Here is a 57,106-nt window from a genome sequence, read left to right on the forward strand (position 1 = left end):
AATCCTTGTGTCGGCGGTTCGATTCCGTCCTGAGCCACCATTTTAACAATATGCGGGTGTAGTTTAATGGTAAAACCTCAGCCTTCCAAGCTGATGTCGTGGGTTCGATTCCCATCACCCGCTCCATACATATTGTTCGCTTTGGGCCTGTAGCTCAGCTGGTTAGAGCGCACGCCTGATAAGCGTGAGGTCGATGGTTCGAGTCCATTCAGGCCCATTTTATTCATCATTCCGCAGTAGCTCAGTGGTAGAGCAATCGGCTGTTAACCGATCGGTCGCAAGTTCGAGTCTTGCCTGCGGAGCCATATGGGGAAGTACTCAAGAGGCTGAAGAGGCGCCCCTGCTAAGGGTGTAGGTCGGGTAACCGGCGCGAGGGTTCAAATCCCTCCTTCTCCGCCATATGGCCCCTTGGTCAAGCGGTTAAGACACCGCCCTTTCACGGCGGTAACACGGGTTCGAATCCCGTAGGGGTCATTCAAAAGTGAAAAGCACCCGGAAGTTAAAATAACTTCCGGGTGCTTTTTTTATTTGCAAAATTTTAGCAGGAGGATTCGTGTTATTTTTTAAAAAATAAGGGAAGATAATAAATAAATATGGAAATAAAGAAGGGAAATCTGTTTTTTTAAAGAATACTAAATAATAATTCAATTATAAATACGGAGTTATCCGCATTTTCCTCTTTTCACTTCACCAAGAATACATAAAATAAAGGGTGTGGACCATGTCATCAGAAACATTTTATCCAAGCGATTTTGACCTCCATTTATTCCATGAGGGAAATCTTTTCAAAGCTTACAAACTATTTGGAGCGCACGTTCAAAACGAAAAAACCTGCTTCGTTTTATGGGCTCCCAATGCAAGAAAGGTTCGAGTAATTGGTGATTTTAACAGCTGGGATGGACTAGGGTATGAAATGCATCAGGTATCTGCTGAGGGAGTATGGTTTTTAGAAGTTCCACGTAATTTGGAAGGATCATTGTACAAGTATGAAATTGTTGCACAAAGCGGCAGAGTTATGCATAAAACCGATCCATTTGCGTTTATGACAGAACTTCGTCCAAATACAGCCGGCGTAGTGAAAACGCTTGATCATTATCAATGGCGTGACGAAGAATGGCTGCGCAGCTTGGAATCATCCTCTGTTTATGAGGAGCCACTGGCTATTTATGAAATGCATTTAGGTACGTGGAAAAGAAAAGGAAAAGGTGAAAATGACCTTTACACATATAGAGAGTTGGCTGATATGCTGATTCCACATGTGAAGAAACAGGGATTTACTCATATCGAGGTTATGCCGATAACAGAGCATCCTTTTGATCGCTCATGGGGTTATCAAAGTACAGGTTATTTTGCAACTACACGGCGTTATGGAGAGCCAAAAGATTTTATGTACTTTGTTGATGAATGCCATCGCGCGGGGCTTGGGGTTATTTTAGACTGGGTGCCTGGTCACTTTTGTAAAGATGCGCATGGCCTGCATAATTTTGACGGAAATTTCAGTTATGAATATGAAAACAGCTGGGATCGTGAAAACTATGTATGGGGAACAGCCAATTTCGATTTAAGTAAAACAGAAGTACATAGCTTTTTAATTTCAAATGCTCTTTTTTGGATGGAGTATTACCACATAGACGGATTTCGTGTCGATGCAGTATCAAACATATTTTACTGGCCTAATCGTGACGGATTAGAAGCAAACCCACACGGTGTCGCATTTTTGCAAAAATTAAATAAAGCCGTTTTTTCATTTAAGCCACAAGCGCTTATGATTGCAGAAGATTCAAGTGACTGGCCGCAAGTAACCGCTCCCGTACATCAAGGCGGCATAGGTTTTAATTATAAGTGGAATATGGGCTGGATGAACGATGTGCTTGAATATATGGAAACACACTGGAACGAGCGCTCTCAAAAACATCACTTGATGACTTTTTCCCTGATGTACGCCTACTCGGAAAATTATATTTTGCCTTTTTCACACGATGAAGTCGTTCATGGCAAGAAGTCCTTGCTTGATAAAATGCCGGGTGACTACTGGCAAAAGTTCGCACAACTGCGTTTATTGCTGATGTTTATGATGGCACATCCGGGCAAAAAACTGCTGTTTATGGGAACAGAGCTTGCTCCTTTTTCTGAGTGGAAGGATCTGGAAGAAGTGGATTGGCATTTAACCGATTACGACATGCATCATAGTTTCAACCGTTATTTCACAGAACTGCTGCACTGCTATCAAGCAGAACCTGCATTGTTTGAACGTGATCACAGTCCGGAAGGCTTTGAGTGGATTGATGTTCACAATCACCAACAAAGCATTTTGTCTTTTATACGAAAAGACAAAGAGGGAAATCCGATCGTCATCGTGTGTAATTTTGGTGAATACGGGTACAGTGATTATAAAGTAGGTGTTCCGGAAGCAGGGCAGTATGAAGAAATATTAAATAGTGACCGCGCATTGTATGGAGGATCAAACCAGGTGAATAACGGTTCTATCGAAACGGTATCAGACACGTTCCATGGACAGCCTGCTTTTGTAGAAATAAATATACCGCCATTTGGGGCAGTTTATCTGCGCCGCGTAGACGAAAAAGGGAGGAACTAACATGGCAAAACAAAAATGTGTAGCAATGCTTTTGGCTGGAGGAAAGGGAAGCCGTTTAAAAGAATTGACGGAGAACCTTGCAAAACCAGCAGTGCCATTCGGCGGAAAATATCGGATCATTGATTTTCCGCTTTCCAATTGTGCCAATTCAGGAATTCATACAGTCGGTGTACTTACGCAATATCAGCCGCTTGTCTTAAATTCATACATCGGAATTGGAAGTGCTTGGGATCTTGATCGTAAAAACGGCGGGGTAACCGTTCTTCCTCCTTATAGTGAGTCGTCTGAAGTTAAATGGTATTCCGGAACAGCAAGTGCGATTTATCAAAATTTAAATTATATTAAGCAATATGATCCGGAATATGTCCTGATTTTATCCGGTGACCATATTTATAAAATGAATTATGATACAATGCTTGATTACCATATCGAAAAACAAGCAGACGTAACCATCTCTGTTATTGAAGTGCCATGGGAGGAAGCAAGCCGTTTTGGCATTATGAATACAGATGAGGACTTTAATGTAACACGTTTTGATGAAAAGCCTGAAAAACCGGAAAGCAACTTGGCTTCAATGGGCATATATATTTTTAAATGGTCTGTTCTCCAAAAATATTTAGAAATGGACGAAAGCAATCCTGACTCATCCAATGACTTTGGAAAAGACGTTATTCCTGCTATGCTGGCGGATAATTTAAAGCTGATTGCTTATCCATTTAAAGGCTACTGGAAAGACGTCGGCACAGTAAAAAGCTTATGGGAAGCCAATATGGATCTGCTTGACGAAAAGCAAGATCTAAACTTATTTGAATACTCTTGGCGCATTTATTCCGTGAATCCGAATCAGCCGCCACAAATTATCGGCTCAAAGGCGAAAGTTCAGCATTCGCTTGTAAATGAAGGCTGCATTATTGACGGGGTGATCGAGCAGTCAGTCATGTTCCAGGGGGTAGAAGTGGAAGAAGAAGCTGTACTGAAAGAGTGTGTAGTCATGCCAAATGCCCGTATCGGACGCGGTTCCTATATTGAGCGCGCGGTCGTGATGGGTGATCTTGAAATACCAGAAAATACAGTTATTCGAAACGACTCCAATGATATTTTGCTGGTGACTGAACAATTCTTAATGGAGCACACTGAACAACAATCGAAAGTGGAGGAAGCCTAATGAAAAAATCGATGCTTGGTGTTATTGATGCAACTATGCTTCCAGGGGAAATGGGCGATCTTGCCCTTTACCGCTCCCCCGCAGCGATCCCTTTCGCGGGCCGGTACCGGCTTATTGATTTTGTACTCTCCAATATGGTTAATTCAGGAGTACAAAGTGTGGCAATTTTCCCAAGATCTCCTTACCGCTCGTTAATGGACCATTTAGGTTCAGGGAAAGATTGGGATTTGAATCGTAAGCGCGATGGCTTGTTTTTCTTTCCTTCACCAACAAAAGAAGGGCAGCTGGACCGCATGTCGGAGCACCTTGACTACTTCCACCGCAGTGATCAAAAGTATGTGATCGTTTCAAACTGCACGACAGTAGCAAATATGGATTTTGCTCCTGTGTTGGACCGGTTTATAAAGCAAAATTGTGATGTTTTGGAAGTTACCCATAAAGGTGAATCCACTTATATTTATCTTCTATCGTTAGAGCTCTTGCTTGACTTAATTGACCAGCGTAATGAAACAGGATATGAATCTGTACAGGCAGCAGTTGAAGATGCATCTTCTTCGTTAATAAAATGCCAATACGAATTTGAAGGTTTCCTACAACGGATCAAGACAGTGGACGATTACTACCAAACAAGCATGCAGCTCCTTGAAAAAGACAAGTGGAGCGAGCTGTTTAATGAATTTCAGCCTATTTACACAAAAGTAAAAGACGAGCCGCCAACCAATTATCTCGCAGGCTCACACGTTACGAACGCCATGATTGCCAACGGCTGCATCATCAGCGGGGAAGTCAATCATAGTATCGTTTTTCGTGGCGTAGCCATCGGCAAAAATTCGACGGTTAAAAACAGCATCGTTATGCAAAAAAGTAAGATAGGCGAAAATTGCGTGCTGGAGCACGTCATTATTGATAAAGATGTATCAGTACAAGATGGGGCTTTTTTGCGTGGAACGCCGGAAAAGCCGCTTGTCATTAAAAAAGGATCTGTTGAAAGTGCGGTGACCAGTTCGTGAAGGTTTTATTTGCTGTTTCAGAATGTGTACCATTTATTAAATCAGGGGGCCTGGCCGATGTGGCAGGGGCCCTTCCTAAAGAATTAGCCAGTATGGGAGTGGATGTACGGGTAATCATGCCGAAATACGGCACGATTCCTCAAAAATATCAACAAGAAATGAAACAAGTCGCTGTTTTTACTGTGCCGGTTGGATGGAGAAATCAGTATTGCGGCATTTTTGAGTTGAAGCAGGATGGCGTTACTTACTACTTCATAGATAATCTTTACTATTTCCAAAGGGACAGCTTGTATGGCCATTATGACGACGGAGAGCGTTTTTCTTATTTTACAAGAGCGATTTTGGATTCTTTAAGTCATTTGGACTTTTTCCCAAATATCCTTCACTGTCATGATTGGCATACAGCCATGATTCCATTTATGCTCAAAGTTGAGCATCAGCACCGGCCGGGATATGAAAAAATACGGACCGTGTTCACCATTCATAATTTAATGTTCCAGGGAATTTTTCCGCCTGAAGCTGTAACTGATTTATTAAACTTACATAGCCAGCATTATCAAACGGGCCAGCTTGAGTTTAATGGCAATACTAACTTTATGAAAGGCGCACTTGTCGCTGCCGATGTGATTACGACTGTGAGCCCGACATATCGAAATGAAATTTTAAATTCATATTTTGGAGAGCGGCTTGAAGGCGTTCTGCAGGAACGGCAGGGTGATTTAAAAGGTATTTTAAATGGGATAGATTATTCCATTTATAATCCAGAAACCAATGAGATGATTGAACCCTACAGTGTTGAAAATATGGCTGGGAAAGCGGAGAACAAGCGCCGGATTCAAGAGTTTTTCCATCTGCCTGTTCGTGAGGATGTTCCAGTTATCGGTCTTGTATCCCGCTTAACAGAGCAAAAGGGACTGTCGCTCATCCAACATGTTTTTCATGAAATCATGCAGGAAGATGTGCAATTTATCCTTCTTGGCAGCGGTGAAGCCCAGTTTGAAAACTTTTTCCGTGAAATGGAATGGGTGTATCCGGAAAAAGTCCGCTCCTATATTGGATTTAATGAGGAGCTGGCCCATCGTATTTACGCAGGATCTGATTTATTTTTAATGCCTTCCCAGTTTGAACCTTGTGGTCTTGGCCAGTTAATTGCCATGAAGTATGGTTCGCTGCCTATTGTTCGTGAAACAGGGGGGTTAAATGATACTGTTCATTCATACAATGAAGAAACCGGAGAAGGCAACGGATTTTCATTCAGTAATTTTAATGCCCATGATATGCTGCATACCGTGAGCAGGGCGTTGCATTTTTATCATGAAGAGCCTGAAGTATGGGCGAAAATTGTCGAGCATGCTATGCAGGCGGATTACAGCTGGTCGCAATCTGCTAAGGAATATATGAAGCTCTATGAGGATGTATCCAACAGGAGGGAAAGTCATGTTTTCTGATAAACAAGCATTTCAAGACTCGTTTAAAAAACGTTTGGAACAGTCCTATAGCACCAGCTTTCAAGATTCTACACGTTCCCAGCAGTTTGTTACGCTCAGCAGCATGGTTCGCGAATACATCAGCAGCGAGTGGATTGAAACAAATGAACGCTATCGAAAAAGCAACAAGCAGGTGTACTACTTGTCCATAGAATTTTTGCTCGGACGCCTGCTTGGACAAAATTTAATTAATCTTGGTTTGTATGAAAAACTGGATTCGTGGCTGTCAGATTTAAATATTCCGCTTCATGAGCTGGAGGAGATTGAGCCGGACGCTGCGCTTGGCAACGGGGGCTTAGGCCGCCTTGCCGCCTGCTTCCTGGACTCACTGGCTTCCTTGAATTTACCAGGACATGGATGCGGTATTCGGTACAAGCACGGGTTGTTTGAACAAAAAATGGTCGACGGTTTTCAAATGGAGCTGCCGGAAAACTGGCTGCGTTACGGTTATGTATGGGAGATACGAAAGTCTGATTTATCAGTCGATGTCCCGTTTTGGGGCAGTGTCGATGTGATCGAGCGCGACGGTGCAATGAAGTTTCGTCATGTAGATGCAGAATACGTACGAGCTGTCCCGCATGATATGCCTGTTGTAGGCTATGGCGGAGAAACCATTAATACATTGCGATTATGGAGCGCAGAAATGTCTACCATGACACCGATGCATGATGTGCTCAAATACAAACGGGAAACGGAAGCTATTTCCGAGTTTCTATATCCTGATGATTCCAATGATGAAGGAAAGATTTTGCGCTTAAAGCAGCAATACTTTCTAGTATCCGCGAGCATACGTTCTATTTTACGCCGCTTTCTCAGCACTGGCGGGGAATTAAAAGAGCTTCATGAACATGTAGCGATCCATATCAATGACACTCATCCGGTATTAGCTATACCAGAATTGATGCGTCTTTTGCTTGATGAGTATCAGCTTTCTTGGGAAGAATCATGGAATATTACGGAAAAAACATTTGCTTATACGAATCATACTACTTTGTCGGAAGCGCTGGAACGCTGGCCGATTCGTTTATTTAAACCACTCCTGCCGCGTATTTTCATGATTGTGGAAGAAATTAATGAACGCTTTTGCAGAGGTTTGTGGGAAAAATATCCTGGTGATTGGTCAAGGATTGAAAAAATGGCCGTTATCGCTAACGGGGAAGTTCGTATGGCTCATTTAGCCATTGCCGGCAGTCATAGTGTGAACGGAGTAGCGCGTCTTCATACGGAAATCTTAAAAAATCGTGAAATGAACGATTTCTATCAGTTTTATCCGAAGAAGTTTAATAACAAAACCAATGGCATTACCCACCGCCGCTGGCTGTTAAAAGCAAATCCAGAGCTTACGTCCCTGTTAACAGAGACGATTGGCGACGGTTTTCACAAAAATGCGGCAGAGCTCTCTAAGCTCGCACCTTATGCTGACGACGCAGCATTTCAGGAAAAGCTGTGGGATGTAAAAATGAAGCGGAAAGAAATATTAGCTAAGCGTATTTTTGACCAAAACGGCATTCAGGTCGATCCGTCGTCGATTTTTGATGTGCAGGTTAAACGTCTTCATGCTTATAAGCGGCAGCTGTTAAATGTGCTTCATATCCTGTCTCTTTATAACCGGGTAAAAGCAGATTCTTCTTACCAGATTCCGCCGCGCACTTTTGTATTTGGTGCAAAAGCATCACCGGGCTATTTTTATGCGAAACGAATCATTAAATTGATTCACTCGGTAGCGGACCTGGTGAATAATGACCCGGCCACAAAAGGGCTGCTTACTGTTGTATTTATGGAAAATTACCGAGTGTCCCTGGCGGAAGATATCATTCCGGCAGCAGATCTTAGTGAACAAATCTCTACTGCAAGCAAGGAAGCATCCGGTACTGGAAATATGAAATTTATGATGAACGGAGCCATTACCATTGGCACGCTCGATGGTGCGAATGTGGAGATTTTAGAACAAACAGGTCCTGAGAATATTCTTATCTTCGGTTTAAAAGCAGAAGAAGTGATGGCGTATGATAGAGAAGGCGGTTACCGTTCGATGGATTACTATCACCATAACCCGCTCATTCGCCGTACGCTTGACCAGCTTGTGGATGGCACGCTTGATGATAAAGGCTTGTTTAATATCATTTATGATTCTCTTCTTGGAGAAAATGATCAATATTTTGTACTGAAAGATTTTGAGTCTTATTGCAAAACCCAGGAAGAAGCAGGCCGGATTTATACAAACGATCCGGAACGCTGGCGTAAAATGATGGTCCACAATATTAGCGGCTCCGGCATTTTTTCCAGCGACCGTACGATTCAGGAATACGCAAAAGGCATTTGGCATATTTAAAAAAATCCAGCGACATTACGTCGCTGGATTTTCATTGTCTTCATCACGGTCTTCTTTATACAGTTCGTTGTAATTCTCTTTGTCTTCTACAAAATCAGCAGGAGTCTCGGAAGTTCCATAATTTGCTGCATCACTAAAACTGTCAATGCCGTCATCCGGATGGGGGAGACGGTCTTCCGGCACGCGGTCGGTTTCAGGTTCTTGATCTGGTGTGTGATCTACAGAATAAAGGGTTGTTGGGACTGCCTGAAGACGCTCAAATGGGATTTCCTCACCACTTTCTTTGCAAATGCCGTATGTGCCATCTTCCATCGCCGCAAGAGCAGCTTCGACTTTATCCAGCTCATCCCGGCTGTGATCATCAATGGCCATATCCCGCTCCCGTACATACAATTCCGTTCCGGTATCCGCCGGGTGATTGTCGTAAGAAGACAGCTCTCCTACATCCTCGTTATCGTTATCCTGCTCCAGCCGGCCGGTCAGCTGCTCCTTTTGACGGAGCAATTCTTGTTTGAGTTCGTTTAACTGTTCTTGTGTAAGCATAAGTTGCCTCATCCTTTCATCTATATCCTACTCTATAGCCGTTTTAACATAGAAAAAAACCCGATTGTTTGATCGGGTTAAAAAAGGTAGCTGATGCATAAGCCGAAAGCAAGAAGGAAGCCGTAAAACGTATTGGTCTGGGCGGTCGCCTTCATCGCCGGCATCATTTGAAACGGAGGTTCCCCGCCTTTGCCTTTAAAGCCTTTCACTGCTTTTATGGCTTTTGGAATGCTCAAGTATGAAAGAAACAGCCAAGGGGAACCTGAATCTGTGAATAATAAAACAATCACCCACAAGAAAGCGATGAAAAAAGATGCAGCAAGAACGAAAACCGAACGGTCATGACCAATTAAAATAGCCATTGTTTTTCGGCCGGCTTCACTGTCGCCAACACGGTCACGAATATTGTTGGATAAGTTAATGCTGCCAACAAGCAATATAATAGGAAGTGAAAATAAAATCGCTGTTGTGGACAGGAAACCCGTTTGAATATAAAACGAAATATAGATAATAATGCCGCCCATAAAAACGCCGGATGCCAATTCACCAAACGGTGTATAAGCAATCGGAAGGGGACCGCCTGTGTACAAGTAGCCTACAGCCATACAAATGATGCCAATTAAGCCGATCCACCAAGAAGAAGCGGTACAAATGTATAGACCGAGCAAAAGCGCGATGCCAAAAAAAGCGAAAGCCATATAAAGAACGGTTTTCGGCTTAACACCGTTGCGTACAATAGCGCCTCCGATACCGATTGATTTTTCTGTATCAAGGCCACGCTTAAAATCAAAGTATTCGTTAAACATATTTGTTGCTGCCTGAATAAGCAAAGAGGCAATCAACATTGCTAGAAACAACGGAATATGCAGGTCTGTATGGGCAAGAGCCAGCGCCGTTCCAAGAAAAACAGGAACAAACGCAGCTGTTAACGTGTGAGGCCGCATAAGCTGCCACCATATTTGAAAGCCAGTGTCAGCGGAAGGGGTTTGATTCATTCTTCTTCTCTCCCAATTTTCATTGTGAACAAATAAACAAATGTCCTTCATCAAGTGTAGAAAACGGAACCAAAAGTGTCAATCCTTTTTCAATAGGATATTAATCTTGAATTTTTTCCGAAAAATCGAACATCGTTTTTCGGAAATGAAAATGTAGCACAAGTGGTATATAATAAGTAGGAAACATAAAGCGCGGTTTAAAAGCCGCAATGTCTTAGTGCCTTAAGGGGCCAAAGAAGTTTGACCCTGTGTGGTCGGCACAATGGAGGGATTTCATTGGCTATGATAAAGGGGCACCCGCTTAAAGGGGCCTTTGTTGATTTTATAAACGAAATAAACGGTTCAACTTTATTCAGTTATGTAGAAAAAGTGGAAAAAGGCGACCCGATCTGTTTTTACGAAAACGGAAAAGAGTGGTACAAAGGAGAACGGTTTTATTTCAAAGACCGTGATGGGGAAAGAACGATTGCAGGACTCGGCAGCGTACAGACGATCCAAAGCAGCAAAGCCGAGCGGTTTGAGGATGTGGAAGGGCAGTGGGATGCCCTGATGAAGCGTGCTTCCATCCATAATCCATATGATATTTACGGGACAGGGCCCGTTGCATTTGGCGGTTTTTCATTTGATCCGCTTCGCCCTCAAGGAGAAGAGTGGTCCCGCTTTGCGCCGTCTTTTTTTTATGTGCCGGAATTAATGATGACGGTTTATGGCGGTGAAACATATGTAACCGTCAATATGATGTGCGAAGATGTAGAGTCAGGCCGGTTGTTTGATCAAATTGAAGAACGGAAGCAGGCCATTTTGTCAGATTTGAAGCGTTCATTCGAAAAAGAAGCGGTATTAATGGAACTTCGTGCTGGGGATACCCAAGCGTGGAAGGAGTCCGTTCAGGCTGCGGTTCATCGAATTGAAGCAGATGACGATCTGAAGAAAGTAGTACTGGCCCGCAAAGCAACCGCTGCTTTTGACGGTACTATTTCGTCAGACCGCATTCTTCGCCGCTTGGACGAAGGACAGCCGGACAGCTTCGTTTTTTCTATTGAAGCAATGGACAGCTGTTTTTTAGGTGCTTCTCCTGAACGGCTTGTGAAGAAACGGGCACAAACCGTTTTAACAACGTGCCTTGCCGGTTCAACAGGCCGCGGTGCAACAGAGCAGGAAGATGAGCAATTAGCGGATGCATTGCTGCATGATAATAAAAACCGGATGGAACATGACTATGTTGTGCAGATGATCCGAGAGGAAATGCAGGCAATGTGTGATTACGTGGCTGTGCCGGATGCGCCGGTCGTAATGAAAGTAAGAGATATTCAGCATCTGTATACGCCGGTCATCGGAGGAGCAGACAAGGACGAGTCTATTCTGCGGTTTGTTCGGGCACTTCATCCAACTCCTGCACTTGGCGGACTTCCGAGTGAAAAAGCACTCAGTGTGATCCGTGAACTGGAGGATATGGACCGGGGCTTTTATGCAGCGCCGGTTGGCTGGATGGATTATCGGAAAAATGGTGAGTTTGCGGTGGCCATTCGCTCTGGATTACTGGTACAGAACGAAGCATTTTTATATGCAGGCTGTGGGGTAGTGGCGGAGTCTGTTGCGGAGATGGAGCTTGAGGAAACAAACATGAAGCTGCGGCCGATGCTGCGGGCGATCGGAGGCGGCAATGAATAATCATCAGGACAACATGACACAATACAATGCACATTTTATAGACAGCCTGGTCCGTTCGGGAGTCAAGGAGGCGGTCATCAGCCCCGGCTCCCGTTCGACACCGATGGCGCTATTAATGGAAGAGCATCCTCGGCTGCGCACTTTTATTCAAGTGGATGAGCGGTCGGCGGGTTTTTTTGCGCTTGGGCTGGCTAAAGCCACACAAAATCCTGTTGCGCTTCTTTGTACATCCGGCACGGCTGCGGCCAACTACATGCCGGCAGTAGCGGAAGCGAAGATCTCACGCGTTCCGCTTATTGTGCTGACATCAGACCGTCCGCCTGAACTTCGGGATGTTGGCGCTCCGCAGACGATTGACCAGCTTCACTTATACGGTCATACAGCAAAATGGTTTGCGGAAATGGCTCTTCCTGAATCAGATCAATCTGCGTTGCAGTACGTCCGCACACAGGGTGCCCGGGCGGTTTTTGAATCACTTGCTGAACCTGCAGGGCCGGTTCATTTAAATTTTCCTTACCGTGAGCCGCTCGTACCTGATTATGATGGTATTTTCGAACGAATCAAAATTCCTGCTCCAGTTCGGCTGATTTCTGGCAGAAAGGTGCCGGATCCGATTATGCTGGATGATGTAGCAGGAGCACTCAAAGTCGAAAAAGGTCTTATTGTAGCGGGAGAGATTGTGAAGCCGGAGATGTCAGAAGCGATCCTTTCGCTTTCCGAAAAAACAGGCTGGCCGGTTGTAGCCGATCCGCTTTCACAGCTTCGTACGGACAAAACAGTGATTGACAGCTATGACGCCTTTTTACGTGATGATGAGGTGAAAGACGCGTTAAAACCAGAAGCGATCGTTCGGTTTGGTGCGCTGCCGGTCTCAAAATCTCTTATGCAATATATGAAGCGTCAGCAGGATGCGGTGCATGTAATTATAGACGCAGACGGAGGATGGCGTGATCCTTCCCATATTGCGACCCATATGGTGAATGTAGATGAAGCCTCTTTTTGCCATGAAATGATACAGAGATTGGAAGGAAGCCGCTCTTCATGGTACGCATTATGGCAGAACGTAAATGAAGCAGCCCGCTCGGAGATGAAAAAAGCAGAAGGCATGGATGAAGGTTCATTGTTTCGGCAGTTTTTAGAGGCAGTGCCATCCGGCTCTTCTGTTTTTGCGGGAAACAGTATGCCGATTCGAGATCTTGATTCCTTTTTATTTTCAGGCGAACAAACTCTTCGTCTTCACGGAAATCGTGGGGCAAACGGTATAGACGGACTTGTTTCTACAGCTCTTGGCATTGCCGCAAGCGGGGAGAAGGTTTATGCTGTTATGGGAGATTTATCATTTTTTCACGATGTAAATGGTTTGCTGGCGGCCAAAATGAACGGTCTGTCGATGACCATTTTAATTATGAACAACAATGGCGGCGGCATTTTTTCTTATTTGCCGCAGGCGGGGGAACGAAAGCATTTTGAAAGGCTGTTCGGCACTCCGTCGGGCTTAAAGTTTGATCATGCAGCTGCACTTTACGGCTGCCACTACGTTCGAATTGAGAACAGCGGCGAGCTTCAAAGAGAGCTGTCCGTGAAACGGGACGGAATCACCATATTAGAAGCATTAACGGATCGTTCCCAAAACACAGCGATTCACCGGGAGTTATGGCAAAGAGCGATTGCAGCTGCAAAACAGGTGATTCAATGACCGTTTTTCGTCAAGTAAAAGGCGAAGGAGAGCCGGTTTTATTGCTGCATGGTTTTACGGGAAGTTCTTCTACGTGGAAAGGCTTGGACGAGCATCTTCCCTTTCAGCTTGTGATGCCCGACCTTGCCGGGCATGGACAAACGAACTGTTTAGCAGCAGATTTGGAAACAGAAGCTGAATCTCTTAAAAAGATGATGAATGACGCCGGTTTTTCTTCTTTTCACCTTATCGGTTATTCAATGGGCGGCCGCCTCGCTTTGGCTCTCGCGCTTCTTTACCCAGAAGCGGTCCGGTCTTTGGTGCTGGAAAGCACTTCACCAGGGCTCGAGAGTGAAGAAGAGCGTGCAGCAAGGCGGCAATCAGATGAAAAACTGGCTCAACGAATTGAACAGGAAGGCATTGCCTCGTTCGTCGATTTTTGGGAAAACATTCCAATGTTTGCTTCGCAGAAAAAACTGCCAGCGGCTATTCAAGAGAAGGTCCGGAGGGAGCGCCTGGCCCAGTCGGCAGAAGGGCTGGCGTCGTCACTTCGTTTGATGGGAACCGGCAGCCAGCCATCGTATTGGAACCGGCTTCAAATGCTTAGCATGCCTGTTTTGCTCCTTACAGGAACGCAGGATGAAAAATTTACACGTATTGCCTGCCGGATGAAGGAGCGGCTTCCATTCTGTGAATGGATTCAATTTGACGGAGCAGGCCATGCAATTCATGTGGAACAGCGCGAAAAATTTGGTACAATAGTAAAGACGTTTTTGTTGAATCAAAAAGGAGGACAACAAAATGGCAATTAATTGGGTAAAAGAACGTGAATACGAAGACATTAAGTATGAAACGTATAATGGCATTGCCAAAGTGACGATCAACCGTCCCGAAGTACATAACGCATTTCGTCCGAAAACAGTCACGGAAATGATCGACGCATTTGCATATGCGCGTGACGATTCTAAAATTGGCGTTATTATTTTAGCCGGTGAAGGCGGAAAAGCATTCTGCTCCGGCGGTGACCAAAAAGTGCGCGGCCATGGCGGCTACGTAGGAGATGACCAAATTCCACGCTTAAACGTGCTGGACTTACAGCGTTTGATCCGTGTTATTCCAAAACCGGTAATTGCAATGGTGGCAGGCTATGCAATCGGCGGCGGCCACGTGCTTCATGTTGTATGTGATTTAACGATTGCAGCAGACAATGCTGTATTCGGACAAACAGGACCGAAAGTCGGCTCCTTTGATGCTGGTTACGGTTCAGGCTACCTGGCACGCATCGTCGGCCATAAAAAAGCGCGTGAAATTTGGTTTCTTTGCCGTCAGTACAATGCGCAGGAAGCGTTGGACATGGGTCTTGTAAACACGGTTGTACCACTTGAAAAATTAGAAGAAGAAACGGTGCAGTGGGCGGAAGAAATGCTTTCAAAGAGCCCGACAGCGCTTCGCTTTATCAAAGCGGCTATGAATGCGGACACAGATGGCCTTGCAGGCCTGCAGCAGTTTGCAGGTGATGCGACGCTTCTTTACTACACAACAGATGAAGCAAAAGAAGGACGCGATTCGTTCAAAGAAAAACGCGATCCGGACTTTGGCCAGTTCCCAAGATTCCCGTAACGAAATCGAAAGAGTGTCCTATACCGGACACTCTTTTTTTAAATGGAAAGGATGATCATAATGAATATGCCAAACTGGCTTCAGCAGCGTGCTTTTTTAACTCCTGAGCGAACGGCTCTTGCTTTTTATGACGAAACATGGACCTTTTCACAATTGTTCGATAAAGCATCTGTGCTGGCAGATCAATTGAAGGCAGCGGGAATAAAAAAAGGCGACTATTGCGGTGTGCTGGCAGGAAATCGTCCGGACACAGTTTTTCTCATTCATGCTCTTCAGCAGATCGGCGCTGCAGCAGTAATGCTAAACAGCCGGCTGGCCGCAGAAGAACTGGCCTGGCAGCTTCAAGATGCCGATGCTGTGTGTCTGCTGTATGACGGGGAGCATCGGAATAAAGCTCATTCTGTGACAGCTATACGTTCTTTTTGTTTTACCTCATTCGAGAAAGCAGCGAAAGAAAACAAGCGTGAAATGTTTGCTTTAGAAGACATTTGCTCGCTTATGTATACATCTGGTACAACAGGACAGCCAAAAGGTGTTAAACAGACCTATGGCAATCATTATGCCAGCGCGACAGCTTCGGCTTTAAATCTTGGTCTTCACTCGGACGATGCCTGGCTTTGTGCGGTGCCTCTATTTCATATTTCAGGGTATTCTATTTTAATGAAAAGCGTGTTGTATGGGATGGAAGTGTGCCTCGTTGAAAAATTTGATCCGAACTATGTAAACGGATTGTTACAAGAAGGACGAGTGACCATGATTTCAGTTGTCACGGCCATGCTTTCTTCCATGCTGCATGCACTCGAGGGAGCGTACCATGCCCGGCTTCGCTGTGTTCTTCTTGGCGGAGGTCCTGCTCCTCTTTCCATATTGGAGACGTGCCAGGCAAAAGGGATCCCTGTTTACCAAACATACGGGATGACTGAGACTTCCTCTCAAATTGTAACGCTCGCACCAGAAGATGCTTTCCGGAAAATCGGTTCCGCCGGCAAGCCTTTGTTTCCATGTGCGATCCATATTGATGGAGAAGATGAGGGGGAAATTTGGGTCAGCGGCCCCAACGTGACGCCAGGCTACTTAAACCGCCCGGACGCGAACGAGCAGGCTTTTCAAAACGGCTGGTTTCGGACTGGAGATATTGGCCGGCTTGATGAAGAAGGATTTTTATATGTGCTGGACCGCCGTTCCGATTTAATTATTTCTGGCGGTGAAAATATTTACCCGGCCGAAATCGAGTCCGTCCTTACCGGTCATCCAGCTCTTTTAGAAGCCGGGGTGGCGGGTGTGCCGGATGAGAGATGGGGAAGTGTTCCCGCTGCTTTTTATGTGGCGCAATCTCCGGTTTCGAAAGTGGAATTGATGCATTTCTGTCAGGAAAAGCTCGCCCGTTTTAAAGTGCCGGCTTATTTTATTGAAGTAGAAGTCCTGCCAAGAAATGCGGCAAATAAATTGCTCCGACGTGAACTGGCGAGGCAGTGGAGTGAGCGTTATGAACATTAAGCGGCTCACGATGCATGTAGTAGAAATGCCGCTGAAAGCGCCGTTTTACACACATTTGGAAACGGTCACGAAGCGGGAAGCGATTATCATTGAGGTAGAAGACCGGGATGGGACAGTAGGCTGGGGAGAAGCGTCCGCTTTTTCTACGCCATGGTACACGGAAGAAACGGTGGCCACAGAGTGGCACATTATAAAGGACGTGCTGTTTCCGTTGCTGAAAGAGCATGATATTTCTCATCCGGCGGATGCATCGTCCCTTTTTTGGGCGGTACGGGGCAATCAGATGGCTAAAGCGGGTGTAGAATCAGCACTATGGGATTTGTACGCTAAAAAGCTGGATCAGCCGCTTTTTGGAGTGCTTGGCGGAACGCGCTCATCCATTTCGGCCGGAGCGGTTGCTTCAGGAAAAACAACGGACGACATGCTGGAACGCATACAAGCTCATGTGGAAGCTGGATATGGGCGCATTAAAGTAAAAATCAGCCAGGGCTCCGACATCGAAATGCTGACAGCGATTCGTAAAGCATACCCACACATTTCGCTGATGGCTGATGCCAATTCAGCCTACTCGCTGCAGAATATCGATCATTTAAAAACACTTGATACATATGGGCTGATGATGATTGAACAGCCGCTTGAAGCAGACGACATGTGGAACCATGCAAAGCTGCAGCGCCAGCTTAAGACACCGGTTTGTTTAGACGAAAGCATCCGTTCTTTCCACGATGCCAAGTGTGCGGTTGAAATGAAGGCCTGTCGGGTGATCAATGTAAAATTCAGCCGGGTAGGAGGAATATCGGAAGCAAAGCGCATTCATGATTACTGCATTCAACAGAATATCGATCTTTGGGCAGGCGGAATGATTGAATTTGGCATTTCGCGCGCACACAATGTGGCGCTTGCTTCGCTTCCAGGATTTACGATGCCAGGTGACATTGTCTCCACTGACTATTACTGGGAAGAAGATTTTATTGAGCCCAGCATTTTTGTTCAAAACGGCCGGATTCACTTGTCGCAGGAACCAGGCATTGGCTTCGGAGTCAGCCGGAAGCGAATAGAAAAGCAGCGAAAAGCGGTTCATTCCGCTTAATTCAATTTCTTTTTTTTAGCGGCCACTTTTCGGGCACATAATCTACGCCGCCAGGGTGAAATGGATGGCATTTTAAAATACGAATAACAGCAAGCAGTCCGCCTTTTAGGGCTCCATGCTTTTGAACGGCTTCGTACCCATAATGGGAACAAGTCGGATAAAAGCGGCATGAAGGCGGCTTTAGCGGTGAAATTCCTTTTTGGTAAAAGCGGATCAAAAACAAGAATAGCTTTTTCATTTTTCCTCCTGTTTTTCATCTGCGGAGTTTTCTTTTGGCGGATCAATCGTGTGTTTGTAACGGTATCCTTTTTGAATGGTGAATAAGGAAAGAGCCAGTACAACGAGAACAACAAGCACAGAAACGATAAGGACCATCATCATATCCGACAAGGAAATCCCTCCTTTTTTCATAGTGTATCACGTTTTTGTTTAGTTCTGTATAAGAGTGGTATACTAAAAAGGTCGAGATAAATTTGAAAATGTTGGAGGAGATTCTTTTATGTCAGAACAGCTAATCAGCAGTGTAAACAAACAGGTTGCAAACTGGACGGTGCTTTATACAAAGCTTCATAACTATCATTGGTATGTAAAAGGACCTCAGTTCTTTACGCTGCATGCAAAATTTGAAGAGTTATACACTGAAGCAAGCGGGCATATTGATGAGCTGGCTGAGCGTCTTTTGGCGCTGGACGGAAAGCCGGTAGCAACGCTTCGTGAATCCCTTGAACTGGCAACGGTAAATGAAGCAGAAGGGCAGGAATCTGCGGAAGGAATGGTACAGTCAGTTGTCAATGACTTTACAACGCTGACTGGCGAATTAAAAGAGGCAATGGATTTAGCCGCTGAAGTAGGCGATGAAACAACAGGCGATATGCTTCTGGCGATCCACCAAAGCCTGGAGAAGCATGTTTGGATGCTTAAATCATTCCTAGGAAAATAATGAACAAGCCGAGCCGATAAGAGCTCGGTTTTTTTTATGAAAGGAAACAAAAAAACGGAGAGTGAGTATTCTCCGTTTTTTCTTTATGTATTAATGGAGCAGGCGGTTTCGGTCGGCAGGTATTTGATCCTGGTTGAATTTTTCTTTTAATCCTTCGTACAAATAAACGCGGAACAGCCAGGCAAGTTCTTCATTCGGCATTTCTCCAATGATGGACAGGATATCTGTCTCAGTCATTTCACCAAGAACGGTCAGCGTGATCATATCCAGGTCGTCTTCTGTTCCCTGCAGCCGGCCGCGATACAGTTCAAACAATTCATTTACAAATTTCATCGCTGTGCCTCCTTTTTAAGAATATATATATAGTTATACATGAAAACGCTATCATATTCCAACTTTTTTTATTGAATGAAGAAAAGAAAAAGCGCACATGCTGTAAAAAGGAGGGATTGATGTGGAAAAACAGCCTTACTATATTGCCATCGCGAATGGAGAGATTCAATCACAGCCGGATGTATCCCCATGGAATTTTCGTGTTTTTGCCAATGATAGGGAAATACAGTCACTGCGGGAGCTGTTAAACGGAATGAATCGGGAGGACTTTGGCTCGTTTTGGCGGGCGCACGTTCCTGCTATTCCGTATCATGAAGATCAAAACAATGACCGATATGACGACTATATGATGGCCGTATACGAAAAAATCTATGAACTTGGAGATGAAGACGCACGACAACATATAAAAAAGTGGAAAAATAACGTATAATAGAGAGAAAGCAAGCAGGGGTGAGGGATGCCGGTTGCACAGTTTTACCGATCAAAACAATTATCCTGTTACGATGGTGTTTAAAAAAGGAGCGTTTGGAAGGGTGCCGTCTCACGTTCTTGTTTTATGCCGATTCGAGCATTCTTGGCTTTTAACAAAACATAAAGTGCGAGGTCTTGAATGTCCGGGCGGAAAAAGAGAACCGGGTGAAACGCTTGAAGCAGCAGCCCAGAGGGAAGTGGCAGAAGAAACGGGGGCCGCGATATCCGGTTTGCACTTCATAGGTGAGTATTACGTTCATGCACCAGAACAGCCGTTTTTAAAAGCGGTTTTTTTTGCGCACGTAACGGATATAAAAAAGAAACAAGATTATTTAGAAACAGACGGTCCATATATAGAAAGGGATGATTTGCTCGAAGCGCGCTTTAGAGCTCATTATTCCTTTTTAATGAAAGATGAAATGATTCCGCTCGCGTTATCAGAAGTAAGAAGAAAGGGGCTGGTCTAATGGAGTGCATACCGTACCCATCGCCAAATCCACATGTACGTCTTTTCCTGGTTCATTATAAGTCTGCGGGTCTTTTAGTGAAAGGCTTTTTAGCGGAGCCGGCTGACCAGGAATCGTACGAAGGTTTTTTATACTTGCGAGGCGGTATTAAAGGCATTGGCATGGTGCGGCCGTCAAGAGTCGCCGAATTCGCTGCAGAGGGATTTATTGTCTTCGCACCGTTTTACAGAGGCAATCGCGGCGGAGAAGGAAATGAAGACTTCGCAGGAGAAGACCGCGAAGATGCCTTTAGCGCTTTTGACCTTTTAAGAAATCATCCGCGTGTAAAAAATGGCCGGATTCATGTGTTTGGCTTTTCACGTGGCGGCATCATGGCTCTTTGGACAGCCATCCACCGGCCGGTGTCTTCACTTGTTACATGGGGCGGCGTATCCGACATGAAACTTACGTATGAAGAAAGAAAGGATATGCGCCGAATGATGAAACGTGTGATCGGCGGAACGCCCCAAAAAGTGCCGGAGGCGTACGACTGGCGGACACCCCTAGAAGAAGCCGGACAGATCACAGCGCCCGTGCTGATTATTCACGGCCGCAGTGACAAGAATGTATCGGTAGAGCATGCTTATAGGCTGAAGGAAGCTGTGCCGCATGCAGACACGATGTATTTGGATAAATATGATCATTACATACCACCTGCAGTAAACCGTCAGATTGTCGGTTACATTGCAAAATGGATAAAGGGGGACTAAAATCATGGGAATGCCTATGGAACTAAATACGATGATTGTCACAAAAGGAAATGAAGTACGGGAGGAAGAAAATCGTTTTGTTCTTCAAAAAGACGGCTACCGGCTGTATCCAATTGATATTCCAATTGCCGTGTTTAAAACAAAGGACAGCGAACAAAGCGGTACTGCCCTCATAAAAAAAGTAGAATGGCAACAGGAGAAAACGACCATTACGTATACGCTCGTTTCTTTGAAATCAACGAATTAAAAATGAAAGCCCAAGAGACAGTCCCTCGGGCTTTAAGAGTGTCGACGAAAAGTAAGAAAGCCCGAAGGATTGATCCTTCGGGCTTTTTGTATGGGTTAAAGAAGCGGACCGCCTTTTTGGGCAATTTCATCTGCTACACCGCTGAATTTTTTGAAGTTTTCCCGGAACTTTGCTGCTAATTCCTGCGCTTTTTGCATAAAGGCTTTTTCATCCGCCCATGCCTTGCGCGGAATCAAAACATCATCCGGCACACCTGGAACATGAAGCGGAATTTCCAGGCCAAAAACTTTTGTTTTATAGGTTGGTGTGTGCGCCAATTCGCCTTCTAGAGCAGCTTGAATCATTGCACGTGTGTAGGAAAGCTTCATTCGTTCGCCAGTTCCATACTCGCCGCCTGTCCAGCCTGTGTTCACGAGGAAAACTTGCACATTTTGCTCATCGATTTTTTTGCCGAGCATTTCTGCATAAACCGTTGCATGCAACGGCAGGAACGGTGACCCAAAGCAAGTAGAGAACGTTGCCTGAGGGCTTGTAATACCGCGTTCTGTGCCAGCAAGTTTAGACGTATATCCGCTTAAAAAGTGGTACATTGCTTGTTCTTTCGACAGTTTGCTGATTGGAGGCAGCACACCAAACGCATCTGCAGTCAGGAAAATAATCGTATTCGGATGGCCGGCAACGCTCGGGTCTACAATATTATCAATGGCTTGAAGCGGGTAAGCGGCCCGTGTATTTTCGGTTAATGTGTTATCGTCGTAATCCGGCTCCCGTGTTTTAGAATCAAGAACAACATTTTCAAGAACAGAACCAAAACGAATCGCATCAAAAATTTGCGGTTCTTTTTCGCGTGTCAGGCCAATTGTCTTTGCATAGCAGCCGCCTTCAATATTGAACACTCCGTTGGCGGACCATCCATGTTCATCATCACCAATCAAACGGCGGTTTGGATCAGCGGAAAGCGTCGTTTTTCCAGTACCCGAAAGACCAAAGAACAGGGCTACATCTCCTTCGTAGCCGACGTTTGCTGAGCAATGCATTGGCAGGACATTATTTTGCGGCAGAAGGTAGTTCATCACAGAAAAAATGGATTTTTTCATTTCACCGGCATATTCTGTGCCGCCAATAAGAATAACACGCTGTTCAAAGGAAACAATAATAAATGTTTCAGAGTTTGTGCCATCTGTAAGAGGATCCGCCTGGAAAGAAGGCGCTGACAAAATAGTGAAGCCTGCGTCATGTGTTCTAAGCTCTTCTTCTGTTGGACGAATGAACAATTGGTGCGCGAATAGGTTATGCCAGGCATATTCATTTATAACCTGAATCGGAAGGCGGTGTTTTTGATCCGCGCCGGCAAAGCCTTTGAAAAGAAACAGTTCTTCTTTTTCTTTTAAATGAGAAACCACTTTTTCATACAAGCGGTTAAATGCTTCTTCAGAAATCGGCTGGTTGACTGAACCCCAGTCTATGCTGTTTTCAACAGATGCTTCCCGGACAGTAAACTTGTCTTTTGGAGAGCGGCCTGTATATTTGCCTGTTTCGGCGCGAACAGCACCGGACGCGGTTAAAACACCTTCGCCGCGCTGAAGTACCTTTTCTACAAGAACCGGTACAGAAGGCTGAACGAGAATATTGGAGCCTTTGAGCAGCTCAGTTAATTCGCTGGAAACAGTTAAAGAGTTCATCATGTACAACCATCCTTTATTTGAGTTTTAATATGTTTGATTAACTTGAAATTAGTATAACACATTGAAACGAATAGTCTATACTATTGGATGAAATTTTTCGTATATTTTTATATTTTTTGGTCCATGCTAGTAAATATGTGAATTTAATTAAATAGGAAGAAAAGCAGGATACACAAAAAAAAGCACCTTTAAAAATTGTTTGCTTTTTGAAAGAGAAACGGGTTGACACGAAGCGCGATATTTCGTAACATTGACACTTGAACGGATACTCTTATCCTGAGTTGGTGGAGGGACAGGCCCTGTGAAACCCAGCAACCTGCCGTACTTTACGGACAAGGTGCTAAACCTGAGCAAGGATCAGCCTTGGACGATAAGAGTGAAAGGCCCGAGTGAAAACAACCTTTCCTCTCTCAATGCCGGGAGAGTTTTTTTATTTTCTGGATCACCTGAGGGAAATGAGTACCGTACACACACTGATTTTAAGGAGGAATTTTTTCATGACAAAACAGCGCCGTCTGTTTACATCAGAGTCCGTAACGGAAGGACATCCGGACAAAATCTGTGATCAGATTTCCGATGCGATTCTTGATGCCATTCTTGACAAAGATCCGAATGCCCGCGTGGCAGCGGAAACATCTGTAACAACTGGACTTGTTCTGGTTGCAGGGGAAATTACCACTTCTTCTTATGTGGATATTCCAAAAATTGTTCGTGAAACGGTAAAAGAAATCGGGTATGTTCGTGCAAAATACGGATTTGACTCTGAAACAGCAGGGGTTTTAACATCTATCGATGAACAGTCACCTGATATTGCAGCAGGGGTTAACGTAGCTCTTGAAGCGCGTGAAGGCCAAATGACGGATAAAGAGCTTGATGAAATCGGTGCCGGAGACCAGGGCTTAATGTTCGGTTTTGCGTGTAACGAAACAGAAGAGCTTATGCCGCTTCCAATCTCACTTGCTCATAAATTGGCACGCCGTTTAACAGAGGTGCGCAAAAACGAGACACTTGATTACCTTCGTCCAGATGGTAAAACGCAAGTAACAGTTGAGTACGATGAAAACGGTAAACCTGTGCGTGTTGATACAATCGTTATTTCTACGCAGCATCATCCAGAAGTAACACTTGAGCAAATTCAAAAAGAAATTCGCGAACAAGTGATTAATGAAGTGGTTCCAGCCGAATTAATCGACGCGGAAACAAAATTCTTTATTAACCCAACAGGCCGTTTCGTTATCGGCGGACCTCAAGGGGATGCAGGCTTAACAGGCCGTAAAATCATTGTGGATACGTACGGTGGATATGCACGTCACGGCGGCGGCGCATTCTCTGGTAAAGATCCAACAAAAGTTGACCGCTCTGCCGCTTATGCAGCACGCTATGTAGCGAAAAACATCGTAGCAGCTGGCCTTGCGGACAAATGTGAAGTACAGCTTGCTTATGCAATCGGTGTAGCACATCCGGTATCCATTTCAGTTGATACATTCGGAACCGGAACAGTAGCAGAAGAAACGCTTGTTGACGTAATCCGTCAAAACTTCGATCTTCGTCCAGCAGGCATTATTAAAATGCTGGATCTTCGCCGTCCGATTTACCGTCAGACAGCAGCTTATGGCCACTTTGGCCGCACGGATGTAGATCTTCCGTGGGAACGTACAGATAAAGCAGAAGCATTGAAAGCAGCTGCGAAGTAATAAAAAACCATGCCCAAATACTTGGGCATGGTTTTTTTATGCTTGAATAGATTTATAATACTGGCCTTTTTCAGCGTATTCACGCACGATACGTTCCATGTCTTTGCGGTCTTCTTCATTTACATTTCGCACTACTTTAGCAGGCCGTCCGAAGGCCATTGTATTTGGAGGAATCACCTTACCCGGCGGTACAAGGCTGCCCGCGCCGATAAATGCACCTTCGCCGATTTCGGCATTGTCTAAAATAATGGATCCCATGCCGATCAGGGCGCCTTTTCGAATTTTACAGCTATGTAAGATCACTTGGTGGCCAACTGTCACTTCATCTTCAATAACGAGCGGGTTGTTTGGACTTTGGTGAAGAACGGAATTGTCCTGGATATTCACTTTATTGCCAATGATCGTCGGTGCAACATCTCCGCGTATAACGGTGTTATACCAAACAGTGGATTGTTCGCCGATGATGACATCTCCTGTAATCGTTGCATAGTCCGCAACGAAAGCGGATTCAGCAATAACCGGCTGTTTATCTTTGTACGGATAAATCATGGTTAGGTCCCCTTTCTTTTTGTCTGTTATACCGTTTTATTTTATCGAACAGCAAAAGATTTGTATAATAGAAAAAACGGTTGTCGTTTTTTGAAGGAGAGAGCACTATGTGGAAATGGGAATGTGAAGAAAAGCCAAAAGGCGTGATTGTGATGGTGCATGGTGCCCTTGAACACCATGGCCGGTACGGCTGGCTTATTGAAATGTGGCGGCAAAATGGGTTTCATGTTGTCATGGGAGATCTGCCTGGACAGGGAATGACTTCACGTGCAAAACGCGGCCACATTTCATCTTTTAAAGAATATACGAATGAATTATCGGATTGGGTGCAGGCAGCGTATCAATTTAACGTTCCTGTGTTTTTGCTGGGCCACAGTATGGGCGCGCTTGTGATTACCCGCTATTTACAGGAGGAAAAGCCAGAGATCGCTGGGGTCATTATGTCGTCTCCTCTATTTAAAATGAAACATGTGCCGCCTAAGCATTTAAATGTGCTTACACACGGCTTAAATTCAATGACCCCGTCCTTGAAATTTGATTCAGGCATTACGTCTGAAATGGCGACCCGGAACGAAGAAATTTGGGCTTTTGATGCTGAAGACTCTTTGTTTGTCCGGAAAGTATCGGTTCGGTGGTACAGAGAAATTGTGCAGGCCATCAAAATCGCCACAGCTGGACCGGGAGAAGTGCCTGATATTCCCCACTTGATTATGCAGGCGGGAGAAGACCGCATCACCGACGGAAGTACAGCCCGTTCATTTGCCAAAAAGCTGGAGCTGTCCGAGCTGCAATATAAGGAATGGCCGGGCCTTTATCATGAAATTTTTAACGAACCAGAGCGGGAAGATGTATTTCAATATGCGCTCGATTTTGTCCACAACCGATTGCGGTCGCTCGGTTTTATTATGGAAAAGTGAGGTAAGAACATGACAGTCCCTACGAATTCGCTCCTGTTAATGCGAAAAATATATAAAACCATTTTCCCTGCTGTGAAAACAGAATGGAGTAAATGGAAGGCATTGGCGGAACAAATACCCAATCCGGAACTGCGCAAGCAGGCAATGGACGTGTATGAGAAAAAATACTTTCACTGCGAAGCAGGTGGTGTGATTTCAATGCTGGCCGGTAATAGCCAAAAAGAAGCGATCTCTTTTATTGTACCTTATCAATTAATTTGTGATTATCTCGATAATTTATGCGACCAGACTACATCATTTGATCCGAATGATTTCGCGGCGCTTCATGAAGCGCTGCGTGACTGTTTTTTCCCCGGCCAGCCTAAAAGTGATTATTATCGATTTCGTGAAACAAAGAATGATGGCGGCTATTTAGATGCATTGGTTGATGGCTGCCGCCAGGTGGTGGAAGAAACACCTTCCTTTGCAGCGGCAAAACCGCATGTGCTGGATTTAAGCCGTTATTACAGCGAACTGCAAATTCATAAGCATGTTCGCGAAGAAGAGCGGGAAGAGCGCTTGATCCGCTGGTTTGAGAGTTACAAAGCGGATTTACCGGAAATGGAATGGTATGAGTTTGCCGCATGCACGGGTTCGACAGTCGGTGTATACTGCTTAATGTCTTGTGCGATGCAGCCGGCGTTTACACCTACATACGCCAAAATGGTGCGTGACTGCTATTTCCCATATGGGCAGGGAATTCACATTTTGCTCGACTATTTTATTGACCAGGAAGAAGATATGGAAGATGGCGAGTTAAATTTCTGTACATACTACAACAGCGAAACAGAAATGATGGAACGATTTCTTCACTTTTTGCGCCATGCAAAGAAAGGAACCGAACGGCTGCCGCACGCTAGGTTTCACTCATTTTTAATTGAGGGCATTGTGGCTGTTTACTTATCGGAAGAAAAAGCGGCTGGCAAAAAAAGCGTGCGTGGACATTGCCGCAAGCTTGTCCATACGGCTGGAGCGGCCAGTATTTTCTTTTACTGGAATGGCCGAACTTACAAAACATACCGGAAAATGCGCCAGGCCGGCCGGTAAAAGGAGAGGGGCATATGAAGCTTAGTATATTGGATCAGTCTCCCTTGTCGGAAGGACAAAGCCCTATGAAAGCTCTTCAGGAAACGGTAGAGCTGGCTCAATGGGCGGAAAAACTTGGATATGAACGGTTTTGGGTATCTGAGCATCATGATGCAGATACACTCGCCGGCTCTTCGCCAGAAGTGCTGCTCGGCCATTTGGCAGCAAAAACAAACAGCATTCGGCTTGGCTCAGGCGGTGTGATGCTGACACACTACAGTGCTTATAAAGTTGCTGAAAATTTTAAAGTACTGTCTGCGCTTGCTCCGGAGCGAATCGATCTAGGTGTAGGGCGGGCACCAGGCGGTATGCCGAGGGCCTCGTTCGCCCTGTCGAATGGCCGGAAGCGGGAAAAAGACCGCTTTCCGGAACAAATTGATGATGTGCTCGCTTATTTATATGATCAGCCCGTTCCCCATGCGTATTCTGGTGTCAGGGCAACTCCTGCTCTTGAAGTACCGCCTGATGTGTGGCTGCTTGGTTCAAGCCCGTCCAGCGCAGCGCTCGCTGCCCAAAAAGGGCTGCCGTATGTATTTGCTAAATTTATTAATGGCGACGGGGGGCCCGATGAGCTGGCTGAGTACCGGCGCACCTTTCAGCCGTCTCCTCATTTAAAGGAGCCAAAATCCGCTGTGGCCGTTTTTCTTGTATGTGCAGAGACAGATGAGGAAGCCGATTTTCTTGCGGGAAGCCTTGATCTGTCCCTGATGATGACCGGGCAGGGGATTCGATCAACCGGCACACCTTCACCGGAAAAAGCAGCGGCTTACTCATATGGGAAGTTTGAGCGGATGCATGTTGAAGAAAACCGAAAGCGTATGGTTGTAGGAGGACCGGACACTGTTCGAACGCAGCTGGAGGAATTAGCGGAAAAATGCGGTACGGATGAAATCATGGCTGTGACGATCTTGTTTGATTTTGAAAAAAAGAAACGCTCCTTTCAATTACTTGCTGAGGCAGTGGGTAATAAAAAGCTCCTTTAAAAGGAGCTTTTTTAAAAAATAACGTTGACAATGAGAATCATTTTCGATAAGATTTACCTAGTTAATGATAATCATTTTCACTTAGAAAGGACGAACAACATGAAGCGCAAATTATTTTCAGTTTTACCGCTGCTTATGATCATAAGTGCTCTTTTCCTAGCCGCGTGTTCTCAGGAGAAAGAAGAAAGCGGGCAGGAAAAAGAATCAAATACAAAAGCAGAAACACGTACATATGCATCGGAAGAAGGTGACATTGAGATTCCGGCCAATCCAGAGCGGGTAGCTGTCATGGCTGCTACGTATCCAGGAAATTTCCTGGAGCTTGGTGTAACACCTGTTGCGATTACAGACTGGTCTGCTAAAAGCAAGTTTTTAGGTGATAAGCTAAAAGATGCAAAAGTAGTAGCACCAGATGATTATGAAACGTTGATTGGTTTAGAGCCGGATTTGATTATTACGTATACAGGAGACGAAAACATGGCGAAATACAAAGAAATTGCGCCAACAGTCGGACTGTCTTACGAGAAATACAATTATCTTGATCAGCATCTTGAAATCGGCAAAATTTTAGGCAAAGAAGAAGAAGCCCAAAAATGGGTAGATGAATGGAATGCAAAAGCAGAAGAAGCGAAGAAAAAGGTTCAAGAAGCGATTGGAACAGATGCCACAGCAACTGTAGTTGAAACATTCGGTAAAGACACGTATGTATACGGAAAAAACTGGGGCCGTGGAACAGAAGTCATCTATCAGGCTCTTGGCATGAAGGCCCCTGAAAAAGTGGAAGCGGAAGCATTTGGACCAGGCTATAAGGCCATCTCGGCTGAAGCGATTCCAGAATATGCAGGTGATTATATTTTCGTTGGAGAAGGTGCCAACGTATCATCTTCAACATTTATGGAAACAGACCTTTGGAAAAACATTCCGGCTGTGAAAGCAGGGAACGTGATCACATTCGACTCGGATTCTTTTTACTTCAATGATCCGATCTCAGTTGAAAAAGAACTTGACTTTATCGTAGACGCTTTAACGAAAAAAGCGGCGCAATAAAGGGAAGATCCGTATGAATCATACAAGAGAATTACAAGCAGGCTCCCGTCCAAAGACGGGAGTATTCGTTCTTTTAGCAGGATTTGCAGGTTTATTGATCAGTCTGGCGCTGTCCGTTTCGGTCGGGGCAGCAGAACTGACGCTGAAAACGGTTTGGGAAGCCATTTTTTCATTTGATCCAAGCCGTGAAGCAGATCAAATTATTATGGGCATCCGTCTGCCAAGGGAGATTGGAGCGGCGCTGACGGGAGCGGCATTTGGAACAGCAGGAGCTATTATGCAAGGGGTTACACGTAACCCGCTGGCGGAGCCGGGCCTGCTTGGCTTGAATACAGGTGCAAGTCTTGGCCTTGCCTGTATGCTGGCTTTTTTTTCTGCCAGCTCTTATACAATGGCTATTCTTTTTTCTTTTGCCGGTGCAGCTGTCGGAGCTGTTTTATTATTCGGCCTGGCTTCAATCAAAAAAGGCGGCTTCTCGCCGCTGCGCATTGTACTCGCAGGGGCGGCCATTTCTGCTCTGTTAACGGCACTTGGAGAAGGGGTCGCCCTTATGTTTCAGTTGTCACAGGATCTTGCTTTCTGGCAGGCCGGGGGTGTTTCCGGGACAAGCTGGCCTCAGCTTAAAGTGTTGGCTCCGATCGTTGGAATGGGTCTGCTGACCGCTATTCTGCTGTCGAGGTCGCTGACTATTTTAAGCTTTGGAGAGGAAATGGCTAAAGGTCTTGGACAGCGGACAACGCTTGTAAAAGTGATTTTAATTTTGATCGTGCTTATTCTCTCTGGGTCAGGCGTCTCTGTCGCGGGACCGATTATGTTTATTGGCTTAATGACTCCACATTTAGTCCGGGCGCTTGTCGGAACGGATTACCGGTGGATTATTCCGGGCTCAGCCCTTTTCGGAAGCATGATGCTTGTGCTGGCTGATACAGCAGCCCGTATGATTAACCCGCCATTTGAAACACCGGTCGGCGCGGTCATTTCTGTTGTCGGTGTGCCGTTTTTCCTTTATCTTATTCGCAAAAGGGGGCGGCTCACACAATGAATGATCATTTAAAGAAAAGAGCAAGATGCGTTTTCACCGTGTCAGCTGTACTTCTTGTTGTTTTATTTATAGCAAGTGCTGCGTCAGGAAAAGCGGCTGTTCCGCCGATGCGTCTTCTAGAAACGCTGCTCGGTAATGGGACACCCAGAGAAGAGCTTATTTTATACAGCTTCCGCCTGCCGCGCATGATGATTACGATGCTGGCCGGAGCGGCGCTGGCCGTCTCGGGCGCGATATTGCAAAGCATTTCCCGCAATCCGCTGGCTGATCCCGGTATTCTCGGCATTAACGCGGGAGCGGGCTTGATGGTCACCATTTACGCGTTGGTCTTTACGCCGCAGTCTTCTACATTTTTATATATGGTGCCGCTGTTCGCGTTTATTGGCGGCATGGTAACGGCACTCATCATCTCCGCAGTTTCCTATCATAAAACAGAAGGCCTTGATCCGATCCGTCTTGTGTTAGCAGGAGTCGGCATGGCGATGGCAATGGCGGGCATCATGCTGATCCTTGCTTCACAGTTTGACTCACGCGAATATGAATTTATCGCCGGCTGGCTTGCCGGCGATATATGGGGCAATGACTGGAACTTTGTAAAAGCATTGGTGCCATGGCTGGTTGTCTTGATTCCGGCCGTATTGTGGAAATCAAATGTATTGAATCTATTAAACTTAAATGAAGGCACTTCTGCGGGGCTTGGAGTAAGAGTAGGCAGGGAGCGGATTGTGCTGCTGCTCGTTTCTGTTGCACTTGCATCAGCAGCTGTGTCAGTGAGCGGCGGCATTGTGTTTATCGGCTTGATGGCTCCGCATATTGCAAGAGGATTAACAGGACCGCGTCATCAGCATTTTGTGCCGGTTGCGGCGGTTATCGGCGCACTGCTGCTTCTTGGAGCGGATACGATCGGCCGCCTGATGCCGTTTACAACCTCTGTACCAGCAGGGATTATTGTCACATTGATCGGCGCTCCATATTTTATGTATTTGATGGTTAAAAAGTAATCTCCTACACAGGAAGATATTTCAATCTGTAAAAAAGCTTCCTCCTTGTACAAGGAGGAAGCTTTTTATATGGCCGGGCGTTTTTCAATTGCGACAATAAAAGGAGGCGTGTTTACTTGGTTAATAAAGCCGTATTGCATCACGTGCGCCCGCTGCTGGTCAAGACCGGCAGCAAATTCAATCACTGCATTCCGCTCATCAGCGCCGCCTGCATGGCCATGGTATACAACGAGTACAATCAAACCGCCGGGTTTGAGCATATCAAACAGCTGGCGGATGGCTTCAATAGTGGTATCCGGTCTGGTAATGATCGATTTGTCGCCTTTTGGCAGGTAGCCGAGATTAAAAATGGCTGCATTGATCCCTCCGTGATAGAAGTCTGGAATATGCTTTCGGACCTCTTCATGGCCGCTATGAAACAGCGAAACACGGTTTGAGAAGCCCGCTTCCGCTACGCGTTTTTTTGTATGATGAATCGCCTGTTCTTGAACGTCGAATGCAAAAACGCGGCCGTCTTCGCCGGCCAGCCCGGCTAAAAATACCGTATCATGTCCATTGCCGGCTGTAGCATCGACAAAGCATGGGGCATCTGACAGGGTTTTTTGAATGAGAAGCCGCGCGAACGGCAAAATTCCATCTAGCGTCATGGCTGCACAATAGCTCCTTTGTAGAACTTGCCCTGCCACGTATCACGCTTTTGCATTTCGGCATGAATGGCATTCAAGACTTCCCACTTATTGACACTCCACATCGGGCCGATCATCAGCTCGATTGGGCCGTCGCCCGTAATGCGGTGGACAACCATTTCCGGCGGCAGGATTTCAAGCTGGTCTACAACAAGCTTCGCATAGTCCTGCATCGATAAAAAGTCCAGCATGCCTTTTTCATACTGTTTGACAAGAGGCGTCCCTTTTAAAAGATGCAGCAAGTGAATTTTAATGCCCTGTACATCTAAATCAGCGATAGCCTGGGCCGTCTCCATCATCATTTCGGGAGTTTCAAGCGGCAGGCCGTTAATTAAATGCGAGCAGATACGGATGTTGTGCTTACGCAGCTTTTCAACGCCCTCCACATAGGTTTGAAAATCGTGGGCACGATTAATAATGCGGGCTGTTTTTTCATGAACGGTCTGCAGGCCGAGTTCTACCCATAAATACGTACGCTCATTCAGTTCTGCCAAATAGTCAACAACGTCATCCGGAAGGCAGTCTGGACGAGTGGCGATCGAAATACCAACCACATCATCCTGTTTCAGGACTGTCTCGTATTTTTCACGAAGCACCTCAACCGGCGCATGTGTATTTGTATATGCCTGGAAATACGCCATATATTTTCCGTGTTTCCATTTTTCGTGCATTTTTGTTTTTATATCATGAAACTGTTTTTCCAGCGGGTCAACCCGGTCGCCGGCAAAGTCACCTGAGCCTGCTGCACTGCAAAATGTACAGCCGCCAAAAGCAACCGTGCCGTCGCGGTTAGGGCAGTCAAATCCGCCATCAAGTGCTACCTTAAATACTTTATGACCGAAGTGCTGCCGCAAATGATAATTCCATGTATGATACCGTCTGTCGTCGCTTGCGTACGGAAACGGGTTTGTCATCATTCATTCCTCCTTTAAAGCTCGTTTTAAATTGTAGCATGAAGAGGGAAGCGGGTAAAATGCGCTTGCATATTAGCTGGAATTTTTCTAAAATGAAAGGTAAAGATTAATGAAGAAAGCCGTCGGACTAATGCTCCATTTTGGGTAGAGAAAAGCCTCTCCTGTCCCACTCGCTGGGCAGGAGTTTTCTATTAGATCTATTATGCGGGCCGCGAAGCGCGGCGTATTCAGTTTTCGATCGGCAGTACATAAACGGAAGGCAGGTTTCAACATGAATTTTGATCACAAAAAGATCGAGCAAAAATGGCAGCACTATTGGGAACAAAATAAAACTTTTAAAATGAACAATAATTTGGATAAGCCGAAGTTTTACGCACTGGATATGTTTCCGTATCCATCAGGCGCCGGGCTTCACGTTGGACACCCGGAAGGCTATACGGCAACGGATATTTTAAGCCGTTTTAAGCGTATGCAGGGATACAATGTGCTTCATCCAATGGGATGGGATGCATTCGGGCTTCCGGCAGAACAATACGCGCTTGATACTGGAAACGACCCGGCCGAATTTACAGAACAAAATATTAATAACTTCCGCCGTCAAATCAAATCACTCGGGTTTTCTTATGACTGGGATCGTGAAATCAATACAACAGACCCGGATTATTATAAATGGACACAGTGGATTTTCCTTCAATTGTATAAAAAAGGGCTGGCATATGTAGATGAAGTGCCGGTTAACTGGTGCCCGGCACTAGGAACGGTTCTTGCAAATGAAGAAGTGATTGACGGGAAATCGGAACGCGGCGGCCACCCGGTTGAACGCCGCCCAATGCGTCAATGGATGCTTAAAATCACGGCTTATGCGGACCGTTTGATCGAAGATTTAGAGGAATTGGACTGGCCAGAGAGCATTAAAGATATGCAGCGTAACTGGATTGGCCGTTCTGAAGGAGCAGAAGTAACGTTCAATATTGACGGCCACGACGAAACGTTTACGGTATTCACGACGCGTCCAGACACGCTGTTTGGAGCGACGTATGCTGTTTTGGCTCCAGAACATCCATTTGTTGAAAAAATTACTACAGCGGAACAAAAAGAAGCCGTCGAGCAATATATTGATGGAGTCAAATCAAAAAGTGATCTTGAGCGGACCGATCTTGCCAAAGACAAAACCGGGGTTTTCACAGGCGCTTATGCCGTAAACCCGGTAAACGGTGAAAAAATGCCGATCTGGATCGCAGATTATGTATTGATCACATATGGTACGGGTGCGATTATGGCCGTTCCGGCACATGATGAGCGTGACTATGAGTTTGCGCGGAAATTTGATTTGCCAATCAAGGAAGTGGTAGCCGGCGGAACTGTAGGAGAAGAAGCCTATACAGGAGACGGCGAGCATATTAATTCAGACTTCCTTAACGGTTTAAACAAAGAAGATGCGATTGCGCAAATGATCGCCTGGCTCGAAAAAGAAGGCATTGGTACGAAAAAAGTGACATACCGTCTTCGTGACTGGCTGTTCAGCCGCCAGCGTTACTGGGGTGAGCCAATTCCGATTATTCACTGGGAAGACGGTACAATGACAGCTGTTCCAGAATCAGAGCTGCCGCTTGTATTGCCGAAAACGACGGAAATTCGTCCATCCGGCACTGGTGAATCACCACTTGCTATTATCGAAGACTGGGTGAATGTCGTGGATCCGGAAACAGGTAAAAAAGGCCGCCGGGAAACAAATACAATGCCGCAATGGGCGGGAAGCTGCTGGTACTACCTGCGCTTTATCGATCCGACCAACAAAGAAGCGCTTGCGGATGCCGATCTTTTAAAACGCTGGCTGCCGGTTGATATTTATATCGGTGGAGCAGAGCATGCTGTACTTCACTTGCTATATGCGCGTTTCTGGCATAAAGTGCTGTATGATATCGGTGTGGTTCATACGAAAGAGCCATTCCAGAAATTGTTTAACCAGGGCATGATCCTTGGGGAAAACAATGAAAAAATGAGTAAATCAAAAGGCAACGTCGTTAATCCGGACGAAATCGTGGAAAGCCATGGTGCCGACACGCTCCGCCTTTACGAGATGTTCATGGGCCCGCTTGAAGCATCGATTGCCTGGAGCACGAACGGCGTAGAAGGAGCACGCCGCTTCCTTGACCGCATTTGGCGTTTGCTTGTGACAGATGATGGTTCGTTAACATCAAAAGTAGGCGAAGGCGATACAGCGCTTGAGAAAGTGTATCACCAGACCGTGAAGAAAGTAACGGAAGACTATGAAGGCCTTCGCTTTAACACAGCCATCTCACAAATGATGGTATTTGTAAATGAAGCGAACAAAGCCGAAACAATTCCGACAGAATACGCAGAAGGATTTGTAAAGCTTCTATCACCGCTTGCTCCGCACTTGGCAGAAGAGCTATGGGAAAAGCTCGGCCACAGCGAGACGGTAACATACGAAGCATGGCCGCAATTTGATGAGTCAAAGCTTGTCGATGACGAAGTCGAAATCGTCTTGCAGCTGAATGGAAAAGTAAAAGCAAAACGTATGGTATCTAAAGACGCCACGCGTGAACAACTGGAAGAACTGGCCATGCAGGACGAACAGTTTGCAGCGGAGCTGGCTGGTAAAACGGTTCGCAAAGTTATTGCTGTACCGGGCAAGCTTGTGAACGTTGTAGCCAACTAATGTTAAGGGGATGAAGAATATGATTCCAACGATTACAGCAGAAGAAGTACGCCGAAAACTCGAAAACGGCGAAACATTAGCCCTGATCGATGTTCGTGAAGAAGATGAAGTTGCAGAAGGCATGATCCCGGAAGCAGAGCATATCGTCATGGGAACCATTCCTGGTGAATTGGATCGCCTTGATCCAGAAACCGACTATATCATCGTATGCCGTTCGGGTGTACGTTCTGAGAACGTGGCCCGCTTTCTCATTGAAAACGGCTTTAAAGCCACAAACATGACAGGCGGCATGCTGAACTATACAGGTGAAACAGCACCGAAAAAATAAAAAAACTGTGCGGAGCAAGTCCGCACAGTTTTTTTATTTATCGAACGGCTGCTGCATTGGTGCCGGCAATATGTCCGGTAATAAGAGCCGCCGTAATATTGTAGCCGCCGGTATAGCCATGAATGTCGAGTATTTCCCCACAGAAGAAAAGGCCGTCTTTCTTTTTAGAAGCCATTGTTTTGGGCTCGATTTCTTTTACGGATACACCGCCGCCGGTTACAAACGCTTTTTCAATTGGCAATGTTCCGTGAACGGACATTTTAAATGACTTGAAAAGAGAAGCGAGTTCACGGATGGACGCTTCCGATAATCCGTTTCCAGGTGTCTCAAGATCGATGCCGGCCTGCTGGAGCAAAAAGTGCAGATATCGTTCCGGCACCATTTTTTTTAAGCTGTTTTTCACTGCTTTTTTCGGTTCTTCTTTTATCGTTTTGCGGATGGCAACACCTGCGTCATGTTCATTTCCGTCTGGAAACGCATCGATGGCCATTTGAACGGGAAAGCCGTTTTTCCTGCCTTCTTTCACGACGTATTGGCTGCAGCGCAGGGCAGCAGGACCCGATAAACCGAAATGGGTAAACAGCATATCCATTCGGTGAGTAACAAGCACTTTGCCTTTTTTATTGAGCACCGACAAGCCGGCATCCCGAAGAGCAAGCCCCTGCATAGAGCGGTTTACAATAAACGGCTCTTTTGACGTAATAGGTACTTCTGTCGGGAACAGCTCGGTAATGTTATGGCCCGCCTGCTGGGCCCATGGATAGCCATCGCCGGTAGAGCCTGTCTGCGGCACCGCTTTTCCGCCTGTTGCCAGCACCACTGAATTCGAATGAATATCTTCGCCGGAGACCAGACGGACACCGCGTATATATTGCTCATCCATCAATAATGAGTCAACAGGCGAGCCGAGGCGCATATCGACCCGAAGGCGCTTAAGCTCACCGAGCAGTGCTTCCACAACGTCCTGCGCCCGGTTTGAGACCGGGAACATTCGTCCGTGGTCTTCTTCTTTCAGTTTCACGCCGAGCTGTTCAAAAAAACGGATAATGTCTTCATTGCTGAACACAGAAAAAGCGCTGTACAAAAAACGGCCGTTACCGGGAATGTGCCGGATAATTTCTTCAACAGGCAGGCGGTTTGTTACATTACAGCGTCCGCCGCCGGAAATTTGCAGCTTGTTTCCCGGTTTACGCCCTTTATCAATAAGCAGTGTGCGTGCGCCTGCACGGCCGGAGGCAATCGCTGCCATCAAGCCGGCCGGTCCGCCGCCCACGACAATTACGTCATACATATAGTCACCTCATTGTTCGAACTTTGTTCATTATAGCAGATGGCGAAAAAAATTGTCAGACACGAGAGAAAGAGGTACACTAGCAAGTGATGTTTAAAGAGAAAAAGAGGGATTCAATGTATGTCATCTAATTTGATCCGAGGGACGTTTATCCTCACACTTGGCACGTTTATATCTAAATTTCTTGGCTTGTTTTATGTTATCCCGTTTTACAGTATTATCGGAGGGGAAGATGCGGCAGCGCTGTATAGTTATGGCTACGTGCCCTATACGATTTTTATCAGTATCGCCACTGCAGGAGTTCCGCTTGCTGTCTCTAAATACATCGCAAAGTATAATGCGATAGAAGAGTATGCCGTTGGCAGGAAGCTGTTTAAATCGGGCATGGTAATTATGCTGATGACTGGTTTTGCTGCTTTTCTTATTATGTATTCATTTGCGCCTTTCTTTGCACAATTATCATTAAATGGGGAAGAGACGACTTATACGATTGAGGACGTCACGACCGTTATACGCGCAGTCAGCTTTGCTCTGATTATCGTTCCATTTATGAGCATCACGCGCGGATTTTTCCAGGGGCATCAATCAATGGGGCCATCAGCCGTTTCTACGGTTGTAGAGCAAATCGCCCGTATTGCTTTTCTATTGGCTGGAGCCTATATTGTGATTTATGTGATGAACGGATCGGTCGTAACAGCAGTCAGCGTTGCGACATTTGCTGCTTTTATCGGTGCGGTGTTCGGACTGATTGTACTGTACGTGTATTTCTTCAAGCGAAAAAAGCATTTGGACAAGCTCCTTGAGCAGGATAAAGGGCAAGCAAAAGTTTCATTATTTGGGATGTATTCAGAAATTGTCGTATATGCAATTCCGTTTATTTTTGTCGGCATCGCGATTCCGCTTTACCAGCTTGTCGACCAGTTAACCTTTTCCCGCGCCATGTCTCAAATCGGTTTAGCCAATCAGGCAGTATCGGCATTTGGGATTTTAAATTTCAGTACGCAGAAGCTTGTCATTATTCCCGTTTCCCTTGCTACTGCATTTGCCATGACGCTTGTTCCGATGGTCACGAGCTCATTTGTAAAGGGAAAAATGGATGTTGTCACGCAGCAGCTGAATAAAACCTTTGAAGTACTGCTTTTTTTAACGGTTCCTGCGGCGGTCGGTATGGCGCTTTTAGCAGAGCCGCTTTATACCATTTTTTATGAAGCGAGTGCGCTTGGCACAGACGTACTTCGTGTGTATGCACCGATTGCGATCTTATTTGCTCTGTTTTCCGTTACAGCAGCCATTTTACAAGGAATTAATGAACAGCGTTTTACGGTTTTAAGTTTATTGACCGGTATATTGGTTAAGCTGTCTTTAAATATTCCGCTTATTAAATTGTTTGAAACAGAAGGGGCTGTTTATGCGACTGCACTCGGCTACTCCACTTCTATTATCATCAATCTGGTTGTCATCCGTTTTTATGCCAATTACTCACTTCGCCCGCTTGCGAAAAAAATCGGCTTGATTATTGGGTTTAACGTAGTGATGGCTGTGGTTGTGATGGCCCTTTACGGAGTGCTGTCTTTCGTATTGTCGGCACAATCGGACGGTCCTGCTTTATTGATTACCATCATCTGTGCTGGCGCTGGAGCCGTTGTTTACTTTGTGCTCAGCCAGAAGTTTGGCCTGCTTGATGAGGTATTCGGTTCAAGGCTCGACGGAATTAAACGAAAACTACGCTTGAAAAAAGCATAAAAGGAGTAACGCTATGCGCTTAGATAAATGGCTGGCCAATTCCGGCATCGGTTCCCGCAAAGAAGTAAAAAAGCTGTTAAAATCGGGAGCCGTAACAGTGAACGGAACAGTAATAAAAGATGCAAAGCAGCACGTTCATCCCCAAACAGATGAAGTGATGCTGTTTGATGAGCCGGTCGAGTACCGTGAATTTATTTACTTGATGATGAACAAGCCGGCAGGGGTTATTTCAGCAACAGAAGACAAGCGGGACGAAACAGTGGTGGATCTGCTTGATGACATGCATAAGCATTTCGACCCGCACCCGGTCGGCCGCCTTGACAAAGATACAGAAGGGCTGCTTCTTTTAACAAATGATGGACAGCTGTCCCATTCTTTGCTTTCGCCGAAGCATCATGTTCCTAAAACATATTTTGCCCGTGTTCGCGGCCATGTAACGGAAGAAGATGCAGCAGTTTTTCAAGAAGGTGTAACGCTTGACGACGGCTATCATACAAAGCCGGGAGAGCTTGTTATTTTATCAGCAGGCGAAGAGTCGGAGATTGAGCTGACGATCACGGAAGGAAAGTTTCATCAAGTAAAGCGAATGTTTCAAGCCGTAGGTAAAGAAGTTCTTTATTTAAAAAGACTATCGATGGGCGGTCTTTTGCTTGACGAAGAATTGGAGCTTGGCGAGTACCGGGAAATAACAGAAGAAGAGCTTGCTTTACTGCGTGAAAGCTGAAAAAACGGCTGCCTGAAGAGGCAGCCGTTTTTTTGATAAAAACATTATGATGTCATCCGAACTTTCTTTTCTGTGGTTGTCCATTTCCCACGTGTGGGGCTAAAAACAAGCTCATTGTAAGCCAGTACATTCAAGTCGCGTTGAATGGTTCGCGGGGTGATGCCAAATTCATCTACAATATCCTGCGTTGTCACAGTTCCATTTTCTTTAATGAACATATAGATGGATTTTATGCGAGTCAGCATCCGATTTGTAGTAGGCTTCAAAATACCACTCCCTCATCTTTTTTCCCATGAGACATAACGACAGCAGGAGACATGAAATGATAATATGATAAGCTGATTCAGACATCTCCTTGCACCTGTTTAACAGGCGCCAAACTGTCTGACAATTACAGTGTACTGTATTTATAGAGATTATGCTAGGGAAAAGAGCTTAATTTACAAGAGATTTACCCTTTTTTAATAATATTATGCCTGATAACAAAAAAAATGTACGTATTTTGGTAAAAAAATTGAAAAATAAATCTTTTGTAAAGAAATTGGTTAAAATGCCGGTTCCCATGTAAAATGAAAAAAGGAGGAATGCTTATGCGTACCATTAACTGGCGAAATGAAATAAAAAAACGCGAAAGCGAATTGATTCAGGATTTGGAGTCGTTAATTCAAATTCCAAGTGTGAAAAGCGATCAGGCAGCAGAAGATGCTCCTTTCGGAAGGGAAGTACGGCAGGCGCTTGATTTTATGCTTGAACTGGGCGAGAAAAGCGGCTTCCGTGTAAAAAACACAGGAAACGTAGCCGGACACCTTGAAATGGGACAAGGAGAAGAACTGATTGGTATTTTGTGCCATGTAGACGTTGTGCCTCCGGGTGACGGTTGGTCGTATAAACCATTTGAGGGAGAAGTAGAGGACGGCAAAATCTTTGGACGCGGGGCGATTGATGATAAGGGACCGACTATTGCAGCGTACTATGCCATGAAAACTGTTCAGGAATTAGGCATTCCGCTCGAAAAGCGGATCCGAATGATTGTGGGAACTGATGAAGAAAGTACATGGCAATGCGTGGAGCATTACTTTAAAACAGAAGAAATGCCAGGAGTCGGATTTGCACCTGATGCAGATTTTCCAATTATTTTTGCAGAAAAAGGGATTGCGGATGTTCAGCTGGATCTGACCGTTCCGGAGCCCGGACAAGCTGATATCCAAATCGACTCGTTTAAGGCGGGCAGCCGGTATAATATGGTTCCGGATTATGCGAAAGCAGCCGTTTGGATTGAAAAGCAGCATACATTATTTTTACAAAACTATACAGAGTATATAAAAGACAACGACTTAGAAGGCTCTTATTATATTGACGGAGGAATTGTTTTTCTCGAAATGAATGGCGTATCTGCTCATGCAGCGGAACCAAAGGATGGACAAAATGCTGCGCTGTTCCTGGCGGATTTTTTAGTCCAGGAAGCGATTGATCCTGCCGCTTCTGCTTATTTGCAGTTTGTTGTAGATTATTTCAAGGATGATACACGGGGGCACCGGCTGGGCATTGCCTCAACCGATGCGGAAATGGGCGATGTCACAGTGAATGCGGCCTTGTTCTCCTATGAAAAGCAGCAAACAGCGCAAATCGGCTTGAATATTCGATATCCTGTTTCTTTTTCATTTGAAGAAGAAATACACAAGCTTAAGGAATCTCTTTCTCCTGTTTCACTACAGGTTTTAGACAACAATCCTCCGCATTATACAGAGCCGGATGATCCATTTGTCCAAACGCTAAAGCGAGTGTACGAAGAGGAAACCGGCGAGGAGGCGAAACTGCTTTCGACCGGCGGCGGTACATATGCGCGGGCCTTAAAAAGAGGCGTTGCGTTTGGAGCTTTGTTTCCTGGACGGGCTGACGTTGCTCATCAGAAAGATGAATATGCGGTCTTGGATGATCTGTTCAGGGCAGCGGCTATTTACGCACGGGCTATTGTCGAGCTTGCTGGAAAAAAGAATTAAAAAGAACCCTGTCATAAAGGCAGGGTTTTTCCAGGCTGTCGACAAAGTCGACAGTCCTTTTTAATATTGAATGAGCAATCAAGATTTTGTGTTGTTTTAGTCAAAAGTCAACTAAATAAGCTAAAACAAAAGACGAAAACCCCATTTTCGCAGAAGTTCTTTTCAAAAATAGGGTTCTCAGAGTGTAGACAAACAAAATCTTTTGACAAAGTATCTCTTTGTTTCTTTTTTGCTCAAGAAATTCGGCCGGTTTCCTCTATCAGCTCTTTTAAAGAAGCGATGTTTACCAAAAAAAATTTCCTGTCTTTTTTAAGAGAAAGCTCATTTAATCATCTTAAAATACATCCGTAGACAAGTACCGTTCGCCTGTATCCGGAGCCAGGAAAATGACCATATCATCTTTTGATAAAGCTTTAGCTGCTTGGATTGCGGCAAAGCATGCAGCACCGGCAGATGGACCGACCAAAATTCCTTCCTCAGCAGCAAGGCGGCGGGTAATGTCATAGGCGTCCTCATCTGTAATTTTATAGATCGAGTCATAAACATCTGTATTTAAAATAGAAGGGATAAACCCAGGGCTCGTACCGACGAGCTTGTGCCGGCCAGGCTGGCCGCCTGATAAAACAGGGGATTCGGCCGGTTCTACGACATGAACAGCTAAATCAGGGAATTGCTTTTTTAGTTCTTCCCCTGTACCCGTAATTGTTCCGCCTGTGCCTGCAGTTGCCACAAAAGCAGCAAACTGCTTGCCAATCTGTTCTACAGCTTCGGAAATTTCCGAGGATGTCGTGCCACGGTGGGCATCCGAATTAGCGGGATTGTCAAACTGCATGGGAATAAAACTGTTTGGAACATGCTCGGCCAGCTCCAGTGCTTTGCGGATGGAGCCAGGCATTTTTTCATCTCCTGGCGTCAAAACGACTTCTGCACCATATGCTTTTAAAAGGTTGATGCGTTCCTTTGTCATCGTGTCCGGCATCACCAAAATGGCTTTGTATCCTCTGGCAGCCGCGTTCATCGCAATACCGATGCCTGTATTTCCGCTTGTCGGTTCAATGATAACAGCTCCCGGTTTTAACTTTCCTGATTTTTCTGCCTCTATAATCATGTTATAAGCAGCGCGGTCCTTTACACTTCTGCTCGGGTTGTAAAATTCTAATTTTACGTACACATCTGCTCCGTGTTCAGGTGACAAACGCTGCAGCTTTACGAGCGGTGTGTCGCCAATCAGTTTGGCAATATTATCAACCACTTTCATCAAACGTCACCCTTTCTTTGTTCAATTAAAGCATATTACTCGAACAATTCCAATCGAAATACAGTGGATGAGAAAAGACGACTTTTCTTGCGGGTTTTTGGTAAACTAAAAACAACAATTGGCCGAAAAAAGGAGTGTAGGGTATGCAGCCACATTATTTTTTTGCACTTGTTCTTCCCGATGATGTGAAAGAAACGATTGCGGATGAAATGAAAGGAAGAAATGAGCTTTTTAAACGGCTGGTCCATAAGGAGGATTATCATTTGACATTGGCATTTGTGGGCGCAGCTGATCTTTCGGATCTGGAAAAAGCCTGCGTGTTTATGGAGGAAAACATAAAACATATACCTGTTTTCGAACTTAAACTGACGTCATTTGGTACGTTTGGCCAAAAAACGTCTCCGCGTATTTTCTGGATTGGAACGAATGAGCCTTCTTCTCTTTTCGATGTGCAAAAAGGGGTGGCAGCTGCGTGCCGGAAAGCAGGAATTTCCATAGATGAAAAACCGTTTCGCCCTCATATTACCACTGCGCGAAAATGGGCGGGTTCCGAGCCGTATGTGCCAGATGTACTTCCGGAATGGCCGTCTTTTCCTGCAGCTGAAATTGCTTTATATGAAACGAAAAGGGCAGTGGGTCCAAAGTACGTGAAAAAATGGTCCTGTCTATTAAGCGGGTCAGGAGAGGAATAAGAGCCATGGCGCAATTAATTAAGCTTCAAAATTATATCTCAAGATATGAACAAGACCCTTTCCATTACCCAGCCCGGTATGTTCGGCTGAAAAAAGGGGAGTGGGAAAAGTTTCATAACCAGTGGGAATACCAGCGGAGCACGGGAATAATACATACAGAACCCGGCGAAGAGGAAAATTGGCTGCTGGAAGAACCAAAGGAAAAGCATTCTTTGCTCCGAGGGTTGTTTTCTAAAAAAGAAAAACGGGTAGAAACAGAGCCCGGGCCTTTGCAGGAAGATGAAGCTTTGTTTTCAATGAATGAATCAGAATTCACATACTTACAAACAGAAGAGGATGTAAAAAAAGCATTCGTTGATAAAATGTTTGCTTTTCAAGTGAAATGGGCAAGTTCAACGCTGCTGCATCAGTCACCGCTCGACCACAAATATTATGTGGATGAGCAGCTGAAATTTTTAGCGATGCGTCTGCCGGATACGCTCCTTATTTTGTATAAGCCGATTTTCCGGTTTCAAAAAGCCGTTGTCGAGCTGGACATTGTACTGATCACACCGTTGCAGGTCTGGTGCCTTACATTTTTGGAAGAGCAGGACGAAGCGGTTTTTACCGGTTCTTCTGACCGGTTTTGGATGAAGCGTTTTCGAGAAAAGGAATCTAAAGTGTTAAGTCCTGCCGTTTCATTGGCGAGAACAGAAACGATCGTCAAAAAACTGCTCCGGCATCATGAAGTGGATATTCCCGTTCGAAAAGCGATTTTATCTCGAAACGGATACATTGATGACCCGTCCGCACCAGCAGACATATATTACATTGATAAGCGTGAATTTCCCCGCTGGTTTCAAGAAATGAGACAGTTGTCTTCACCACTGAAAACGATTCAGCTGAAAGCAGCAAAAGTTTTGCTTGCACATGCAGATTCGATCAGCCTGCGCCGCCCAGAATGGGAGGAGGAGATATAAATGATTTCAACCCGTCCGTTTAATGCATATTTAGATACACTGACCGAAGTCGCTGTTTTGCTTCCAAAGCATTATTATTCAGGGAAGTCTTCTGCTTTTTATATTGAGAGCGGGGGCAACGTAACGAAAATGGAGCTTGTGAGCGTGCAGGAATTGAATGCAGAAATAAAATACACGTGCCGCTTAAAAGAAATGCCGGAATTTGGCCGGGAGCATGTTATTTTAGATGAACGCCTTATGCGTACCGATTTGCAAATGGGCAGTGTAATCCGGACGAAAGAATTCGACCGGCTCTTTTACTACGAAGGTAAGCTGGGAAGCATGTACACGCCGGAGAAAACCTCTTTTCGAGTGTGGGCACCGACGGCAACTGAAGCTTTTGTGAAGTTTAAAGAAACAGAAGAAGCTCCGCTCCGCTATATGCCGATGAGAAGAGGACCATCCGGTACATTTGAAGCGGAAATAAACGGAAATGCAGAAGGTTTTTTTTACCACTACCAAGTGCGGGTCAATAATATCTGGCATGAAGCAGTGGACCCTTATGCAAAAATGGTTTCAGTTCACAGCGAGTGGGCACGTGTTGTCGATGATGAAAAAATGAAGGTGGAAAAGAACCAGCTCCCTCCTTTTTCTTCTCCGCTCGATGCGATTATTTACGAAGCTTCCATTCGTGATGTTTCGAGCCAGCGGGAAAGCGGCATTAAGCACCAGGGCTTGTATCTTGGGCTGACAGAGGAAGGGACACAGAGTCCTGACGGGCAGCCGACTGGACTGGATTATATTGCGTCGCTCGGTGTCACCCATGTACAGCTAATGCCCTTTTTCGACTTTTTTGGTGTATCTGACACAGATTTTTCCGCCAACTACAACTGGGGCTATAATCCTCTTTATTTTAACGTGCCGGAAGGAAGCTTCAGCACCAATCCAGCTGACTTGTATGCACGTTCAATAGAGCTGAAGCAAATGATCGAAGCATTTCATAAAAAAGGGATCCGAGTCATCATGGATGTGGTGTACAACCATGTATTCGTTCGGGAGACTTCCTCGTTTGAAAAGCTCGTTCCGGGCTACTTTTTCCGCCAGGGAATCGATGGAATGCCTTCAAACGGTTCAGGGTGCGGAAACGACTTTGCCTCAGAGAGGAAAATGGGCCGCAAATTTATTTTAGATTCTCTTCAGTATTGGATGGAAGCCTACAATCTCGATGGATTTCGTTTCGACCTGATGGGACTGATTGATGTGGAAACGATGAAGCAGGCAGCCAGTCGTCTTCGCCGTCATAATCCAGGTCTTATTCTGCTGGGAGAAGGATGGGACTTAAACACTGCGCTGCCCGCCGAGGAAAAAGCGGCGATTCGCAATGAACATGCACTGCCGGAGATTGCTTTTTTCAATGACCGGTTCCGTGACTCCATTAAGGGAAGTACCTTTCAGCTGTTTGAAACCGGTTTTGCGTTTGGAAACAGCAAGATGCTCGACAATGCATTTGCCGCACTGACGGCCAATGTCGGATGCAGCGGTGTGGACCGGTTGTTTCACTCGCCGGCCCAGTCTGTCAACTATGTAGAATGTCATGATAATTACACACTATGGGATAAGCTTGAAGCTTGCTTTCCAGGAGATACGGAAACCAATAAGAAAAGGCATCTTCTGGCCACCGCTATTGTGCTTTTCTCTCAGGGAATTCCGTTCCTGCATGCCGGACAGGAATTTTGCCGGACAAAGCATGGAGTTGAAAACAGCTATACAAGCTCCGACATCATTAATCAAATGGATTGGCGCCGCCGTGGTGAATTTGTAGACCATGTGCAATACGTGAAAGGGCTGATAGAAGTCCGAAAATCAACGGGGGCGTTGCGTCTTAGAGAAGAAGAAGCCATTTGCTATCATATTGTTAAATGGCCAGCCAATGCGGATACACTAACTGTCTGGCTGAAAGATGTCGGTTCGTACGGCAAGTGGAAAGACTTGGTTTTAAGCTTTAATACCGGCAAAATGGTTTCGACTTTTGCACTTCCGGAAGGAGAAGAATGGCACCAGATCGTTTCAGGTACTGAAGCTGGAACAAAGCCGCTTCAAACGGTGAAGCAAGACGCTTCAGTAGAGCCGTTCAGCTGTGCCGTTTACGTCAGATAGAATGTTTCATAAAGAAACTAGTCGAAAGTGCCGATTCATGATACAATATGTCAGACGATAGACGAACGATACAAGTAATAAAAAAGACAGCGATTGTTTCTCGAAGCGGCTGCTGTCTTTTTTTTATGAAAAAGGTGAGGTTTTTGGAACACTTTTTGGGAAGAGATTGGGAAATCATGCCTGCCGGAGGCGTAACGGGAAAAGCTTTTTTTGCGCGCCATGCTGGACAGGAGCTGTTTTTAAAGCGGAATTCTTCTCCTTTTCTTGCTATGCTTTCAGCTGAGGGAATTGTCCCAAAACTTGTTTGGACAAAGCGGCTTGAAAACGGCGATGTGATTTCCGCGCAGCATTGGATGAATGGCAGGGAACTTGGGCCGGAAGAAATGGAGTCAGATCGTGTTGCACGGCTGATGGGGAAAATTCATTCATCCAAACCGCTTTTAAACATGCTCAAACGGCTTGGAAAACAGCCTGTACTGCCGGCAGCTACTTTATCTGATATCCGTTCCCAAGTTCATTCGATGTCTGCCCATCCGGTTGTCTCGGATGCGCTTCGTTTTTTAGAAGAGGGTCTGCCACATGTGCCAGATTATCAATTTGTCGTATGTCACACGGATGTAAACCATCATAATTGGCTCCTCTCTGACGAGGACGAGTTATTCTTAATTGATTGGGATGGCGCCATGATTGCCGATCCGGCGATGGATATTGGAACATTGCTGTTTGGGTATGTGAAACAGGAAAACTGGGCCGAGTGGCTCAATCAATATGGCTGGGCATTAACACCAGATTTCTTTCACCGCATGAAATGGTATGCGGCAGCACAGCTGCTTTCATCTATTGAGTGGAACCGTGAAAAAACCCGCTTCCACGATATGAACCGCGGTTTAGCTTCTCTGCATCAGCTGTTGGAAGCAGAGCATAATTTATTTGGAAATGGAGAGAACAGGCAAGATGCGTTTACGAAATAAACCATGGGCGCGCGAGAAAATCAGCGCTCATCCACAATATATTATTCCAAATCCTGAGGAAGCAAAAGGGCACTGGCATGAAATTTTTGGCAACAACAATCCGATCCATATTGAGGTAGGAACAGGAAAAGGCCAATTTGTAACAGGAATGGCGAAACAAAACCCTGATATCAACTATATCGGGATTGAAATGTATGAAAGCGTCATTGTGACGGCGCTTGACCGGCTTATTGAAGCAGGCCTTCCTAACTTGAAACTGCTTAATGTAGATGGGGCAGAGCTGCTCAATTATTTTGAAAAAGGAGAAGTAGGCCGCGTTTATTTAAACTTTTCTGACCCGTGGCCTAAAAGCCGCCATGCCAAACGCCGTTTAACCTATAAGACATTTTTAAGCTTGTATGAATCCCTTATGCCTGAGGGCGGGGAAGTGCATTTTAAAACTGACAACCAAGGGCTGTTTGAATTCTCGTTAAAAAGCTTTTCCGAATATGGTATGCTGTTAACGTTTGTCAGCCTGGATCTGCACAACAGCTCCTTTGAAGGAAATGTGATGACTGAATATGAAGAAAAATTCTCTGCAAAAGGCCAGCGAATTTACCGTTCGGAGGCCCGATTCCAGCCGCGTGCATAAAAAATCCCAAACGGGTCGAACCCGTTTGGGATTTTTGTTTTATACAGGCTGCACGTTTAACAGTGTGCCCGTTTTTGCATCTGCTGAAAATTCAAATTGTGTATTTCCGGAATCGCCAGGGCGGGAAATACCGCCTTTATAAACGAGTACAGGAAATCCGTTGTTGTCAATTTGCTCCGGCTTCATTTGAATCCAGGAACCATCGACCGGTCCATTCTGTTTAAAGGTCTCTTTTACTTTTTTTAATACTTTTTCAGGCGGAATATTCATTGATTTGGACGTTTGTTTTTGAATCAAAATGGCGGCGGCTGCTCCAGCGGCTGCACCGATCAAAAAAGCGGTTCGATCCCATTTTACCATATTGAAACCCCCTGTTTATCTAGTTGATTGCTTCTTTAGTATACAAGAAGACGATAGGGCTGAAAACTAAAATGCGCTTCAGTCCACCTTGAGCGTTATTTTCGGTATAATGAACAAAAGAAAAGCGGGAGGAATGGAGCAAATGAATCAGGAAACCAAAAATATGTTTAAAACGCTGACAGAACTGCCGGGCGCACCGGGAAATGAACATGCCGTGCGCGCTTTTTTGAAAAAGGAAATGGAGCCTTATGCTGATTCTATTATTCAAGATCACCTTGGCAGCATATTTGGGGTGAAAAATGGAGATGAAAATGGGCCGCGTGTGATGGTAGCAGGCCATATGGATGAAGTCGCTTTTATGGTAACCGCGATTACCGATAATGGAATGATTCGCTTTCAAACGCTTGGCGGCTGGTGGAATCAAACCATGCTGGCCCAAAGAGTCCGCATCTACACAAAGAATGGTCCGATAGAAGGGGTGATTTCTTCCACACCGCCGCACCTGTTAACGGAAGATCAACGTAGTAAACCGATGCAGATTAAGCACATGCAGATCGATGTAGGAGCAGACGACAGAGCAGACGCGGAAGCGATTGGCATTAAGCCGGGTCAATCTATTTTGCCTGTCTCCCCATTCACACCAATGGCAAACCCGAAAAAAATCATGGCGAAAGCCTGGGATAATCGATATGGATGCGGATTGGCGCTTGAGCTGCTCAAAGAGCTTCGTGGAAAAACAGTCCCGAACATGCTGTATTCAGGCGCAACCGTTCAAGAAGAAGTGGGTCTTCGCGGGGCACAAACCGCTGCCCATTTAATCAACCCGGATATCTTTTTTGCGCTGGATGCAAGCCCGGCCAACGACGCAACAGGGGATAAAAAGGAGTTCGGGCAGCTTGGCAAGGGAGTTCTTCTGCGTATCTTTGACCGCTCTATGGTGACGCATGGCGGTATGCGTGAGTTTATACTTGATATGGCAGAATCAAACAGCATCCCTTATCAATATTTCGTATCGCCCGGCGGTACAGATGCGGGCCGTGTTCATACGACAGGAAACGGCGTGCCAAGTGCCGTGATCGGTATTTGCTCCCGATACATTCATACACATTCATCTATTATTCATACGGACGATTATGATGCGGCCAAAGAACTGCTCATTCGATTGGTCACCAGTATGGATAAAACAATGGTTGATACGATCAAGCAATACTAAAGATGGGGAGGGAGACTGATATGTCTACCATGAAATTAAAAAGAGAACTTGAACAAACGCTTAAACAGCCGAATCGAACCATCGTATACGATCGTGAAAAAGAAGAAATGCGGATTGAAAACAGTGAAACGAAAAAAGGCGTTACAGTGGCACTGAGCGGTATTTTGGCTAAATTTGAAGGCAATGTTCAAAAAGCAGCTGAGGAAACGATTTATTATGTAAATGAAGCGTTAAATGCATTCGATGGAGCCGGGCAAAAAGAAGAAAAAGAAAAGCAGATCTTTCCGGTAATCCGGGCCGCCTCTTTTCCAACAGAGGCGGAGGAAGGTGTACCGCTTTTTTGGGATGAACATACAGCAGAAACTCGTATATACTATGCGGTTGACCTTGGTACCACTTATCGGCTGATCGATGAGAAGCTTATGAAAAAAGAAGGATGGACAGCAGAGCAAATACGGGAAATAGCCCGTTTTAACCTGCGCTCCCTGCCGCTTGAGATGAAACAAGATACAGTAGCGGGAAATATCTTTTATTTCTTGAATTCAAATGATGGCTATGATGCCACTCGTATTTTAAATGAACGGTTTTTAAAGGAAATGAGTGAGAAAATAGAAGGAGCGATGACGGTTTCTATTCCACATGGGGATGTACTCATTATTGGGGACATTCGGAATGAAACAGGCTATGACATATTGGCACAGATGGCGATGAGCTTTTTCGCGGCCGGCCGTGTTCCGATCACCGCTCTTTCTTTTGTGTATGAAGAAGGACACCTTGAACCAATCTTTATTTTAGCTAAAAACCGTCCGCATAAAGAGTAACGTCTTTAGCGGACGGTTCTTTTTCATCCCCATCTATTTTCCCAAAATTTCGTTTTTCTGTTAACAAATCGTGTATAGTTGGTACAATGAAAAAGACTTTAAGGAGAAAGAGTGATTACAAATGAGTCTGTTTAAAAAAATTCTCTCCTATTTCAGAGAAGAAATTGAAATTATTGAAGTAGATGAAACGAAACCAGTCGATGCTGATACAGTTGAAGAGCCAAAACCAGAGCCGGTGGAAGAGCCGCCGCGCCAAGCTCGAGCCCCTGCTTCTTTTGAGCAGAAGCGCGCCATTCCTTCGCTTCCATCCGTGCAGCAGCTTTCTACGCGTGTAGCATACCGGTATCCGACTGTAAAGCGGAGCGGGCATGAGGAAAATCCACGCCGCTCGCCGCGCATCACCCGGCACGAGCCTGCTTCCGCGGTGCCGGTTGAATCATCGAGGAGTGAGCAGGGACACAAGCCAGCGTATACTTCTGCGTCAGGAGCATCACGTATTGCACCGCGTCCGTTTAAGCCGACAGAGATTCCGTCACCTATTTATGGGTTTCGGTCCCGGCCGGTGAAAGAAGATATACGCAGTGTACGCAGCGAAGAGCGGGAAAAAAGGAATGAGCCGCTTCTGCTGTTCTCAAAAGAGCAAGCGAAGCGTCCGCTTGAACGGCAGAAGGAAGCACCTATACAAGAGGTGCCAAGACGGGAAGTACCAAAGCCGAAGGAGGAAGAGGAGTCGCCGGCACAAAAGCCGGCCGTTCTTTATACGGAAAAGAGCATGTCTTCCGAGCAAAAAGAAAAGCCGAGAGAACGGCGCCATTCCCCTTTTAACGTTGTTATGCTGAAGAAAGATCGCGAGAAAATTGCAAAGCCTAAGCCGGCATTGAAGCAGCAGCCCCAGTCCGCTTCTGCTCCATCCAACGTGCCTGCCGCCAAAGCCAAAGAGGACAAGCCGCCTGTACAGGAACCGACGGTGATCCCAGAGAAAATAAATCGTCCGCCGCTCTCGTTTTTAACACCGCCGGCACAGGAATCAGTTGACGATACTTGGGTACAAGAGAAGTCAGCTCTGCTGAATGAAACGTTGAAAAGCTTTAATATCAATGCCCATGTGACTGGAGTCACCACTGGCCCGTCTATTACGCGCTTTGAGGTAACACCGGCGATCGGGGTTAAAGTGAGCAAGATTGTTAGTTTAACAGACGATATTAAACGCAGTCTTGCCGCGCGGACGATTCGAATTGAAGCACCAATTCCGGGCACCCAGGTGGTCGGCATTGAGCTCCCTAATGAAAAAAGCCGCCCGGTCTATATCAGTGAAATTATCGGCCACAGCCGTTTTCAATCACACTCTTCGCCGCTGGCTTCCGCACTAGGCCTTGATATTGCCGGAAATCCAGTTGTGCTGGATTTGCAAAAAATGCCGCACGGGCTCATTGCCGGTGCGACTGGCTCAGGGAAAAGCGTCTGTATTAATTCCATTTTAGTTAGTCTTTTATACAAAGCAGCGCCTCATGAACTCAAACTGCTTCTCATTGACCCGAAAATGGTTGAGTTAACACCGTATAATGGCATTCCGCATTTAGCGAGCCCGGTGATCACGGATGTAAAGGCAGCGACTGCGGCATTGAAATGGGCGGTAGAAGAGATGGAGCGGCGGTATCAGCTTTTTGTCCATGCAGGTGTAAGGGACATGGCTTCTTACAATGCAAAAGTGAAAGCATCGGAATTCAATGAACCGCATCTACCGTATTTGGTCATAGTGATTGATGAATTGGCAGATTTAATGATGATGGCACCAGGGGATGTAGAGGAGTCGATTTGCCGGATTGCCCAAAAAGCCCGCGCCTGCGGTATTCATTTGATTGTGGCAACCCAGCGCCCGTCTGTAGATGTTATTACAGGTTTGATTAAAGCGAACATTCCAACGCGGATTGCCTTTTCGGTTTCTTCACAAATTGACTCGCGCACGATTTTAGATAAAGTAGGAGCGGAGAAACTGCTTGGAAAAGGGGACATGCTATTCCTAAATAACGGCGCGAGCGAATCTGTCCGTCTGCAGGGAACGTTTGTAACCGATGAGGAAATTGATGAAGTGGTTCAATTTGCAAAAGCACAGCAGCAACCCGATTATTTGTTTAAGCAGGAAGAGCTGCTGCAAAAAGCAGCCGTTCATGATGAAGAAGATGAACTTTTTCAAGAAGCCTGTGAGCTGGTAGTCCGCCAGGGAGGCGCTTCGACTTCTATGTTGCAGCGGAATTTAAAGGTAGGCTATAATCGCGCTGCCCGCTTGATTGAAATAATGGAAGAAAAAGGTCTTGTTTCTGGCCAGCGGGCGGGACGGCCGCGGGAAGTGTTGATTTCGGAAGAAGAGCTGCTGACTTATTTCGAGGAATCAAATTAACCGGCCGGTGCATGTGCACCGGTTTTTTGAAGAATAGTCACACTCTGAAAAAAATGCTATAATGGACAAATGCAATGATTGACTGCCTTCCGTTTCAAATGAGGCGGGAATACATATACTACATGTAAAAGGCTAGAGAATGCTGGAGGTTTAATGATGACAACCTATCATTTTGTTGGAATAAAAGGCTCTGGAATGAGCGCCCTCGCCCATATTCTTCACGATAAAGGGTATACTGTGCAGGGATCTGACGTAGAAAAAACATTTTTTACACAAAAAGCGCTTGAAGAAGCAGGCATTTTAATTTTGCCATTTAACAAAGATAATATTCAGGAAGGCATGACAGTTATTGCGGGAAATGCTTTCGAAGATGATCACGAAGAAATCAAGCGCGCTCATGAAATGAACGTGCCGGTGATCCGCTATCATAAGTTTTTAGGAGATTTTATTCAAAACTTTACGAGCGTGGCGATTACAGGATCACACGGGAAGACGTCTACAACCGGCTTGATGGCACACGTTGTAAGCGGCTCGGCGCCAACGTCTTATTTGATTGGAGATGGAACAGGCCGCGGAGCAAAAGATGCAGCCTATTTCGTATTTGAGGCATGTGAATACCGCCGTCATTTCCTATCTTATTCGCCTGATTACGCCGTTATGACGAATATCGATTTCGATCACCCGGATTATTTTGCTGATGTGCAGGATGTTATTTCTGCTTTTCAACAAATGGCCATGCAGGTAAAAAAAGGTATTTTCGCATGCGGTGATGACGAGTATTTGCAGGGCATTCAAGCGAACGTACCGGTTGTTTTTTATGGCTTTGGCGATGAAAATGATTTCCAGGCACGCAATACGTCTTTTGACGAAAAAGGAACCACTTTTGATGTGTTTGTCCGGAATGAATTTTATGCGACGTTCCGAATTCCTGGATACGGCGATCATAATGTTTTAAATGCTCTGTCAGTCATTGGTTTATGCCACTATGAGGATATCGATACAGATATCGTAAAAGAGCGGCTGCTGACATTCTCGGGTGTAAAACGCCGCTTTTCTGAGAAGCAGGCAGGCGGACAGGTGCTGATTGACGATTATGCGCACCATCCAACTGAAATTCGTGCAACGATTAATGCAGCACGCCAAAAATATCCGAACCGTGAAATCGTAGCCGTATTCCAGCCGCATACGTTTTCTCGTACACAGGCTTTCCTCGATGCATTTGCAGACAGCTTAAATGGAGCAGATGCGGTTTACTTGTGTGATATTTTCGGGTCAGCCCGTGAAAACCACGGCAAATTGACGATTGAAGATCTTCAGGAAAAAATTCCAGGTGCGCAGCTTATAAAAGAAGACGGCACGCCGGTTTTAAGAAAGCATGAAAACAGCGTTTTAATTTTTATGGGCGCTGGTGACATTCAAAAATTCCAGGCTGCTTACGAAGAACAGCTTGCTTAACGAAAAATGCCTGCTGCCGTTACCCGGCAGCAGGCATTTCTTGTGGCGCAAATTCACTTTTTATTTTAATTTTTCTGGATTCAAGCCTTCGAGCTCCGGCAGAACAAACCGCCCATCCTTTCGGATCAATACATCATCAAACCATATTTCACCGCCGCCGTATTCCGGACGCTGAATATTGACCATATCCCAGTGAATATTCGAATGATTGCCGTTATAAGCATCTTCATAGCATTCACCGGGCGTGAAATGAAAGCTGCCGTCAATTTTTTCATCGAAAAGGATATCCTGCATCGGATGAAGAATATAAGGATTGACACCGATGGCAAATTCACCGATAAACCGAGCCCCTTCATCAGTATCAAAAATGTCATTAATTCGTTTAACGTCGTTGGCATGTGCATCAATAATTTTCCCGTTTTCAAACCGCAGTTTTATGTTTTCAAACGTAAAGCCATTATAAGGAGAAGGCGTATTAAAAGAAATAACGCCGTTCACAGAATCACGTACAGGCGCTGTGTATACTTCACCATCCGGGATATTCAGCTGGCCCGCGCATTTAACAGCAGGAATATCTTTAATGGAAAAAGTTAAATCTGTTCCAGGTCCTTTAAGCTGTACGCGGTCTGTGCGGTTCATGAGCGCTACAAGCGGCTCCATCGCTGCATCCATTTTGCTGTAGTCCAAGTTGCATACATCGAAATAAAAATCTTCAAACGCTTCTGTGCTCATTTTGGCAAGCTGCGCCATAGAAGATGTCGGATAGCGAAGAACAACCCATTTTGTTTTCGGTACCCGAATGTCACGGTGTACCTTTTTGCCGATCGTATTGCCGTGGATTTTCATTTTTTCTGCCGGCACATCAGCTTGCTCATTTATATTATCACCGGCCCGCAGACCAATATAAGCATCCATTTCCTTCATTACATTCGCTTCAAAATCGGCCATAAGGTTAAACTGGCCTTCCTGCGCACCCATCAGAAGCGAGCGGTCTACTCTGTGGTCCTTTAATAGCACGTAGGGCCATCCTCCAGCTTTATATGCTTCTTCTACCAGCGCAGTGACCAATTCGCGCTGCAGGCCAAAGTTTTCAATCAATACTTTCTCACCGGGTTGTATTTGGCAAGAGTAGTTGATCAAATTGGCAGCTAATGTTTGAATGCGTGAATCTTTCATAAAATCATCCTCCTAATCCTTTTTATTGTACGATTTCCCGAAACTTTGTGCAAAAAGCAGGAAATTTAATTGTAAAAAAAGAAATAATAAAATTAGTGTTTATAATCATAGGCACAGGGTAATTTTATTACATAAACAAACGTTGGAGGTGTCTCGGAGTGGAAATTATTCTTTATTTGAGTGCGGCAGTTGCGGCTATCGCGTTTTTAATTCTGGTCCTTAATTTGTCCAGAACATTAAAATCCGTCGATAACACGCTTGATACTCTATCCCGTACAGTTGACCGCCTAGAAGGGCAATTGAAAAATGTGACAGCGGAAACGGCTGAACTGTTACATAAAACGAATGCGCTGGCTGAGGATGTTCAGCATAAAACGGAGCAGCTGAATACAGTTGTTTATGCTGTAAAGGATGTTGGGTCATCTGTTCATAACTTGAACCATTCATTGAAAAAGGTGACAACAACTGTTGCATCCCAGGTAGAAAAAAATCAATACAAAATTTCTCAAGCTGTGCAATGGGGAAATGTTATAAAGCAGCTGGTTGACAAATTTAAACAGGACGAAAAACCTACGGCAGGTTCCCCGTCCCCAGCAGGACGCACGGAAGCTTTACCAGCCCCAGCTTACAAAAATAACGACATATGAATGACTAAAAAGTAAAGCATAACGACTAAATTTGAAGAGGAGCGTTTACCCATGAGAACTAAAAACACATATGATCAGTTTAATATTAAAAAGAATGGGGTTAATTCACCTCAATATCCAATTCAGGCTCAGCCTCAATATGACAGCTTTGATTTAAATACAGACCGTTATGATTATGAAGAGTCAATGAGTACGAAAGACTTTGTTACAGGCGCTATCTTTGGTGCAGTTGTTGGTGCTGCGGCCGCTTTGATGCTTGCACCCAAATCAGGTACAGAACTGCGCAGCAGCTTAAATTCGCAGGCCGGCTCTTTAAAAGAGCGTGCCAGCGGCTTAACAGATACGGCAAAAGATAAAACATCTTCTTTAACAAGCGTAGTACAGGAAAAATCTTCTACTTTAATGGATAAAGTGAAGTCCATGAAGTCATCTGACAATGCTGACTCAGGAACTGGAACAATGAATTCGGCATCGCTGGATGAGAAAAAAGAAGATGCAAAATCGGTTGTAGACAGCGTAGCAGAAGCGGTAAAAGATAAAGTAGATACATCAGCTGATACAGCTAAAACAAAGCTTGATGAAACAAAAAAAGCGTTTGATGAAGCAGAAAAAGCAAAAAATAATTCAAATCAAACAAGCAGCAATACATCAAGCAATACATCAACCTCAACCTCGACAGCAACGGTTTCGAGCACAACAGCATCAACGAATGCTACTTCTGCCGGATGGGTGGATCCGGCTGACAAAGGTATTAATGAAAAAAAGAAAAACGGCGGTTTAAATAACAATAATAACAATAATAACAATAGTAACAGAAATAACAACAACTCAAATAAAAAGTTTAACAACAAATAAGAAGAGGCCGGACTTGTTCCGGTTTTTCATTTTGAAAAAGGAGCTGTCAGTATGCAGAAGATTATGTATATTGCGGAGTTTGAAGAACTTTTGGAAAGAAACGAGCCTTTCTTTTTACTAAAGCATAGTACCACATGCCCCATCAGTGCTGCCGCATACGAATCATACGAATCATTTATAAAAGACCCTGCTTCTGGTCAGCAGGGGGTCTACCTGGCGGTCCAGGAAGCGCGG

At 45.3% G+C, this 57,106-nt stretch carries 54 protein-coding genes, 5 tRNA genes and 1 riboswitch (1 of these 60 cut by a window edge); of the genes, 45 read left to right on the forward strand and 14 right to left on the reverse strand.

Features of this window, described 5'->3' with window-relative positions:
• Positions 1 to 52: 52 nt before the first annotated feature.
• The 10 genes from RIN81_RS08905 (at position 53) to RIN81_RS08950 (ending at position 8,590) form a co-directional block, all read left to right on the forward strand.
• A tRNA-Gly gene (locus RIN81_RS08905) sits at positions 53 to 126 on the forward strand.
• A 17-nt stretch (positions 127 to 143) separates the two neighbouring features.
• Positions 144 to 217, forward strand: a tRNA-Ile gene (locus RIN81_RS08910).
• 13 nt (positions 218 to 230) lie between these two features.
• Positions 231 to 305, forward strand: a tRNA-Asn gene (locus RIN81_RS08915).
• Between the two features lie 3 nt (positions 306 to 308).
• Positions 309 to 399 (forward strand) — tRNA-Ser (locus RIN81_RS08920).
• A gap of 3 nt (positions 400 to 402) precedes the next feature.
• A tRNA-Glu gene (locus RIN81_RS08925) sits at positions 403 to 474 on the forward strand.
• Positions 475 to 721: 247 nt separating this feature from the next.
• A complete protein-coding gene (gene glgB, locus RIN81_RS08930) occupies positions 722 to 2,596 on the forward strand; it encodes a 1,4-alpha-glucan branching protein GlgB (protein WP_309089418.1) in 1,875 nt (624 codons plus the stop codon).
• A gap of 1 nt (position 2,597) precedes the next feature.
• A complete protein-coding gene (locus RIN81_RS08935) occupies positions 2,598 to 3,761 on the forward strand; it encodes a glucose-1-phosphate adenylyltransferase (protein WP_309089420.1) in 1,164 nt (387 codons plus the stop codon).
• A complete protein-coding gene (locus RIN81_RS08940; RefSeq protein WP_309089422.1) occupies positions 3,761 to 4,771 on the forward strand; it encodes a GlgC family sugar phosphate nucleotidyltransferase in 1,011 nt (336 codons plus the stop codon). Before RIN81_RS08935 ends, RIN81_RS08940 begins: the two co-directional genes overlap by 1 nt.
• Positions 4,768 to 6,219, forward strand: a complete 1,452-nt coding sequence (gene glgA / locus RIN81_RS08945) for a glycogen synthase GlgA (protein WP_309089425.1) — start codon at positions 4,768 to 4,770, stop codon at positions 6,217 to 6,219. The genes RIN81_RS08940 and glgA overlap by 4 nt, the downstream gene beginning before the upstream one ends.
• Positions 6,209 to 8,590 carry a glycogen/starch/alpha-glucan phosphorylase gene (locus RIN81_RS08950; protein WP_309089427.1) on the forward strand — a complete coding sequence of 794 codons (2,382 nt, stop codon included), beginning with the start codon at positions 6,209 to 6,211 and terminating at the stop codon, positions 8,588 to 8,590. The genes glgA and RIN81_RS08950 overlap by 11 nt, the downstream gene beginning before the upstream one ends.
• A gap of 15 nt (positions 8,591 to 8,605) precedes the next feature.
• Here RIN81_RS08950 and RIN81_RS08955 read toward each other — a convergent pair whose 3' ends face one another.
• Both RIN81_RS08955 and RIN81_RS08960 read right to left on the reverse strand, forming a co-directional pair.
• On the reverse strand, positions 8,606 to 9,133 hold the full coding sequence (locus tag RIN81_RS08955) for a TraR/DksA C4-type zinc finger protein (RefSeq protein ID WP_309089429.1): 528 nt from the start codon (positions 9,131 to 9,133) through the stop codon (positions 8,606 to 8,608).
• A gap of 77 nt (positions 9,134 to 9,210) precedes the next feature.
• Positions 9,211 to 10,128, reverse strand: coding sequence for a 1,4-dihydroxy-2-naphthoate polyprenyltransferase (locus tag RIN81_RS08960; RefSeq protein ID WP_309089431.1), 918 nt, complete (start codon positions 10,126 to 10,128; stop codon positions 9,211 to 9,213).
• 282 nt (positions 10,129 to 10,410) lie between these two features.
• Between RIN81_RS08960 and RIN81_RS08965 the strand changes: the two genes are divergently transcribed.
• Genes RIN81_RS08965 through menC form a run of 6 tightly spaced genes read left to right on the forward strand, consistent with a single transcriptional unit; the run spans position 10,411 to position 17,681 of the window.
• On the forward strand, positions 10,411 to 11,799 hold the full coding sequence (locus RIN81_RS08965; protein ID WP_309089847.1) for an isochorismate synthase: 1,389 nt from the start codon (positions 10,411 to 10,413) through the stop codon (positions 11,797 to 11,799).
• On the forward strand, positions 11,792 to 13,495 hold the full coding sequence (gene menD, locus RIN81_RS08970) for a 2-succinyl-5-enolpyruvyl-6-hydroxy-3-cyclohexene-1-carboxylic-acid synthase (RefSeq protein ID WP_309089433.1): 1,704 nt from the start codon (positions 11,792 to 11,794) through the stop codon (positions 13,493 to 13,495). Before RIN81_RS08965 ends, menD begins: the two co-directional genes overlap by 8 nt.
• Positions 13,492 to 14,286 (forward strand): 2-succinyl-6-hydroxy-2,4-cyclohexadiene-1-carboxylate synthase, encoded by a 795-nt coding sequence (gene menH / locus RIN81_RS08975; protein WP_309089849.1) that lies wholly within the window; start codon positions 13,492 to 13,494, stop codon positions 14,284 to 14,286. Before menD ends, menH begins: the two co-directional genes overlap by 4 nt.
• Positions 14,276 to 15,094, forward strand: coding sequence for a 1,4-dihydroxy-2-naphthoyl-CoA synthase (gene menB, locus RIN81_RS08980; protein ID WP_242233191.1), 819 nt, complete (start codon positions 14,276 to 14,278; stop codon positions 15,092 to 15,094). Before menH ends, menB begins: the two co-directional genes overlap by 11 nt.
• Positions 15,095 to 15,151: 57 nt before the next feature.
• On the forward strand, positions 15,152 to 16,591 hold the full coding sequence (locus tag RIN81_RS08985; RefSeq protein WP_309089852.1) for an o-succinylbenzoate--CoA ligase: 1,440 nt from the start codon (positions 15,152 to 15,154) through the stop codon (positions 16,589 to 16,591).
• A complete protein-coding gene (menC, locus tag RIN81_RS08990) occupies positions 16,581 to 17,681 on the forward strand; it encodes an o-succinylbenzoate synthase (protein WP_309089435.1) in 1,101 nt (366 codons plus the stop codon). The genes RIN81_RS08985 and menC overlap by 11 nt, the downstream gene beginning before the upstream one ends.
• A gap of 1 nt (position 17,682) precedes the next feature.
• Here the strand turns inward: menC and yidD are convergent, their stop codons facing one another.
• Both yidD and ytzI read right to left on the reverse strand, forming a co-directional pair.
• Positions 17,683 to 17,919: a membrane protein insertion efficiency factor YidD gene (yidD, locus tag RIN81_RS08995; RefSeq protein WP_251269714.1), complete on the reverse strand. Its 237-nt coding sequence runs from the start codon at positions 17,917 to 17,919 to the stop codon at positions 17,683 to 17,685.
• Positions 17,916 to 18,062: a YtzI protein gene (gene ytzI, locus RIN81_RS09000; RefSeq protein WP_309089854.1), complete on the reverse strand. Its 147-nt coding sequence runs from the start codon at positions 18,060 to 18,062 to the stop codon at positions 17,916 to 17,918. Before ytzI ends, yidD begins: the two co-directional genes overlap by 4 nt.
• Positions 18,063 to 18,180: 118 nt before the next feature.
• Here ytzI and RIN81_RS09005 point away from each other — a divergent pair, with 118 nt between their 5' ends.
• Positions 18,181 to 18,621: a Dps family protein gene (locus tag RIN81_RS09005; RefSeq protein WP_309089438.1), complete on the forward strand. Its 441-nt coding sequence runs from the start codon at positions 18,181 to 18,183 to the stop codon at positions 18,619 to 18,621.
• A 90-nt stretch (positions 18,622 to 18,711) separates the two neighbouring features.
• On the opposite strand, the gene RIN81_RS09010 is transcribed toward RIN81_RS09005, so the two are convergent.
• Positions 18,712 to 18,954, reverse strand: coding sequence for a DUF6154 family protein (locus RIN81_RS09010; RefSeq protein ID WP_242233195.1), 243 nt, complete (start codon positions 18,952 to 18,954; stop codon positions 18,712 to 18,714).
• Positions 18,955 to 19,075: 121 nt separating this feature from the next.
• On the opposite strand from RIN81_RS09010, the gene RIN81_RS09015 reads away from it, so the two are divergent.
• From RIN81_RS09015 to RIN81_RS09030, 4 genes are read left to right on the forward strand one after another with little or no spacing between them, the layout of a single operon-like run.
• Positions 19,076 to 19,384: a hydrolase gene (locus RIN81_RS09015; RefSeq protein ID WP_309089441.1), complete on the forward strand. Its 309-nt coding sequence runs from the start codon at positions 19,076 to 19,078 to the stop codon at positions 19,382 to 19,384.
• Positions 19,385 to 19,418: 34 nt separating this feature from the next.
• On the forward strand, positions 19,419 to 19,892 hold the full coding sequence (gene ytkD, locus RIN81_RS09020) for an RNA deprotection pyrophosphohydrolase (protein ID WP_309089443.1): 474 nt from the start codon (positions 19,419 to 19,421) through the stop codon (positions 19,890 to 19,892).
• On the forward strand, positions 19,892 to 20,641 hold the full coding sequence (locus tag RIN81_RS09025) for an alpha/beta hydrolase family protein (protein WP_242233198.1): 750 nt from the start codon (positions 19,892 to 19,894) through the stop codon (positions 20,639 to 20,641). Before ytkD ends, RIN81_RS09025 begins: the two co-directional genes overlap by 1 nt.
• Positions 20,642 to 20,645: 4 nt before the next feature.
• On the forward strand, positions 20,646 to 20,888 hold the full coding sequence (locus RIN81_RS09030) for a DUF2584 domain-containing protein (RefSeq protein WP_242233199.1): 243 nt from the start codon (positions 20,646 to 20,648) through the stop codon (positions 20,886 to 20,888).
• 95 nt (positions 20,889 to 20,983) lie between these two features.
• On the opposite strand, the gene pckA is transcribed toward RIN81_RS09030, so the two are convergent.
• Positions 20,984 to 22,570 (reverse strand): phosphoenolpyruvate carboxykinase (ATP), encoded by a 1,587-nt coding sequence (pckA, locus tag RIN81_RS09035; RefSeq protein ID WP_309089856.1) that lies wholly within the window; start codon positions 22,568 to 22,570, stop codon positions 20,984 to 20,986.
• 271 nt (positions 22,571 to 22,841) lie between these two features.
• Positions 22,842 to 22,950: riboswitch (SAM riboswitch) on the forward strand.
• Positions 22,951 to 23,070: 120 nt separating this feature from the next.
• Here pckA and metK point away from each other — a divergent pair.
• A complete protein-coding gene (metK, locus tag RIN81_RS09040) occupies positions 23,071 to 24,267 on the forward strand; it encodes a methionine adenosyltransferase (RefSeq protein WP_309089446.1) in 1,197 nt (398 codons plus the stop codon).
• Between the two features lie 36 nt (positions 24,268 to 24,303).
• On the opposite strand, the gene RIN81_RS09045 is transcribed toward metK, so the two are convergent.
• A complete protein-coding gene (locus tag RIN81_RS09045) occupies positions 24,304 to 24,816 on the reverse strand; it encodes a gamma carbonic anhydrase (protein ID WP_309089448.1) in 513 nt (170 codons plus the stop codon).
• Positions 24,817 to 24,923: 107 nt separating this feature from the next.
• On the opposite strand from RIN81_RS09045, the gene RIN81_RS09050 reads away from it, so the two are divergent.
• From RIN81_RS09050 to RIN81_RS09075, 6 genes are all read left to right on the forward strand, one after another.
• A complete protein-coding gene (locus tag RIN81_RS09050) occupies positions 24,924 to 25,733 on the forward strand; it encodes an alpha/beta hydrolase (protein WP_242233202.1) in 810 nt (269 codons plus the stop codon).
• Between the two features lie 9 nt (positions 25,734 to 25,742).
• Positions 25,743 to 26,819: a tetraprenyl-beta-curcumene synthase family protein gene (locus RIN81_RS09055; protein ID WP_309089450.1), complete on the forward strand. Its 1,077-nt coding sequence runs from the start codon at positions 25,743 to 25,745 to the stop codon at positions 26,817 to 26,819.
• Between the two features lie 14 nt (positions 26,820 to 26,833).
• Positions 26,834 to 27,841 carry an LLM class flavin-dependent oxidoreductase gene (locus tag RIN81_RS09060; RefSeq protein WP_309089452.1) on the forward strand — a complete coding sequence of 336 codons (1,008 nt, stop codon included), beginning with the start codon at positions 26,834 to 26,836 and terminating at the stop codon, positions 27,839 to 27,841.
• 99 nt (positions 27,842 to 27,940) lie between these two features.
• Positions 27,941 to 28,888, forward strand: coding sequence for an iron-hydroxamate ABC transporter substrate-binding protein (locus RIN81_RS09065; RefSeq protein WP_309089455.1), 948 nt, complete (start codon positions 27,941 to 27,943; stop codon positions 28,886 to 28,888).
• A 13-nt stretch (positions 28,889 to 28,901) separates the two neighbouring features.
• Positions 28,902 to 29,930 (forward strand): FecCD family ABC transporter permease, encoded by a 1,029-nt coding sequence (locus RIN81_RS09070; protein ID WP_309089457.1) that lies wholly within the window; start codon positions 28,902 to 28,904, stop codon positions 29,928 to 29,930.
• Positions 29,927 to 30,931, forward strand: coding sequence for a FecCD family ABC transporter permease (locus tag RIN81_RS09075; RefSeq protein ID WP_309089459.1), 1,005 nt, complete (start codon positions 29,927 to 29,929; stop codon positions 30,929 to 30,931). Before RIN81_RS09070 ends, RIN81_RS09075 begins: the two co-directional genes overlap by 4 nt.
• A gap of 65 nt (positions 30,932 to 30,996) precedes the next feature.
• On the opposite strand, the gene mnmM is transcribed toward RIN81_RS09075, so the two are convergent.
• Together mnmM and mnmL are read right to left on the reverse strand one after the other, a co-directional pair.
• Entirely contained in the window at positions 30,997 to 31,578 is a 582-nt protein-coding gene (mnmM, locus tag RIN81_RS09080) for a tRNA 5-(aminomethyl)-2-thiouridylate-methyltransferase MnmM (RefSeq protein WP_309089461.1), read from the reverse strand.
• Positions 31,575 to 32,531 (reverse strand): tRNA modification radical SAM protein MnmL/YtqA, encoded by a 957-nt coding sequence (gene mnmL / locus RIN81_RS09085; RefSeq protein ID WP_242233209.1) that lies wholly within the window; start codon positions 32,529 to 32,531, stop codon positions 31,575 to 31,577. The genes mnmM and mnmL overlap by 4 nt, the downstream gene beginning before the upstream one ends.
• Positions 32,532 to 32,802: 271 nt before the next feature.
• Between mnmL and leuS the strand changes: the two genes are divergently transcribed.
• The gene (gene leuS / locus RIN81_RS09090; protein ID WP_309089463.1) at positions 32,803 to 35,214 is read left to right on the forward strand and encodes a leucine--tRNA ligase; all 2,412 of its coding nucleotides are present in this window, start codon (positions 32,803 to 32,805) and stop codon (positions 35,212 to 35,214) included.
• Between the two features lie 19 nt (positions 35,215 to 35,233).
• Positions 35,234 to 35,542 carry a rhodanese-like domain-containing protein gene (locus RIN81_RS09095; RefSeq protein WP_309089465.1) on the forward strand — a complete coding sequence of 103 codons (309 nt, stop codon included), beginning with the start codon at positions 35,234 to 35,236 and terminating at the stop codon, positions 35,540 to 35,542.
• A 37-nt stretch (positions 35,543 to 35,579) separates the two neighbouring features.
• Here RIN81_RS09095 and RIN81_RS09100 read toward each other — a convergent pair whose 3' ends face one another.
• Positions 35,580 to 36,833 (reverse strand): BaiN/RdsA family NAD(P)/FAD-dependent oxidoreductase, encoded by a 1,254-nt coding sequence (locus RIN81_RS09100; RefSeq protein ID WP_309089467.1) that lies wholly within the window; start codon positions 36,831 to 36,833, stop codon positions 35,580 to 35,582.
• 120 nt (positions 36,834 to 36,953) lie between these two features.
• Between RIN81_RS09100 and RIN81_RS09105 the strand changes: the two genes are divergently transcribed.
• Positions 36,954 to 38,576, forward strand: coding sequence for a putative polysaccharide biosynthesis protein (locus RIN81_RS09105; RefSeq protein WP_309089469.1), 1,623 nt, complete (start codon positions 36,954 to 36,956; stop codon positions 38,574 to 38,576).
• Positions 38,577 to 38,589: 13 nt separating this feature from the next.
• On the forward strand, positions 38,590 to 39,300 hold the full coding sequence (locus RIN81_RS09110; RefSeq protein ID WP_309089472.1) for a pseudouridine synthase: 711 nt from the start codon (positions 38,590 to 38,592) through the stop codon (positions 39,298 to 39,300).
• 44 nt (positions 39,301 to 39,344) lie between these two features.
• Here the strand turns inward: RIN81_RS09110 and RIN81_RS09115 are convergent, their stop codons facing one another.
• A complete protein-coding gene (locus RIN81_RS09115; protein ID WP_045851690.1) occupies positions 39,345 to 39,566 on the reverse strand; it encodes a DeoR family transcriptional regulator in 222 nt (73 codons plus the stop codon).
• A 324-nt stretch (positions 39,567 to 39,890) separates the two neighbouring features.
• Here RIN81_RS09115 and pepV point away from each other — a divergent pair, with 324 nt between their 5' ends.
• Positions 39,891 to 41,300, forward strand: a complete 1,410-nt coding sequence (gene pepV, locus RIN81_RS09120; protein ID WP_309089474.1) for a dipeptidase PepV — start codon at positions 39,891 to 39,893, stop codon at positions 41,298 to 41,300.
• Between the two features lie 334 nt (positions 41,301 to 41,634).
• Here pepV and cysK read toward each other — a convergent pair whose 3' ends face one another.
• A complete protein-coding gene (cysK, locus tag RIN81_RS09125; protein WP_309089476.1) occupies positions 41,635 to 42,561 on the reverse strand; it encodes a cysteine synthase A in 927 nt (308 codons plus the stop codon).
• Positions 42,562 to 42,701: 140 nt separating this feature from the next.
• Here cysK and thpR point away from each other — a divergent pair, with 140 nt between their 5' ends.
• From thpR to trmB, 5 genes are all read left to right on the forward strand, one after another.
• The gene (thpR, locus tag RIN81_RS09130; protein ID WP_309089477.1) at positions 42,702 to 43,250 is read left to right on the forward strand and encodes an RNA 2',3'-cyclic phosphodiesterase; all 549 of its coding nucleotides are present in this window, start codon (positions 42,702 to 42,704) and stop codon (positions 43,248 to 43,250) included.
• Positions 43,251 to 43,255: 5 nt separating this feature from the next.
• Complete coding sequence (locus RIN81_RS09135; RefSeq protein ID WP_309089479.1) at positions 43,256 to 44,209, forward strand: NERD domain-containing protein; 954 nt, start codon at positions 43,256 to 43,258, stop codon at positions 44,207 to 44,209.
• Complete coding sequence (gene pulA / locus RIN81_RS09140; RefSeq protein ID WP_309089481.1) at positions 44,210 to 46,345, forward strand: type I pullulanase; 2,136 nt, start codon at positions 44,210 to 44,212, stop codon at positions 46,343 to 46,345. It abuts the gene before it with no gap.
• 134 nt (positions 46,346 to 46,479) lie between these two features.
• Positions 46,480 to 47,316, forward strand: coding sequence for a phosphotransferase (locus tag RIN81_RS09145; RefSeq protein ID WP_309089858.1), 837 nt, complete (start codon positions 46,480 to 46,482; stop codon positions 47,314 to 47,316).
• Entirely contained in the window at positions 47,300 to 47,947 is a 648-nt protein-coding gene (gene trmB / locus RIN81_RS09150; RefSeq protein ID WP_309089483.1) for a tRNA (guanosine(46)-N7)-methyltransferase TrmB, read from the forward strand. Before RIN81_RS09145 ends, trmB begins: the two co-directional genes overlap by 17 nt.
• A 39-nt stretch (positions 47,948 to 47,986) precedes the next feature.
• Here trmB and RIN81_RS09155 read toward each other — a convergent pair whose 3' ends face one another.
• Complete coding sequence (locus tag RIN81_RS09155) at positions 47,987 to 48,307, reverse strand: PepSY domain-containing protein (protein WP_242233222.1); 321 nt, start codon at positions 48,305 to 48,307, stop codon at positions 47,987 to 47,989.
• Positions 48,308 to 48,449: 142 nt separating this feature from the next.
• Between RIN81_RS09155 and RIN81_RS09160 the strand changes: the two genes are divergently transcribed.
• The 4 genes from RIN81_RS09160 to murC all read left to right on the forward strand — a co-directional run bounded on the left by RIN81_RS09160 (position 48,450) and on the right by murC (position 54,194).
• Positions 48,450 to 49,520: a M42 family metallopeptidase gene (locus RIN81_RS09160; protein ID WP_309089485.1), complete on the forward strand. Its 1,071-nt coding sequence runs from the start codon at positions 48,450 to 48,452 to the stop codon at positions 49,518 to 49,520.
• A 20-nt stretch (positions 49,521 to 49,540) separates the two neighbouring features.
• A complete protein-coding gene (locus RIN81_RS09165; protein WP_309089487.1) occupies positions 49,541 to 50,341 on the forward strand; it encodes a DUF1444 domain-containing protein in 801 nt (266 codons plus the stop codon).
• 121 nt (positions 50,342 to 50,462) lie between these two features.
• Positions 50,463 to 52,739 carry a DNA translocase FtsK gene (locus tag RIN81_RS09170; RefSeq protein WP_309089489.1) on the forward strand — a complete coding sequence of 759 codons (2,277 nt, stop codon included), beginning with the start codon at positions 50,463 to 50,465 and terminating at the stop codon, positions 52,737 to 52,739.
• 156 nt (positions 52,740 to 52,895) lie between these two features.
• Positions 52,896 to 54,194: a UDP-N-acetylmuramate--L-alanine ligase gene (gene murC, locus RIN81_RS09175; protein WP_309089491.1), complete on the forward strand. Its 1,299-nt coding sequence runs from the start codon at positions 52,896 to 52,898 to the stop codon at positions 54,192 to 54,194.
• Between the two features lie 60 nt (positions 54,195 to 54,254).
• Here the strand turns inward: murC and RIN81_RS09180 are convergent, their stop codons facing one another.
• On the reverse strand, positions 54,255 to 55,370 hold the full coding sequence (locus RIN81_RS09180; RefSeq protein WP_309089493.1) for an aminopeptidase: 1,116 nt from the start codon (positions 55,368 to 55,370) through the stop codon (positions 54,255 to 54,257).
• Between the two features lie 158 nt (positions 55,371 to 55,528).
• Here RIN81_RS09180 and RIN81_RS09185 point away from each other — a divergent pair, with 158 nt between their 5' ends.
• The 3 genes in view from RIN81_RS09185 to ytxJ are tightly spaced (at most 51 nt apart) and all read left to right on the forward strand, a layout consistent with a single transcriptional unit that may run on beyond the window.
• Positions 55,529 to 56,017, forward strand: a complete 489-nt coding sequence (locus tag RIN81_RS09185) for a DUF948 domain-containing protein (protein WP_309089495.1) — start codon at positions 55,529 to 55,531, stop codon at positions 56,015 to 56,017.
• A 51-nt stretch (positions 56,018 to 56,068) separates the two neighbouring features.
• Positions 56,069 to 56,872, forward strand: coding sequence for a YtxH domain-containing protein (locus tag RIN81_RS09190; RefSeq protein ID WP_309089497.1), 804 nt, complete (start codon positions 56,069 to 56,071; stop codon positions 56,870 to 56,872).
• 51 nt (positions 56,873 to 56,923) lie between these two features.
• Positions 56,924 to 57,106, forward strand: partial view of a bacillithiol system redox-active protein YtxJ gene (gene ytxJ / locus RIN81_RS09195; RefSeq protein WP_309089499.1) — the 5' portion only. The gene runs 138 nt beyond the window's last position; the window shows 183 of its 321 coding nt (coding positions 1-183); the start codon lies at positions 56,924 to 56,926; its stop codon lies beyond the right edge, outside the window.

The sequence above is a fragment of the Domibacillus sp. genome, from assembly GCF_031181085.1.
In the GTDB taxonomy this organism is placed as follows: domain Bacteria; phylum Bacillota; class Bacilli; order Bacillales; family Domibacillaceae; genus Domibacillus.

Excerpts from the sequence above, each read along its gene's own strand:
- glgB (WP_309089418.1), top strand. The coding sequence starts at position 722 with ATGTCATCAGAAACATTTTATCCAAGCGATTTTGACCTCCATTTATTC.
- RIN81_RS08935 (WP_309089420.1), top strand. The coding sequence starts at position 2,598 with ATGGCAAAACAAAAATGTGTAGCAATGCTTTTGGCTGGAGGAAAGGGA.
- RIN81_RS08940 (WP_309089422.1), top strand. The coding sequence starts at position 3,761 with ATGAAAAAATCGATGCTTGGTGTTATTGATGCAACTATGCTTCCAGGG.
- RIN81_RS08950 (WP_309089427.1), top strand. The coding sequence starts at position 6,209 with ATGTTTTCTGATAAACAAGCATTTCAAGACTCGTTTAAAAAACGTTTG.
- RIN81_RS08955 (WP_309089429.1), bottom strand. The coding sequence starts at position 9,133 with ATGCTTACACAAGAACAGTTAAACGAACTCAAACAAGAATTGCTCCGT.
- RIN81_RS08960 (WP_309089431.1), bottom strand. The coding sequence starts at position 10,128 with ATGAATCAAACCCCTTCCGCTGACACTGGCTTTCAAATATGGTGGCAG.
- RIN81_RS08965 (WP_309089847.1), top strand. The coding sequence starts at position 10,411 with ATGATAAAGGGGCACCCGCTTAAAGGGGCCTTTGTTGATTTTATAAAC.
- menD (WP_309089433.1), top strand. The coding sequence starts at position 11,792 with ATGAATAATCATCAGGACAACATGACACAATACAATGCACATTTTATA.
- menH (WP_309089849.1), top strand. The coding sequence starts at position 13,492 with ATGACCGTTTTTCGTCAAGTAAAAGGCGAAGGAGAGCCGGTTTTATTG.
- menB (WP_242233191.1), top strand. The coding sequence starts at position 14,276 with ATGGCAATTAATTGGGTAAAAGAACGTGAATACGAAGACATTAAGTAT.
- menC (WP_309089435.1), top strand. The coding sequence starts at position 16,581 with ATGAACATTAAGCGGCTCACGATGCATGTAGTAGAAATGCCGCTGAAA.
- yidD (WP_251269714.1), bottom strand. The coding sequence starts at position 17,919 with ATGAAAAAGCTATTCTTGTTTTTGATCCGCTTTTACCAAAAAGGAATT.
- ytzI (WP_309089854.1), bottom strand. The coding sequence starts at position 18,062 with ATGATGATGGTCCTTATCGTTTCTGTGCTTGTTGTTCTCGTTGTACTG.
- RIN81_RS09005 (WP_309089438.1), top strand. The coding sequence starts at position 18,181 with ATGTCAGAACAGCTAATCAGCAGTGTAAACAAACAGGTTGCAAACTGG.
- RIN81_RS09010 (WP_242233195.1), bottom strand. The coding sequence starts at position 18,954 with ATGAAATTTGTAAATGAATTGTTTGAACTGTATCGCGGCCGGCTGCAG.
- RIN81_RS09025 (WP_242233198.1), top strand. The coding sequence starts at position 19,892 with ATGGAGTGCATACCGTACCCATCGCCAAATCCACATGTACGTCTTTTC.
- RIN81_RS09030 (WP_242233199.1), top strand. The coding sequence starts at position 20,646 with ATGGGAATGCCTATGGAACTAAATACGATGATTGTCACAAAAGGAAAT.
- pckA (WP_309089856.1), bottom strand. The coding sequence starts at position 22,570 with ATGAACTCTTTAACTGTTTCCAGCGAATTAACTGAGCTGCTCAAAGGC.
- metK (WP_309089446.1), top strand. The coding sequence starts at position 23,071 with ATGACAAAACAGCGCCGTCTGTTTACATCAGAGTCCGTAACGGAAGGA.
- RIN81_RS09045 (WP_309089448.1), bottom strand. The coding sequence starts at position 24,816 with ATGATTTATCCGTACAAAGATAAACAGCCGGTTATTGCTGAATCCGCT.
- RIN81_RS09050 (WP_242233202.1), top strand. The coding sequence starts at position 24,924 with ATGTGGAAATGGGAATGTGAAGAAAAGCCAAAAGGCGTGATTGTGATG.
- RIN81_RS09055 (WP_309089450.1), top strand. The coding sequence starts at position 25,743 with ATGACAGTCCCTACGAATTCGCTCCTGTTAATGCGAAAAATATATAAA.
- RIN81_RS09060 (WP_309089452.1), top strand. The coding sequence starts at position 26,834 with ATGAAGCTTAGTATATTGGATCAGTCTCCCTTGTCGGAAGGACAAAGC.
- RIN81_RS09065 (WP_309089455.1), top strand. The coding sequence starts at position 27,941 with ATGAAGCGCAAATTATTTTCAGTTTTACCGCTGCTTATGATCATAAGT.
- RIN81_RS09070 (WP_309089457.1), top strand. The coding sequence starts at position 28,902 with ATGAATCATACAAGAGAATTACAAGCAGGCTCCCGTCCAAAGACGGGA.
- RIN81_RS09075 (WP_309089459.1), top strand. The coding sequence starts at position 29,927 with ATGAATGATCATTTAAAGAAAAGAGCAAGATGCGTTTTCACCGTGTCA.
- mnmM (WP_309089461.1), bottom strand. The coding sequence starts at position 31,578 with ATGACGCTAGATGGAATTTTGCCGTTCGCGCGGCTTCTCATTCAAAAA.
- mnmL (WP_242233209.1), bottom strand. The coding sequence starts at position 32,531 with ATGACAAACCCGTTTCCGTACGCAAGCGACGACAGACGGTATCATACA.
- leuS (WP_309089463.1), top strand. The coding sequence starts at position 32,803 with ATGAATTTTGATCACAAAAAGATCGAGCAAAAATGGCAGCACTATTGG.
- RIN81_RS09095 (WP_309089465.1), top strand. The coding sequence starts at position 35,234 with ATGATTCCAACGATTACAGCAGAAGAAGTACGCCGAAAACTCGAAAAC.
- RIN81_RS09100 (WP_309089467.1), bottom strand. The coding sequence starts at position 36,833 with ATGTATGACGTAATTGTCGTGGGCGGCGGACCGGCCGGCTTGATGGCA.
- RIN81_RS09105 (WP_309089469.1), top strand. The coding sequence starts at position 36,954 with ATGTCATCTAATTTGATCCGAGGGACGTTTATCCTCACACTTGGCACG.
- RIN81_RS09110 (WP_309089472.1), top strand. The coding sequence starts at position 38,590 with ATGCGCTTAGATAAATGGCTGGCCAATTCCGGCATCGGTTCCCGCAAA.
- pepV (WP_309089474.1), top strand. The coding sequence starts at position 39,891 with ATGCGTACCATTAACTGGCGAAATGAAATAAAAAAACGCGAAAGCGAA.
- thpR (WP_309089477.1), top strand. The coding sequence starts at position 42,702 with ATGCAGCCACATTATTTTTTTGCACTTGTTCTTCCCGATGATGTGAAA.
- RIN81_RS09135 (WP_309089479.1), top strand. The coding sequence starts at position 43,256 with ATGGCGCAATTAATTAAGCTTCAAAATTATATCTCAAGATATGAACAA.
- pulA (WP_309089481.1), top strand. The coding sequence starts at position 44,210 with ATGATTTCAACCCGTCCGTTTAATGCATATTTAGATACACTGACCGAA.
- trmB (WP_309089483.1), top strand. The coding sequence starts at position 47,300 with ATGCGTTTACGAAATAAACCATGGGCGCGCGAGAAAATCAGCGCTCAT.
- RIN81_RS09155 (WP_242233222.1), bottom strand. The coding sequence starts at position 48,307 with ATGGTAAAATGGGATCGAACCGCTTTTTTGATCGGTGCAGCCGCTGGA.
- RIN81_RS09160 (WP_309089485.1), top strand. The coding sequence starts at position 48,450 with ATGAATCAGGAAACCAAAAATATGTTTAAAACGCTGACAGAACTGCCG.
- RIN81_RS09165 (WP_309089487.1), top strand. The coding sequence starts at position 49,541 with ATGTCTACCATGAAATTAAAAAGAGAACTTGAACAAACGCTTAAACAG.
- RIN81_RS09170 (WP_309089489.1), top strand. The coding sequence starts at position 50,463 with ATGAGTCTGTTTAAAAAAATTCTCTCCTATTTCAGAGAAGAAATTGAA.
- murC (WP_309089491.1), top strand. The coding sequence starts at position 52,896 with ATGACAACCTATCATTTTGTTGGAATAAAAGGCTCTGGAATGAGCGCC.
- RIN81_RS09180 (WP_309089493.1), bottom strand. The coding sequence starts at position 55,370 with ATGAAAGATTCACGCATTCAAACATTAGCTGCCAATTTGATCAACTAC.
- RIN81_RS09190 (WP_309089497.1), top strand. The coding sequence starts at position 56,069 with ATGAGAACTAAAAACACATATGATCAGTTTAATATTAAAAAGAATGGG.